Source organism: Promicromonospora kroppenstedtii, from assembly GCF_044389675.1.
Taxonomy (GTDB): domain Bacteria; phylum Actinomycetota; class Actinomycetes; order Actinomycetales; family Cellulomonadaceae; genus Promicromonospora; species Promicromonospora kroppenstedtii.
This window is the reverse complement of record NZ_JBIRYI010000008.1, coordinates 1-56,024: the sequence shown is the minus strand read 5'-3', so window position 1 is coordinate 56,024 and position 56,024 is coordinate 1. Positions and strand designations below refer to the sequence as shown.

Annotated in this window: 58 protein-coding genes and 1 tRNA gene (1 of these 59 running past the window's edge); 10 read left to right on the top strand and 49 right to left on the bottom strand. The window is 69.8% G+C overall.

Annotation, left to right across the window (positions count from 1 at the left end):
• From rpsM to ACH47X_RS13890, 46 genes are all read right to left on the bottom strand, one after another.
• A protein-coding gene (gene rpsM, locus ACH47X_RS14115; RefSeq protein WP_036964594.1) for a 30S ribosomal protein S13 crosses the window boundary here: on the bottom strand, positions 1-296 show its 5' portion. The gene continues 79 nt to the left of window position 1, outside the view; only the first 296 of its 375 coding nucleotides appear in the window; its start codon is at positions 294-296; its stop codon lies beyond the left edge, outside the window.
• A gap of 184 nt (positions 297-480) precedes the next feature.
• Positions 481-594 (bottom strand): 50S ribosomal protein L36, encoded by a 114-nt coding sequence (gene rpmJ / locus ACH47X_RS14110; RefSeq protein ID WP_003956441.1) that lies wholly within the window; start codon positions 592-594, stop codon positions 481-483.
• Between the two features lie 127 nt (positions 595-721).
• A complete protein-coding gene (gene infA, locus ACH47X_RS14105; protein WP_020016137.1) occupies positions 722-943 on the bottom strand; it encodes a translation initiation factor IF-1 in 222 nt (73 codons plus the stop codon).
• A 294-nt stretch (positions 944-1,237) separates the two neighbouring features.
• Positions 1,238-1,651 (bottom strand): hypothetical protein, encoded by a 414-nt coding sequence (locus ACH47X_RS14100; RefSeq protein WP_397405201.1) that lies wholly within the window; start codon positions 1,649-1,651, stop codon positions 1,238-1,240.
• 54 nt (positions 1,652-1,705) lie between these two features.
• Positions 1,706-2,593, bottom strand: coding sequence for a type I methionyl aminopeptidase (map, locus tag ACH47X_RS14095; RefSeq protein ID WP_397405199.1), 888 nt, complete (start codon positions 2,591-2,593; stop codon positions 1,706-1,708).
• Between the two features lie 3 nt (positions 2,594-2,596).
• Positions 2,597-3,154, bottom strand: coding sequence for an adenylate kinase (locus ACH47X_RS14090; protein ID WP_397405445.1), 558 nt, complete (start codon positions 3,152-3,154; stop codon positions 2,597-2,599).
• A gap of 80 nt (positions 3,155-3,234) precedes the next feature.
• Positions 3,235-4,530, bottom strand: coding sequence for a preprotein translocase subunit SecY (secY, locus tag ACH47X_RS14085; RefSeq protein ID WP_036964591.1), 1,296 nt, complete (start codon positions 4,528-4,530; stop codon positions 3,235-3,237).
• Between the two features lie 213 nt (positions 4,531-4,743).
• The gene (rplO, locus tag ACH47X_RS14080; RefSeq protein WP_142032750.1) at positions 4,744-5,196 is read right to left on the bottom strand and encodes a 50S ribosomal protein L15; all 453 of its coding nucleotides are present in this window, start codon (positions 5,194-5,196) and stop codon (positions 4,744-4,746) included.
• A 2-nt stretch (positions 5,197-5,198) separates the two neighbouring features.
• Entirely contained in the window at positions 5,199-5,381 is a 183-nt protein-coding gene (rpmD, locus tag ACH47X_RS14075; protein WP_020016131.1) for a 50S ribosomal protein L30, read from the bottom strand.
• Positions 5,381-6,034, bottom strand: coding sequence for a 30S ribosomal protein S5 (gene rpsE / locus ACH47X_RS14070; protein ID WP_036964590.1), 654 nt, complete (start codon positions 6,032-6,034; stop codon positions 5,381-5,383). Before rpsE ends, rpmD begins: the two co-directional genes overlap by 1 nt.
• Before the next feature lie 31 nt (positions 6,035-6,065).
• On the bottom strand, positions 6,066-6,437 hold the full coding sequence (gene rplR, locus ACH47X_RS14065) for a 50S ribosomal protein L18 (RefSeq protein ID WP_026365834.1): 372 nt from the start codon (positions 6,435-6,437) through the stop codon (positions 6,066-6,068).
• A gap of 2 nt (positions 6,438-6,439) precedes the next feature.
• A complete protein-coding gene (rplF, locus tag ACH47X_RS14060; protein ID WP_026365833.1) occupies positions 6,440-6,976 on the bottom strand; it encodes a 50S ribosomal protein L6 in 537 nt (178 codons plus the stop codon).
• A 21-nt stretch (positions 6,977-6,997) separates the two neighbouring features.
• The gene (gene rpsH / locus ACH47X_RS14055; RefSeq protein ID WP_026365832.1) at positions 6,998-7,396 is read right to left on the bottom strand and encodes a 30S ribosomal protein S8; all 399 of its coding nucleotides are present in this window, start codon (positions 7,394-7,396) and stop codon (positions 6,998-7,000) included.
• Between the two features lie 73 nt (positions 7,397-7,469).
• A complete protein-coding gene (locus tag ACH47X_RS14050; RefSeq protein ID WP_020016126.1) occupies positions 7,470-7,655 on the bottom strand; it encodes a type Z 30S ribosomal protein S14 in 186 nt (61 codons plus the stop codon).
• A 1-nt stretch (position 7,656) separates the two neighbouring features.
• Positions 7,657-8,229: a 50S ribosomal protein L5 gene (gene rplE, locus ACH47X_RS14045; RefSeq protein WP_020016125.1), complete on the bottom strand. Its 573-nt coding sequence runs from the start codon at positions 8,227-8,229 to the stop codon at positions 7,657-7,659.
• Positions 8,229-8,570, bottom strand: a complete 342-nt coding sequence (gene rplX, locus ACH47X_RS14040; RefSeq protein ID WP_020016124.1) for a 50S ribosomal protein L24 — start codon at positions 8,568-8,570, stop codon at positions 8,229-8,231. Before rplX ends, rplE begins: the two co-directional genes overlap by 1 nt.
• Positions 8,571-8,572: 2 nt before the next feature.
• Entirely contained in the window at positions 8,573-8,941 is a 369-nt protein-coding gene (gene rplN / locus ACH47X_RS14035; protein WP_020016123.1) for a 50S ribosomal protein L14, read from the bottom strand.
• Positions 8,942-9,074: 133 nt separating this feature from the next.
• Complete coding sequence (gene rpsQ / locus ACH47X_RS14030) at positions 9,075-9,365, bottom strand: 30S ribosomal protein S17 (RefSeq protein WP_020016122.1); 291 nt, start codon at positions 9,363-9,365, stop codon at positions 9,075-9,077.
• 4 nt (positions 9,366-9,369) lie between these two features.
• Positions 9,370-9,609: a 50S ribosomal protein L29 gene (gene rpmC, locus ACH47X_RS14025; protein ID WP_020016121.1), complete on the bottom strand. Its 240-nt coding sequence runs from the start codon at positions 9,607-9,609 to the stop codon at positions 9,370-9,372.
• Positions 9,609-10,025: a 50S ribosomal protein L16 gene (rplP, locus tag ACH47X_RS14020; protein WP_020016120.1), complete on the bottom strand. Its 417-nt coding sequence runs from the start codon at positions 10,023-10,025 to the stop codon at positions 9,609-9,611. Before rplP ends, rpmC begins: the two co-directional genes overlap by 1 nt.
• 2 nt (positions 10,026-10,027) lie before the next feature.
• Positions 10,028-10,864, bottom strand: coding sequence for a 30S ribosomal protein S3 (rpsC, locus tag ACH47X_RS14015; RefSeq protein WP_020016119.1), 837 nt, complete (start codon positions 10,862-10,864; stop codon positions 10,028-10,030).
• Positions 10,864-11,223 carry a 50S ribosomal protein L22 gene (gene rplV / locus ACH47X_RS14010; protein WP_020016118.1) on the bottom strand — a complete coding sequence of 120 codons (360 nt, stop codon included), beginning with the start codon at positions 11,221-11,223 and terminating at the stop codon, positions 10,864-10,866. The genes rpsC and rplV overlap by 1 nt, the downstream gene beginning before the upstream one ends.
• A 68-nt stretch (positions 11,224-11,291) precedes the next feature.
• On the bottom strand, positions 11,292-11,573 hold the full coding sequence (rpsS, locus tag ACH47X_RS14005; protein ID WP_020016117.1) for a 30S ribosomal protein S19: 282 nt from the start codon (positions 11,571-11,573) through the stop codon (positions 11,292-11,294).
• A gap of 14 nt (positions 11,574-11,587) precedes the next feature.
• On the bottom strand, positions 11,588-12,424 hold the full coding sequence (gene rplB / locus ACH47X_RS14000; RefSeq protein WP_020016116.1) for a 50S ribosomal protein L2: 837 nt from the start codon (positions 12,422-12,424) through the stop codon (positions 11,588-11,590).
• A gap of 31 nt (positions 12,425-12,455) precedes the next feature.
• Positions 12,456-12,758 carry a 50S ribosomal protein L23 gene (gene rplW / locus ACH47X_RS13995; protein ID WP_020016115.1) on the bottom strand — a complete coding sequence of 101 codons (303 nt, stop codon included), beginning with the start codon at positions 12,756-12,758 and terminating at the stop codon, positions 12,456-12,458.
• Positions 12,755-13,447, bottom strand: coding sequence for a 50S ribosomal protein L4 (gene rplD / locus ACH47X_RS13990; protein ID WP_142032748.1), 693 nt, complete (start codon positions 13,445-13,447; stop codon positions 12,755-12,757). Before rplD ends, rplW begins: the two co-directional genes overlap by 4 nt.
• A 5-nt stretch (positions 13,448-13,452) precedes the next feature.
• On the bottom strand, positions 13,453-14,106 hold the full coding sequence (gene rplC, locus ACH47X_RS13985; protein ID WP_020016113.1) for a 50S ribosomal protein L3: 654 nt from the start codon (positions 14,104-14,106) through the stop codon (positions 13,453-13,455).
• Positions 14,107-14,122: 16 nt separating this feature from the next.
• Entirely contained in the window at positions 14,123-14,431 is a 309-nt protein-coding gene (gene rpsJ, locus ACH47X_RS13980; protein ID WP_019146773.1) for a 30S ribosomal protein S10, read from the bottom strand.
• A 523-nt stretch (positions 14,432-14,954) separates the two neighbouring features.
• Positions 14,955-16,151 (bottom strand): elongation factor Tu, encoded by a 1,197-nt coding sequence (tuf, locus tag ACH47X_RS13975; protein ID WP_020016112.1) that lies wholly within the window; start codon positions 16,149-16,151, stop codon positions 14,955-14,957.
• 122 nt (positions 16,152-16,273) lie between these two features.
• Positions 16,274-18,376: an elongation factor G gene (fusA, locus tag ACH47X_RS13970; RefSeq protein ID WP_397405193.1), complete on the bottom strand. Its 2,103-nt coding sequence runs from the start codon at positions 18,374-18,376 to the stop codon at positions 16,274-16,276.
• 96 nt (positions 18,377-18,472) lie between these two features.
• On the bottom strand, positions 18,473-18,943 hold the full coding sequence (gene rpsG / locus ACH47X_RS13965; protein ID WP_020016110.1) for a 30S ribosomal protein S7: 471 nt from the start codon (positions 18,941-18,943) through the stop codon (positions 18,473-18,475).
• Positions 18,943-19,317, bottom strand: coding sequence for a 30S ribosomal protein S12 (gene rpsL, locus ACH47X_RS13960; protein ID WP_020016109.1), 375 nt, complete (start codon positions 19,315-19,317; stop codon positions 18,943-18,945). The genes rpsG and rpsL overlap by 1 nt, the downstream gene beginning before the upstream one ends.
• Before the next feature lie 431 nt (positions 19,318-19,748).
• Positions 19,749-23,633 (bottom strand): DNA-directed RNA polymerase subunit beta', encoded by a 3,885-nt coding sequence (locus tag ACH47X_RS13955; protein ID WP_036964587.1) that lies wholly within the window; start codon positions 23,631-23,633, stop codon positions 19,749-19,751.
• A 77-nt stretch (positions 23,634-23,710) separates the two neighbouring features.
• A complete protein-coding gene (gene rpoB, locus ACH47X_RS13950; protein WP_026365830.1) occupies positions 23,711-27,223 on the bottom strand; it encodes a DNA-directed RNA polymerase subunit beta in 3,513 nt (1,170 codons plus the stop codon).
• Positions 27,224-27,641: 418 nt separating this feature from the next.
• Positions 27,642-28,028, bottom strand: a complete 387-nt coding sequence (gene rplL, locus ACH47X_RS13945; RefSeq protein ID WP_397405190.1) for a 50S ribosomal protein L7/L12 — start codon at positions 28,026-28,028, stop codon at positions 27,642-27,644.
• A gap of 84 nt (positions 28,029-28,112) precedes the next feature.
• Positions 28,113-28,643 carry a 50S ribosomal protein L10 gene (rplJ, locus tag ACH47X_RS13940; protein WP_020016105.1) on the bottom strand — a complete coding sequence of 177 codons (531 nt, stop codon included), beginning with the start codon at positions 28,641-28,643 and terminating at the stop codon, positions 28,113-28,115.
• Positions 28,644-29,071: 428 nt separating this feature from the next.
• Positions 29,072-31,669 carry a CHAT domain-containing protein gene (locus tag ACH47X_RS13935; protein ID WP_397405188.1) on the bottom strand — a complete coding sequence of 866 codons (2,598 nt, stop codon included), beginning with the start codon at positions 31,667-31,669 and terminating at the stop codon, positions 29,072-29,074.
• Between the two features lie 141 nt (positions 31,670-31,810).
• Entirely contained in the window at positions 31,811-34,420 is a 2,610-nt protein-coding gene (locus ACH47X_RS13930) for a CHAT domain-containing protein (RefSeq protein ID WP_397405186.1), read from the bottom strand.
• A 16-nt stretch (positions 34,421-34,436) separates the two neighbouring features.
• On the bottom strand, positions 34,437-35,900 hold the full coding sequence (locus tag ACH47X_RS13925; protein ID WP_397405184.1) for a S8 family peptidase: 1,464 nt from the start codon (positions 35,898-35,900) through the stop codon (positions 34,437-34,439).
• A 94-nt stretch (positions 35,901-35,994) separates the two neighbouring features.
• The gene (locus ACH47X_RS13920; protein WP_397405182.1) at positions 35,995-36,555 is read right to left on the bottom strand and encodes a hypothetical protein; all 561 of its coding nucleotides are present in this window, start codon (positions 36,553-36,555) and stop codon (positions 35,995-35,997) included.
• Positions 36,546-37,178 (bottom strand): RNA polymerase sigma factor, encoded by a 633-nt coding sequence (locus ACH47X_RS13915; RefSeq protein ID WP_397405180.1) that lies wholly within the window; start codon positions 37,176-37,178, stop codon positions 36,546-36,548. The genes ACH47X_RS13920 and ACH47X_RS13915 overlap by 10 nt, the downstream gene beginning before the upstream one ends.
• A gap of 274 nt (positions 37,179-37,452) precedes the next feature.
• Positions 37,453-38,169, bottom strand: coding sequence for a 50S ribosomal protein L1 (gene rplA / locus ACH47X_RS13910; RefSeq protein WP_020016099.1), 717 nt, complete (start codon positions 38,167-38,169; stop codon positions 37,453-37,455).
• 118 nt (positions 38,170-38,287) lie between these two features.
• Positions 38,288-38,719, bottom strand: a complete 432-nt coding sequence (gene rplK, locus ACH47X_RS13905; RefSeq protein WP_020016098.1) for a 50S ribosomal protein L11 — start codon at positions 38,717-38,719, stop codon at positions 38,288-38,290.
• 75 nt (positions 38,720-38,794) lie between these two features.
• Complete coding sequence (gene nusG / locus ACH47X_RS13900; protein ID WP_397405178.1) at positions 38,795-39,613, bottom strand: transcription termination/antitermination protein NusG; 819 nt, start codon at positions 39,611-39,613, stop codon at positions 38,795-38,797.
• A gap of 248 nt (positions 39,614-39,861) precedes the next feature.
• A complete protein-coding gene (gene secE / locus ACH47X_RS13895; protein WP_020016096.1) occupies positions 39,862-40,107 on the bottom strand; it encodes a preprotein translocase subunit SecE in 246 nt (81 codons plus the stop codon).
• A 101-nt stretch (positions 40,108-40,208) separates the two neighbouring features.
• A tRNA-Trp gene (locus tag ACH47X_RS13890) sits at positions 40,209-40,284 on the bottom strand.
• 228 nt (positions 40,285-40,512) lie between these two features.
• Between ACH47X_RS13890 and ACH47X_RS13885 the strand changes: the two genes are divergently transcribed.
• The 5 genes from ACH47X_RS13885 (at position 40,513) to ACH47X_RS13865 (ending at position 44,590) form a co-directional block, all read left to right on the top strand.
• Positions 40,513-41,409 carry an ABC transporter ATP-binding protein gene (locus tag ACH47X_RS13885; RefSeq protein WP_397405175.1) on the top strand — a complete coding sequence of 299 codons (897 nt, stop codon included), beginning with the start codon at positions 40,513-40,515 and terminating at the stop codon, positions 41,407-41,409.
• Entirely contained in the window at positions 41,409-42,278 is an 870-nt protein-coding gene (locus ACH47X_RS13880) for an ABC transporter permease (RefSeq protein WP_397405173.1), read from the top strand. Before ACH47X_RS13885 ends, ACH47X_RS13880 begins: the two co-directional genes overlap by 1 nt.
• Positions 42,268-43,620 (top strand): sensor histidine kinase, encoded by a 1,353-nt coding sequence (locus ACH47X_RS13875; RefSeq protein WP_397405171.1) that lies wholly within the window; start codon positions 42,268-42,270, stop codon positions 43,618-43,620. The genes ACH47X_RS13880 and ACH47X_RS13875 overlap by 11 nt, the downstream gene beginning before the upstream one ends.
• A complete protein-coding gene (locus ACH47X_RS13870; RefSeq protein WP_397405169.1) occupies positions 43,617-44,228 on the top strand; it encodes a response regulator in 612 nt (203 codons plus the stop codon). The genes ACH47X_RS13875 and ACH47X_RS13870 overlap by 4 nt, the downstream gene beginning before the upstream one ends.
• A 65-nt stretch (positions 44,229-44,293) precedes the next feature.
• Positions 44,294-44,590: a hypothetical protein gene (locus ACH47X_RS13865; RefSeq protein WP_397405167.1), complete on the top strand. Its 297-nt coding sequence runs from the start codon at positions 44,294-44,296 to the stop codon at positions 44,588-44,590.
• A 63-nt stretch (positions 44,591-44,653) separates the two neighbouring features.
• Here the strand turns inward: ACH47X_RS13865 and ACH47X_RS13860 are convergent, their stop codons facing one another.
• Positions 44,654-46,558: a serine/threonine-protein kinase gene (locus ACH47X_RS13860; protein ID WP_397405165.1), complete on the bottom strand. Its 1,905-nt coding sequence runs from the start codon at positions 46,556-46,558 to the stop codon at positions 44,654-44,656.
• 185 nt (positions 46,559-46,743) lie between these two features.
• Here ACH47X_RS13860 and ACH47X_RS13855 point away from each other — a divergent pair, with 185 nt between their 5' ends.
• Together ACH47X_RS13855 and ACH47X_RS13850 are read left to right on the top strand one after the other, a co-directional pair.
• Positions 46,744-47,817: an adenosine deaminase gene (locus ACH47X_RS13855; RefSeq protein ID WP_397405163.1), complete on the top strand. Its 1,074-nt coding sequence runs from the start codon at positions 46,744-46,746 to the stop codon at positions 47,815-47,817.
• 132 nt (positions 47,818-47,949) lie between these two features.
• The gene (locus ACH47X_RS13850) at positions 47,950-48,966 is read left to right on the top strand and encodes a L,D-transpeptidase family protein (protein WP_397405161.1); all 1,017 of its coding nucleotides are present in this window, start codon (positions 47,950-47,952) and stop codon (positions 48,964-48,966) included.
• A 56-nt stretch (positions 48,967-49,022) separates the two neighbouring features.
• Here ACH47X_RS13850 and ACH47X_RS13845 read toward each other — a convergent pair whose 3' ends face one another.
• Positions 49,023-50,231: a UDP-N-acetylmuramate dehydrogenase gene (locus ACH47X_RS13845; RefSeq protein WP_397405159.1), complete on the bottom strand. Its 1,209-nt coding sequence runs from the start codon at positions 50,229-50,231 to the stop codon at positions 49,023-49,025.
• A 156-nt stretch (positions 50,232-50,387) separates the two neighbouring features.
• Positions 50,388-51,626 carry an MFS transporter gene (locus tag ACH47X_RS13840; RefSeq protein ID WP_397405157.1) on the bottom strand — a complete coding sequence of 413 codons (1,239 nt, stop codon included), beginning with the start codon at positions 51,624-51,626 and terminating at the stop codon, positions 50,388-50,390.
• Positions 51,627-51,737: 111 nt separating this feature from the next.
• On the opposite strand from ACH47X_RS13840, the gene ACH47X_RS13835 reads away from it, so the two are divergent.
• The 3 genes from ACH47X_RS13835 (at position 51,738) to ACH47X_RS13825 (ending at position 55,836) form a co-directional block, all read left to right on the top strand.
• Positions 51,738-52,862 (top strand): LacI family DNA-binding transcriptional regulator, encoded by a 1,125-nt coding sequence (locus ACH47X_RS13835; protein ID WP_020016085.1) that lies wholly within the window; start codon positions 51,738-51,740, stop codon positions 52,860-52,862.
• Between the two features lie 170 nt (positions 52,863-53,032).
• Positions 53,033-54,367 carry an MFS transporter gene (locus ACH47X_RS13830; protein ID WP_397405154.1) on the top strand — a complete coding sequence of 445 codons (1,335 nt, stop codon included), beginning with the start codon at positions 53,033-53,035 and terminating at the stop codon, positions 54,365-54,367.
• Positions 54,368-54,549: 182 nt separating this feature from the next.
• The gene (locus ACH47X_RS13825; protein ID WP_397405153.1) at positions 54,550-55,836 is read left to right on the top strand and encodes a C39 family peptidase; all 1,287 of its coding nucleotides are present in this window, start codon (positions 54,550-54,552) and stop codon (positions 55,834-55,836) included.
• The last annotated feature ends 188 nt before the right edge of the window (positions 55,837-56,024 follow it).

The following is a 56,024-nucleotide window of genomic DNA, read 5'->3' as shown; positions in this document are numbered from 1 at the left end:
CGCACCGGCAGGCCGCGACGGTGGCGCAGGCCCTGGTAGGTGCCGATCTCGACCTTGCGGCGGATGTCGGCCGCGACCTCACGGCGGAGGTCACCCTCGAGCTTGAAGTTGCCCTCGAGGTAGTCGCGGAGCGCAACGAGCTCGGCGTCGCCGAGGTCCTTCACGCGGACGTCCGGGCTGATGCCCGTGGCGGCCAGGGTCTCCTTCGCGCGGGTACGACCCACACCGAAGATGTAAGTGAGCGCAACCTCAAGCCGCTTGTCGCGGGGGAGGTCGACGCCGATAAGACGTGCCATGTGCCTTCCGGCTCCTGTACTGCTCGTCGGAGGTCTGCCGCACCGCCATCCCGCGATTCTTCGCGGGCCCCGGCCTCCGGACCGAGGGTTCCCCTGCCCTGCGCGGTTGCCCGCGGGGCGTGGTTCGAGGTGGTGCGCTGGTGGTGGCCTCAGCCACCGGCCCGGGCGTGTGCCCGGAGCGTGATCAGCCCTGGCGCTGCTTGTGGCGCAGGTTGTCGCAGATCACCATGACGCGACCGTGCCGGCGGATCACCTTGCACTTGTCGCAGATCTTCTTGACGCTCGGCTTGACCTTCATCGGGTTTTCCTCCGCCACGAACGTCCGGTCTCCCGGTGCGCGCGCAGCAGTGTCGTGGGTGGTCGATCGTACGGCGACGTCCTCCGCGGCCAGGCCGTGGGTGACGCAGCCCCGGATCGGGGACTGACTACTTGTAGCGGTAGACGATCCGGCCGCGGGACAGGTCGTACGGGCTGAGCTCCACCACCACGCGGTCCTCGGGGAGGATCCGGATGTAGTGCTGACGCATCTTTCCCGAGATGTGCGCGAGAACCTTGTGACCGTTCGACAGCTCGACGCGGAACATCGCGTTCGGCAGAGCCTCGATCACACTGCCCTCGATCTCGATGACACCGTCCTTCTTTGCCATATCCTCCGCTAACTCTCGTCGTGACTGCTTCCACGCCCACGGCACCGCAGGAGACCTGCGAGACCGTCAGTCGGGTGTGGATGTCGCGTGTGTCCGTGTACCGCCTACCTCGTGTGCCTCGGCCTGCGCCCCGCATGCGCGGGGACCGGCAGGCGCCGTCGGCACCCTTTCAAGATCTGGAGGCGTTGGACGGACTACACCCAGCGATCTATCTTACGTCAGTTCGTAAACCATTCAAAGCGAAGACCGCCGACGGCGCACGTCCGGCGCGTGAGCCTCGCCACGCGGGGCGCCTCAGAGGTCGTACTCGACCCCCGGCAGACCGATCATCGTGTGGGGCAGGCTGTCCACGAAGAAGTACAGCATCGGGAGCCAGCCGAGCACGATGCCCAGGCCGAGCGCCACGAGCACGGGCCGCCCGCGGGTGACCCAGACCCAGATCCCGAACAGCCACACCACGATGCCGAGCAGCAGGACCGACTCCCACACGAGGAGCGAGGTGCCGAAACCGAGCACGATCCCGACCCACAGGTAGGGACTCGGGGCGAGCCTGCGTCCCCAGACGGCGAGCCAGCGCCCGAGACGGCGCAGCCCTCGTCCGAGCGCCGCCGGGACCCGCGCGTACCACCGCCCGCGCGCCCGCCCCGGCACGGCGCGCGCCGGCGCCCGGGCACCGGTGTCGGGCAGGGTGTGCGCGTCGTCGGTCACGGGCCGATCCTAGCCAACTGACTGGGCCTTAAATAGCCCCCGGGGTGAAGTTTCTCAGCCGAGGTCGACGGGCCGCACGCCGAAGTCGGCGAGGCGCTCCGCTCCCCCGTCGACGGCCGTCAGGACGACGATGCCGTCCGCCATGATCGCCGTCGAGTGCTCCCAGTGGGCCGCGCGCGAGCCGTCGGTCGTGACCACGGTCCAGTCGTCCGCGAGCACCTTGGTCTCGCCGCCGCCTCGGCTGATCATCGGCTCGATGGCGAGGCACATGCCGGGCCGCAGGCGCGGGCCCGACCCGGAGGTCCGGTAGTTGTGCACGTCCGGGGGCTGGTGCATGGCGGTGCCGATGCCGTGCCCCACGTACTCCTCGACGATCCCGTACTCGGTGCCGGTGAACTCCCCGGCCAGCTCGACGGCGGTCTCGACGGCCTCGCCCACGGCGTTGAGCCGCTTGGCCGACGCCAGGGACGCGATGCCGGCCCACATGGCCGTCTCGGTCGCCCGGACGAGCGCGATGTCGGCGAGATCCGCTCCGGCGGCGACCAGGGCGTCGTCGGGCAGGCGGTGGTCCAGGGCGCCCTCGGGGCCCAGGACGAACGAGATCGCCGAGTCGCCGTGCCAGCCCTCGACGATCGCGCCGCAGTCGATCGAGACGAGGTCACCCGCGGCGAGCACCCGGCTGCCCGGGATGCCGTGGATGACCTCGTCGTTGACCGAGGCGCAGATGACCGCAGGGAAGCCGTGGTAGCCCAGGAACGACGGCTTGGCGCCGGCCGCCTCGATCGTGCGCGCGGCGACGGCGTCGAGGTCGGCGGTGGTCAGGCCGGGCCGGGCAGCCGCCCGGACCGCGGCGAGCGTGTCGGCGACCACCAGACCGGCGCGCCGCATGAGGCGCACCTGGTCCGGTGTCTTGTACTCGATCCGCTCCCGGCCGAAGACCACCGCTCAGCCCAGCTGGGTCGCGAGCGAGGCGACGATGCGGTCGGTGACTTCGGCGATCTCGCCGACGCCGTCCACCTTGGCCAGCAGCCCTCGCTCCGCGTAGGCCGCGGTGAGGGGTGCCGTCTCGCTGTAGTAGATGTCGAGGCGCCGGGCGATCCCCTCGGGGGTGTCGTCCTCGCGCCCCTCTTCGTCCGCACGCTTGGCGAGGCGCTCCATGAGCACGTCCCGCTCCGCGGTCAGCTCGATCACGCCGTCCAGCTCCCAGCCGAAGCCGGCCAGCGCGGCGTCCAGCTCGCTGACCTGGGCCGCGTTGCGCGGGTAGCCGTCGAGCAGGAAGCCGGCCTTGACGTCGTCCTGTCCCAGGCGGTCGCGAACCATGGCGTTGGTGACCTCGTCCGGAACGAGCTCGCCCTTGTCGATGTAGGCCTGCGCCGTGTTGCCGAGGTCCGTGCTGTCCTTGATGTTGGCCCGGAAGATGTCACCGGTGGAGATCGCCACGATCCCGAAGACCTCGGCAAGGCGCGCTGCCTGCGTGCCCTTGCCGACGCCCTGCGGGCCCATGATGACCAGGCGGGTGACCTGGCCCTCCCGGTCCGGACGAGCGTGCAGCTCGCGGCGAGTGGCGGTGGTGGGAGTCTGGCTCAACGGAGGAATCCTTCGTAGTGGCGCTGCTGCAGCTGGGAGTCGATCTGCTTGACCGTCTCCAGCCCGACGCCGACCACGATGAGGATCGAGCTACCGCCGAAGGGCAGGTTGGTGCTGACGCCAAGGAAGACGAGCACCAGCGTCGGGATCAGCGCGATCAGCGCGAGGTACAGGGAACCGGCGGAGGTGATCCGGGTGATCACGAAGTCGAGGTACTCCGCCGTGGGGCGGCCGGCCCGGATGCCGGGGATGAAGCCGCCGTACTTCTTCATGTTGTCCGCGACCTCGTCCGGGTTGAACGTGATCGAGGTGTAGAAGAAGCAGAAGAAGATGATCATCAGCGTGTAGATCGCGATGTACAGCGGCGACGACTGCTGGACCAGGTTGTTGGAGATCCAGATGACCCACTCGGAGCTCTGGTCCCCGAACTGGGCGAGAAGCCCCGGGATGGCGAGGATCGACGCCGCGAAGATCACGGGGATCACGCCGGACATGTTGATCTTGATCGGGATGTACGTGCTGGTGCCGCCGTACATGCGGCGGCCCACCATGCGCTTGGCGTACTGCACCGGGATGCGGCGCTGCGACTGCTCGACGAACACCACGAGGCCGATGACCAGGATGATCACGAGGACCATGATCGTGAAGTTCACGACGCCGTTGGCGCCACCGGCGATCGACCAGAGGGAGGTCGGGAAGCTGGCCGCGATCGACGTGAAGATCAGGAGCGACATGCCGTTGCCGACGCCGCGCTCGGTGATGAGCTCGCCGAGCCACATGACCAGGCCGGTACCAGCGGTCATGGTGATGACCATGAAGATGGAGGTCAGGATGCTGTCGTCCGCGATGACGTCCAGGCCACAGCCGCTGAAGAGCAGGCCCTGGCGCGCCGTCGTGATGACGGTCGTCGACTGGAGGATCGCGAGGGCGATCGTCAGGTAGCGCGTGTACTGGGTCAGCTTGGTCTGGCCCGACTGGCCCTCCTTGTGCAGGGCCTCGAAGCGCGGGATGACCACGCGAAGCAGCTGCACGATGATGCTGGCCGTGATGTACGGCATGATCCCGAGGGCGAAGATCGACAGCTGCAGCAGCGCGCCGCCGCTGAAGACGTTGATCAGGCCGAGCAGGCTGTCGTTGTCCGCCTGCGCGATACATTGCTGCACGTTCGCGTAGTCCACGCCCGGAGTCGGGATGAACGACCCGAGGCGGAAGATCGTCATGATGGCGATCGTGAACAGCAGCTTGCGCCGCAGGTCTGGCGTCCGGAAAGCCCGGCCGAAAGCGCTGAGCACCCTATCCTCCTGGCCCGCCGTTGCGGGATCTAGTGTCGCCGGCGGGACGCCGGCGAGGTGAGTCGAACGTGGGCCAGACCACAACGGTGCAGCCAGACCGTGTCGGATTCTACGTTGCTTACGAGGTCCGTTGGACCACGTTCGCTCCCGGAAATACTCAAGAGAGCACACAGGGCCGGCCGCGCTCACGCGCCGCCGGCCCTGTCAGCTGTCTCAGGCCTCCGAGACCGTACCGCCGGCCGCCAGGATCTTCTCCTTGGCGGACGCCGAGACGCGGTCGACCGCGATCTCGAGCTTGACGGTGATGTCGCCGTTGCCGAGCACCTTCACGGGCTGGCCCTTACGGACCGCGCCCTTCGCGACCAGGTCCTCGACGGTGACGGAGCCACCCTCGGGGAACAGCTCGGAAAGCTTGTCCAGGTTCACGACCTGGAACTCGACGCGGAACGGGTTCTTGAAGCCACGGAGCTTCGGAAGGCGCATGTGCAGAGGCATCTGCCCACCCTCGAAGCCCGCGGGGACCTGGTAACGAGCCTTCGTACCCTTGGTACCACGGCCTGCCGTCTTACCCTTCGAGCCCTCACCGCGACCCACACGGGTCTTCGCGGTCTTGGCGCCGGGGGCCGGACGGAGGTGGTGGACCTTCAGCGGCTTGTTCTCCGCCATGATCACTCGACCTCCTCGACGGCGACGAGGTGCGCCACCGTCTTGACCATGCCACGGATCTCCGCGCGGTCCTCCTTCACGGCGGTGTCGCCGATCCGCTTGAGGCCGAGCGTCCGCAGCGTGTCACGCTGGTTCTGCTTGCCGCCGATGGCGGACTTGGTCTGAGTCACCTTCAGTCGAGCCATCACGCACCCGCCTTTGCAGTCGACTCGGCACGACCGGCGGCCTGCGCGCGGAGCAGCGCGGCCGGGGCCACGTCCTCCAGCGGGAGCCCACGACGAGCGGCAACTGCGGCCGGCTCCTCGAGACCCCGCAGGGCCGCGACCGTGGCGTGCACGATGTTGATCGCGTTGGACGAACCGAGCGACTTGCTCAGCACGTCGTGGATGCCGGCGCACTCCAGCACGGCGCGGACCGGACCACCGGCGATAACACCGGTACCCGGGGACGCCGGACGCAGGAACACGACACCGGCAGCGGCCTCACCCTGGATGGGGTGCGGGATGGTGCCCTGGATGCGAGGGACGCGGAAGAAGTTCTTCTTCGCCTCCTCGACACCCTTGGCGATAGCCGCGGGCACCTCCTTGGCCTTGCCGTAGCCGACGCCGACGGTGCCGTCGCCATCGCCCACCACGACGAGCGCGGTGAAGCTGAAGCGACGGCCGCCCTTGACGACCTTGGCGACGCGGTTGATGGAGACGACCTTCTCGACGAAGGCGCTCTTCTCCTCGCGACCGCCGCGGCGGTCGTCGCGACGCCCGCCGCCACGGCGGTCGTTACGGTCCTTGTTCTCGGTGGCGGCACCCTGGGGGGCGCCGCTGCGCTGCCCTGCAGCCATCAGAGAGTCCTCTTCTTCCGTGCGTTTGTCATCACAGGGCCAGACCGCCCTCGCGGGCGCCGTCAGCCACAGCAGCGACGCGACCGTGGTACTTGTTGCCGCCGCGGTCGAACACGACGGTGTCGACGCCGACAGCCTTGGCACGCTCGGCGACGAGCTCGCCGACCTTGCGGGCCTTGGCCGTCTTGTCGCCGTCGAACGCACGCAGGTCGGCCTCGAGGGTCGACGCCGAGGCGACGGTCTTGCCCACGCTGTCGTCCACGATCTGCGCGACCATGTGGCGCGCGGAGCGGGTGACAACCAGACGGGGACGAACGGCGGTGCCGGTGATCTTCTTGCGCAGGCGCAGGTGACGACGCTGGCGAGCGACGGACTTGCCCTTGCCCAGGATCTTGATAGCCATCGTCACTTACCAGCCTTTCCGACCTTGCGGCGGACGTTCTCGCCGGCGTAGCGCACGCCCTTGCCCTTGTAGGGCTCGGGCTTGCGGATCTTGCGAATGTTCGCTGCGACCTCGCCGACCTGCTGCTTGTCGATGCCCGAGACCGAGAACTTGGTGGGGCTCTCGACAGCGAACGTGACACCCGCGGGGGGTTCGATGACAACGGGGTGGCTGAAGCCCAGTGCGAACTCGAGGTTCGAACCCTTCGCCACGACACGGTAACCAGTACCGACGATCTCGAGCTTCTTCTCGTAGCCCTCGGTCACGCCCGTGATCATGTTGGCGATCAGGGTGCGGGTGAGGCCGTGCAGCGCACGGGAGTTCCGCTCGTCGTCCGGGCGGGACACCACGAGCTGGGCGTCCTCCTGGGCGACATTGATGGGTGCGGGCACGGTGTGCTCGAGAGAACCCTTGGGGCCCTTCACGGTCACGAGCGCGCCGCTGACAGTGATGTCCACGCCGGCCGGGACCGGAACGGGAAGCTTGCCGATTCGAGACATTGGCGTTTTCTCCTTTCCGGATTACCAGACGTAGGCGAGGACTTCGCCGCCGACGCCCTTGGCCTGTGCCTGGCGGTCGGTCAGCAGGCCGGAGGACGTGGACAGGATCGCCACGCCCAGGCCGCCGAGGACCTTGGGCAGTTCGGTGGACTTGCGGTAGACGCGCAGGCCGGGCTTCGAGATGCGGCGCACGCCCGCCAGGGCGCGCTCCCGGTTCTGGCCGTACTTCAGCTCGAGCGTGAGGGACTTGCCCACCTGGGCGTCCTCCACGGACCAGCCGGCGATGTAGCCCTCGGCCTGCAGGATCTCAGCGATGTGCGTCTTCAGCTTCGACGACGGCATGGTGACCGTGTCGTGGTGCGCCGAGTTCGCGTTACGCAGACGGGTCAGCATGTCTGCGATCGGGTCGGTCATAGTCATCGGGCTCTTGCCCTTCCTCGCCGGGGTATCCGAACGGCCTCGTGTGGCCGGACAGACCTACGGCGTAGTTGTGTTACCAGCTGCTCTTGGTGACGCCGGGAAGCTCGCCACGGTGGGCCATCTCCCGCACGCAGATACGGCACAGGCCGAACTTGCGGTAGACGGAGTGCGGGCGACCGCACTTCTGGCACCGGGTGTAGGCGCGAACCGCGAACTTCGGCTTGCCGGCCGCCTTGTTGATCAGGGCCTTCTTCGCCATGTCAGTTCTCCTTGAAGGGGAAGCCGAGACGGCGCAGCAGGGAGCGGCCCTCGTCGTCGGTCGTCGCCGTCGTCACGACCGTGATGTCCATCCCGCGGACCCGGTCGATCTTGTCCTGGTCGATCTCGTGGAACATCGACTGCTCCGTGAGACCGAAGGTGTAGTTGCCGTGCCCGTCGAACTGCTTGGGCGACAGACCGCGGAAGTCGCGGATACGCGGCAGAGCGGTGGACAGCAGGCGGTCGAGGAACTCCCACATGCGGTCGCCGCGGAGCGTGACGTGCGCACCGATCGGCATGCCCTCGCGCAGCTTGAACTGAGCGATGGACTTACGGGCCTTGGTGACCTGCGGCTTCTGACCGGTGATCGCCGAGAGGTCGCGGATCGCGCCCTCGATGAGCTTCGAGTCCTTGGCCGCGTCGCCCACACCCATGTTCACGACGATCTTCGTGAGACCGCCGGCCTGGTGCAGGTTCTTGTGGCCGAACTCCTCGATCAGCGCCGAGAGGATCTCCTCGCGGTACTTCTGCTTGAGGCGCGGCTGGGCCGGGGCCTCGATGGTCGTCTCGGTCATCAGATGTCCTTCCCGGAGCGCTTCGCGACGCGGATCCGGACGGTCTTGGTACGACCGTCCCGCTCCACCTGCTCGAGGCGGTACCCGACACGGGTGCCCTTCTTGGTCTCCGGGTCGACGATCATCACGTTGCTCACGTGGATCGGCGCCTCGACCGTCTCGATGCCACCGGTGCGGGTGCCGCGCTGCGACTGGCCCACCTTGGTGTGCTTCGTGACGCGCTGCACGCCCTCGACCACGAGACGGTCGGAGTCCTTCAGGACCTCGAGCACGCGGCCGGTCTTGCCCTTGTCGCGACCCGAGATCACGATGACCTGGTCGCCCTTCTTGATCTTCGCCATGGTCAGAGCACCTCCGGAGCCAGCGAGATGATCTTCATGAACCGCTTGTCACGCAGCTCACGACCCACCGGGCCGAAGATGCGGGTGCCGCGAGGCTCGCCGTCGTTCTTCAGGATGACGGCGGCGTTCTCGTCGAACTTGATGTAGGAACCGTCCGGACGACGGCGCTCCTTGGCGGTCCGGACGACGACGGCCTTGATGACGTCGCCCTTCTTCACGTTGCCGCCCGGGATCGCGTCCTTGACGGTGGCGACGATGGTGTCGCCGATTCCGGCGTAGCGACGGCCGGAGCCACCGAGAACGCGGATGCAGAGAATCTCCTTGGCACCCGTGTTGTCGGCGACCCGAAGTCGCGACTCCTGCTGGATCATTTGAGTGAACTCCTGTCGTCGAACTGGTTCTCGCGCGGACTGCTTCCGGCGAGCCTGGCCGAACGGATAGTTGCTGTGCTGGGGGCGCCACGCGTACGTGTGTCACGCACCGCCCCCAGCGGGAAGAGAAGTCTTACTTGGCCTTCTCGAGGATCTCCACGAGCCGGAACCGCTTGGTGGCGGACAGCGGGCGGGTCTCCATGATCAGAACCAGGTCGCCGATGCCGGCGCTGTTCTGCTCGTCGTGCGCCTTGACCTTCGTGGTGCGACGGATGACCTTGGCGTAGAGGGGGTGCTTCACCCGGTCCTCGACCTCGATCACGATGGTCTTGTCCATCTTGTCGCTCACCACGTAGCCACGGCGCACCTTACGCGTCGCGCGCTGGGCCTCGGGGGCCTCAGCAGCAGTCGTGTTGTCGCTCATTGCCTCACTCACTCACGCTCGGAGCCGTACGGATGCCGAGCTCGCGCTCGCGCAGGATCGTGTAGATCCGGGCGATGTCGCGACGCACGGCCTTGAGACGACCGTGGCTCTCGAGCTGGCCGGTCGCCGACTGGAAGCGGAGGTTGAACAGCTCCTCCTTGGCTTCCTTCAGCTTGCCGACGAGAGTCTCGTCGTCCATGCCGTCCAGATCGATCGGGGCGAGCCCCTGGGTACCGATAGCCATCAGACACCACCCTCGCGCACCACGAAACGGCACTTCATCGGGAGCTTGTGCATCGCGCGGCGCATGGCCTCGCGAGCAAGGGACTCGTCCACGCCGGCCAGCTCGAAAACGATGCGGCCCGGCTTGACGTTGGCGACCCACCACTCCGGCGAACCCTTACCGGAACCCATGCGGGTCTCGGCAGGCTTCTTCGTCAGCGGACGGTCGGGGTAGATGTTGATCCACACCTTGCCGCCACGCTTGATGTGGCGGGTCATTGCGATACGCGCCGCCTCGATCTGGCGGTTGGTGACGTACGCCGGCTCCAGTGCCTGGATGCCGAAGTCGCCGAACGCGATCTGGGTGCCACCCTTCGCCGCGCCGGAGCGCGACGGGTGGTGCTGCTTGCGGTGCTTGACCCTGCGCGGGATCAGCATGGTCAGGCCTCCGTTCCGGTCTCTGCGGCCGGAGCGGCAGCAGCCTGGTCCGCGGGGGCGGACTCGGCGCTACGCTCGGCCGGACGCTCGTTGCGACGACCGCCACGACGGTCTCCGCCGCGCTCGCCACGCTCAGGGCGGTCGCCCCGGCCACGGCCCTGACGGGGCGCGGCTGCAGCCTGCTGAGCGGCGAACTCCTTCTCGGTGGTCTCGCCCTTGTAGATCCACACCTTCACGCCGATGCGGCCGAAGGTGGTGCGGGCCTCGTAGAAGCCGTAGTCGATGTACGCGCGGAGCGTGTGCAGGGGCACGCGGCCCTCGCGGTAGAACTCCGAACGGCTCATCTCGGCGCCACCGAGGCGGCCGGAGACCTGCACGCGGATACCCTTCGCGCCGGCGCGCTGGGCGGACTGCATGCCCTTGCGCATCGCACGACGGAAGGAGACACGGCTGGCGAGCTGCTCGGCGATGCCCTGAGCAACCAGCTGCGCGTCGATCTCCGCGTTCTTGACCTCGAGGATGTTGAGCTGAACCTGCTTGCCCGTGAGCTTCTCGAGCTCACCGCGGATGCGGTCGGCCTCAGCACCACGACGGCCGATGACGATGCCCGGACGCGCCGTGTGGATGTCCACGCGGACGCGGTCGCGGGTGCGCTCGATCTCGACCTTGGAGATGCCGGCACGCTCGAGGCCGGTGCCCATGAGCTTGCGGATCTGGACGTCCTCACGGACGTAGTCGCGGTACCGCTGACCAGGCTTGGTGCTGTCGGCGAACCAACGCGACCGGTGGTCGGTGGTGATACCGAGGCGGTACCCGTGCGGGTGAACCTTCTGTCCCACTATCGGGCCCCTTCCTTGTCGGCGAGCACCACGGTGATGTGGCTGGTGCGCTTGAGAATGCGCGTTGCACGTCCCTGAGCCCGCGGGCGGAACCGCTTGAGCGTCGGCCCCTCGTCGACGAACGCGACGGAGACGACCAGGTCGTTCTCGTCGAAGCGCTCGCTGGCGCGGTCGGCCTTCACCCGAGCGTTGGCGATCGCGCTCTCCACAACCTTGCGGATCGGCTCGCTGGCGGCCTGCGGTGCGAACTTCAGCACCGCGACGGCCTCAGAGGCCTGCTTGCCACGGATGAGGTCCACGACGCGCCGGGCCTTCTGGGGCGTGACACGGACGAACCGCGCCTGCGCCTTGGCTTCCATTGCTGTCCTGCTTCCTTTTCTCAGACAGTCCAGGTCATCACTGCTGTTGGGTGGGGTGACCCCACGCCTCAGCGGCGACGACCCTTCCTGTCGTCCTTCACGTGGCCGCGGAAGGTCCGCGTGGGAGCGAACTCGCCGAGCTTGTGGCCGACCATCGCCTCGGTCACGAAGACCGGGACGTGCTTGCGACCGTCGTGCACGGCAAAGGTGTGACCGAGAAAGTCGGGCGTGACGACCGACCGACGGGACCAGGTCTTGATGACATTCTTGGTCCCCTTCTCGTTCTGGACGTCCACCTTCTTCTGGAGGTGGCCGTCGACGAAGGGGCCCTTCTTCAGGCTACGAGGCATGTTTCAGGCTCCTATCAGCGCTTCTTGCCGGTACGACGGCGACGGACGATCATCCGGTCGCTCGACTTGTTCGGGCGGCGGGTACGACCCTCCGCCTGGCCCCAGGGGCTGACCGGGTGACGACCACCGGACGTCTTACCCTCACCACCACCGTGGGGGTGGTCGACCGGGTTCATGGCGACACCACGGACGGTCGGGCGCTTGCCCTTCCAGCGCATGCGGCCGGCCTTGCCCCAGTTGATGTTCGACTGCTCGGCGTTGCCGACCTCGCCGACCGTCGCGCGGCAGCGCAGGTCGACGTTGCGGATCTCGCCGGACGGCATGCGCAGCTGCGCGTACGGGCCGTCCTTGGCAACGAGCTGCACCGACGCACCGGCCGAGCGGGCGATCTTCGCGCCGCCACCGGGCCGGAGCTCGATGGCGTGGATGACCGTACCGGTCGGGATGTTGCGCAGCGGCAGGTTGTTGCCGGGCTTGATGTCGGCGCCTGCACCGGCCTCGATGCGGTCGCCCTGCGACAGCTTGTTCGGCGCGATGATGTAGCGCTTCTCGCCGTCCGCGTAGTGCAGGAGCGCGATGCGAGCCGTGCGGTTGGGGTCGTACTCGATGTGAGCGACCTTCGCGGGCACGCCGTCCTTGTCGTGGCGACGGAAGTCGATGACGCGGTAGGCGCGCTTGTGGCCACCGCCCTTGTGCCGCGTCGTGATACGACCGGTGTTGTTACGGCCACCGGTCTTGCTCAGCGGCCGGATCAGAGACTTCTCCGGCTGCGAGCGCGTGACCTCGACGAAGTCGGCGACGCTGGAGCCGCGGCGGCCGGGCGTCGTCGGCTTGTACTTACGGATTCCCATGGAAACCTGTCCTCAATCGTCTCTCGTCAGCTCAGCCGACCGGACCGCCGAAGATGTCGATCGTTCCCTCGCGGAGGGTGACGATCGCACGCTTCGTGTCCTTGCGCTTGCCGAGGCCGAAACGCGTGCGACGCGTCTTGCCCTTGCGGTTGATCGTGTTCACCGAAGCGACCTTGACGCTGAAGACCTTCTCGATCGCGATCTTGATCTCGGTCTTGTTGGCGCTCGGGTCCACGATGAAGGTGTACTTGCCCTCGTCGAGAAGGTTGTAGCTCTTCTCGGAGACGACCGGCGCGAGCAGGATGTCGCGCGGGTCCTTCACGGTGACGCTCACTTGGCGGTCTCCTCAGCGGTCTCGGCCTCGGTCTCCGTGGCGACAGCCTTCGCGCCCTTGGCGGGGCCCTCGAGGAACGCGGCGAGCGCGCCCTCGGTGAAGATCACGTCGTCGGAGACGAGCACGTCGTAGGTGTTCAGCTGGTCAGCGACCAGGAGGTGCACCTCGGGAACGTTGCGGAGCGACTTGATCGTCGTCTCGTCGTCACGCTGCGTCACGACGAGCACGTTCTCGCGCTCCGTGAACTTCTTGATCGTGGCGAGTGCCGTCTTGGTCGACGGAACGCCCTCGATGCCGAAGCCGGCGACGACGTGCACGCGACCGGCGCGGGCGCGGTCGGAGAGCGCACCGCGGAGCGCGGCGGCCTTCATCTTCTTCGGGGTGCGCTGGTCGTACTTGCGCGGCTGCGGGCCGTGGACGGTGCCACCACCGGCGAACTGCGGGGCGCGCGTCGAACCCTGGCGGGCGCGACCGGTGCCCTTCTGCTTGTACGGCTTGCGGCCACCACCACGGACCTCGCCACGAGTCTTCGTGGAGGCCGTGCCCTGGCGGGCGGCTGCGCGCTGCGCAACGACCACCTGGTGGATCAGCGGGACGTTCACGGCGACGTCGAACACCTCAGAGGGGAGCTCGGCGGTGCCGGACTTCTTGCCCTGGGCGTCCAGGACGTCGACAGTCAGAGCGGTCATCGGTTTCACGCTCCCTTCGCGGCGTTACGCACGAGGACGACGCCACCCTTGGGGCCGGGAACCGCGCCCTTGACGAGCAGCAGACCCTTCTCGGCGTCGACCGCGTGAACGGTCAGGTTCTGGGTGGTCTGACGGGCGTTACCCATCCGACCGGCCATCCGCAGGCCCTTGAAGACTCGCGACGGCGTCGAGGCGCCACCGATCGAGCCGGGCTTGCGGTGGTTGCGGTGTGCACCGTGCGAGGCGCCCACGCCGGAGAAGCCGTGACGCTTCATGACACCGGCGGTGCCCTTGCCCTTGGTGGTACCGACCACGTCGACCAGGGCGCCGGCCTCGAAGGCCTCGGCGGTGATCTCCTGGCCGAGCGTGAACTCGGACGCGTTCTCGGTGCGGACCTCGGCCACGTGACGGCGCGGCGTCACGCCGGCCTTCTCGAAGTGGCCCTTGAGGGGCTTGGTGACCTTGCGGGGGTCGACCTGGCCGGCCGCGAGCTGAACAGCCGCGTAGCCGTCGGCGTCCACCGTACGGATCTGGGTCACCACGTTGGTGCCCACGGAGACCACGGTCACCGGCACGAGGCGACCGGCCTCGTCCCAGAGCTGGGTCATACCGAGCTTCGTGCCGAGCAACGCGGTCACGTTCTTCTGCTGGTTGGTCATGATGTCCCCTCCAGCCTCAGAGCTTGATCTCGATGTTCACGTCCGCCGGCAGGTCGAGTCGCATGAGCGAGTCGACGGCCTTGGGCGTGGGATCGATGATGTCGATGAGCCGCTTGTGCGTACGCATCTCGAAGTGCTCGCGGCTGTCCTTGTACTTGTGAGGCGACCGGATCACAACGAAGACGTTCTTCTCCGTCGGCAGCGGCACCGGACCCACGACCGTCGCACCAGCGCGAGTGACCGTGTCGACGATCTTGCGCGCCGAACTGTCGATCACCTCGTGGTCGTAGGACTTGAGCCGGATGCGGATCTTCTGTCCCGCCATGGCGTCGTCTGACTCTCTCTCTCGAACCGCTACTGTCCGACCCACGCACTCGGGCGTGTCGCTTAGAGCGGCACAGCCGGGCGCAGAACACCATTGCTGGCGTAAGGGCCGTTGGGAAGTGATCTGACCCAGCTCTACAGCTGGACCGACCACGACGTTTGCCGAGCCTGCTCGGAACAGTGCCTCCGGAAGACCGGAGAACGTGTGCTCCGCGGGGCGCCCATACGCATCCAACAGCAGGCGATAAACCCCGCGACCCCTCGTCCGGATTACCCCGGGAGGGTGACCGCTCCAGCCTCTGGCGGCCCCCAACGATCCGGGGCCTGGGCTGCGGTTCTGCACACTGTTCGACACTTGAAAGAGCGCGCCTGTGACAGGCAACTATGCAATCTTGCCATACGTCCTGGCATGCGCCAAACGCAAGGCGGTGTGATGCCCACTACTACACAGCGGGGCCCGGACGCCGAAGCGCCCGGGCCCCACCGCATCGCTGACTTCCGTCAGCTGAGCTCGTGCTCCAAGATCACTTGAGGATCTTGGTCACACGGCCGGAGCCGACCGTGCGGCCACCCTCGCGGATGGCGAAGCCCAGGCCCTCCTCCATGGCGATCGGCTGGATCAGCTCGACCGTCATCTCGGTGTTGTCGCCGGGCATGACCATCTCGGTGCCCTCGGGCAGCGTGATGACGCCGGTGACGTCCGTGGTGCGGAAGTAGAACTGCGGGCGGTAGTTCGAGTAGAACGGGTTGTGACGGCCACCCTCGTCCTTGCCCAGGATGTAGACCTGAGCCTCGAAGTTCGTGTGCGGGGTGATGGAACCCGGCTTCACGACGACCTGGCCACGCTCGACGTCCTCGCGCTTGATGCCACGCAGGAGGAGACCGGTGTTGTCGCCGGCCTGCGCCTGGTCCATCTGCTTGTGGAACGTCTCGATACCCGTGACGGTGGTCTTCTGCGGGACGCGGATACCCACGATCTCGACATCGGAGTTGATGTCCAGGGTTCCACGCTCGACCTTGCCGGTGACGACGGTGCCACGACCGGTGATCGTGAAGACGTCCTCGATCGGCATGAGGAACGGCTTGTCGAGGTCGCGCTCCGGCTCCGGAACGTTCTCGTCGACGGCGTCCATCAGCTCGACGATCTTCTCGACCCACTCCGGGTCGCCCTCGAGAGCCTTGAGGCCCGAGACGCGAACGACCGGCGCGTTGTCGCCGTCGAACTCCTGCGACGACAGCAGCTCACGGACCTCCATCTCGACGAGCTCGAGGATCTCCTCGTCGTCGACCATGTCGGACTTGTTGAGCGCGACGAGCAGGTAGGGCACGCCGACCTGACGGGCGAGCAGCACGTGCTCACGCGTCTGGGCCATCGGACCGTCGGTCGCGGCGACCACCAGGATCGCGCCGTCCATCTGGGCGGCACCGGTGATCATGTTCTTGATGTAGTCGGCGTGACCCGGAGCGTCGACGTGCGCGTAGTGGCGCTTCGGCGTCTCGTACTCGATGTGCGCGATGTTGATCGTGATACCGCGCTGCTTCTCCTCCGGCGCGGCGTCGATCTCGTCGAAGTTGCGCTGCGTGTTCGCCGGGAGCTCCGGGTACTTGTCCGCAAGCGTCTTCGAGATCGCGGCGGTCAGCGTCGTCTTACCGTGGTCGACGTGACCGATCGTGCCGATGTTGACGTGCGGCTTGGTCCGCTCGAACTTGGCCTTAGCCACTGGGGTCCTCCTGGGACTTGGGTAGATGTTCCGAACGTTGCAGATGTCCGGCCAAGAAGCCTACAACTGCGGGGCGTGCGGTTTTTCCTACAGGTTGGTTGTGCGGGTCGACCTGTGGGGACTCACTCGCCCCGGGTCTTCTTGATGATCTCTTCGGCAACTGCCTTGGGAACCTCGGCGTAGCTGTCGAACTGCATCGAGTACACCGCGCGACCCTGGGTCTTCGACCGGAGGTCACCGATGTAACCGAACATCTCGCTCAGCGGCACCTGGGCGCGAACGACCTTCACACCGGTCGCGTCCTCCATGGACTGGATCATGCCACGTCGAGAGTTGATGTCGCCGATCACGTCGCCCATGTACTCCTCAGGCGTACGCACCTCGACGGCCATGACCGGCTCGAGCAGGACAGGGTCGGCGCGCTTGACGCCTTCCTTGAAGACCATCGAACCGGCAATCTTGAACGCCATCTCCGAGGAGTCGACGTCGTGGTACGCACCGTCGATCAGCGTCGCCTTCACGCCGACGACCGGGAAGCCCGCCAGCACACCCTGCTGCATGGCCGACTGGATACCGGCGTCGACCGACGGGATGTACTCGCGCGGGATGCGGCCACCGGTGACGGCGTTCTCGAACTCGTAGAGCTCGCCCTCCGACGTCTCCAGCGGCGCGAAGGTCACCTGGACCTTGGCGAACTGGCCGGAACCACCGGTCTGCTTCTTGTGCGTGTAGTCGATCTTCTCCGCCGTGCGGCGGATCGTCTCGCGGTACGCGACCTGCGGCTTGCCGACGTTCGCCTCGACCTTGAACTCGCGACGCATGCGGTCGACGAGGATGTCGAGGTGGAGCTCACCCATACCGCCGATGACGGTCTGGCCGGTCTCGTCGTCCAGCTTGACGCGGAAGGTCGGGTCCTCCTGCGCGAGCTTCTGGATGGCGGTCGACAGCTTCTCCTGGTCGGCCTTCGTCTTCGGCTCGATGGCCACGTCGATGACAGGCTCCGGGAAGCTCATCGACTCGAGGATGACCTGGTTCGCCGGGTCCGACAGGGTGTCACCGGTGGTGACGTCCTTGAGCCCGATGAACGCGTAGATGTGGCCGGCGTGCGCCTCTTCGACCGGGTTCTCCTTGTTGGAGTGCATCTGGAAGAGCTTTCCGATGCGCTCCTTCTTGCCCTTGGTCGAGTTCTGCACCTGGGCGCCCTGCGCGACCTTGCCCGAGTACACGCGGACGTAGGTCAGCTTGCCGAAGAACGGGTGCGTGGCGACCTTGAAGGCGAGAGCCGAGAACGGCTCCGACTCCTCGGGGCGGCGCTCGATGACCTTCTCGGCGTCCTTGACGTCGTGGCCCTGGACGGCCGGGACGTCGAGCGGCGACGGGAGGTAGTCGATGACGGCGTCGAGCATGGGCTGCACGCCCTTGTTCTTGAACGCCGAGCCACACAGGACCGGGAAGGCCGAGGACGAGATGACGAGCTTGCGGATGCCGCTCTTGATCTCGGCGACCGACAGCTCCTCGCCACCGAGGAACTTCTCGAGCAGCTCGTCGTCAGCCTCGGCGACGGCCTCGATGAGCTCGGCGCGGTACTGCTGCGCCTTCTCGACGAGGTCGGCCGGGATCTCCTCGACCTCGTACTCCTCGCCCATCTTGGTGTCGCCGCGCCACGTGAGCGCCTTCATCTCGATGAGGTCGACGACGCCCTCGAAGTCGTTCTCCGCACCGATCGGGAGCTGGATGACCAGCGGCTTCGCCTTGAGGCGCTCCACGATGGTCTTCACGGTGAAGTAGAAGTCCGCACCGAGCTTGTCCATCTTGTTGACGAAGCAGATGCGCGGGACGTCGTACTTGTCCGCCTGCCGCCACACCGTCTCGGACTGGGGCTCGACACCCTCCTTGCCGTCGAACACGGCAACCGCGCCGTCGAGCACGCGGAGCGACCGCTCCACCTCGACCGTGAAGTCGACGTGGCCCGGCGTGTCGATGATGTTGATCTGGTTGTTCTTCCAGTAGCAGGTCGTCGCGGCGGACGTGATCGTGATGCCGCGCTCCTGCTCCTGCTCCATCCAGTCCATCGTCGACGCACCGTCGTGCGTCTCACCGATCTTGTAGTTCACACCCGTGTAGAACAGGATGCGCTCGGTCGTCGTGGTCTTTCCGGCATCGATGTGGGCCATGATGCCGATGTTGCGGACCTTGTTCAGGTCGGTCAGCACGTCGAGTGCCACGGTGTCTTACCCCTTGGTCTAAAGGTGGGCTTGGGTGGCCGGCGGTACTGCATCCACCGACGGCCCCGGGGGTGACCCGGGGCCGCTCGGAAGCTACTACCAGCGGTAGTGCGCGAAGGCCTTGTTGGAGTCGGCCATCTTGTGCATGTCCTCGCGGCGCTTGACCGCGGCACCGAGACCGTTCGACGCGTCGAGGATCTCGTTCATGAGACGCTCGGTCATCGTCTTCTCGCGGCGAGCGCGGGAGAAGTCGGTGAGCCAGCGGAGCGCGAGCGTGGTGGCACGCGTCGGGCGCACGTCGACCGGCACCTGGTAGGTGGCGCCACCGACACGGCGGGAACGCACCTCGAGGGCGGGACGGACGTTGTCGAGCGCGCGCTTCAGGACCACGACAGGGTCGCCGTCGGTCTTGGCGCGGACACCCTCGAGGGCACCGTAGACGATCGCCTCGGCGGTCGACTTCTTGCCGTCGAGCAGCACCTTGTTGATCAGCTGCGTGACGACCGGGGACCCGTAGACCGGGTCGACGATGAGCGGCCGCTTCGGGGCCGGACCCTTGCGGGGCATCAGCTCTTCTCCTTCTTGGCGCCGTAACGGGACCGAGCCTGCTTGCGACCCTTCACGCCCTGCGTGTCGAGCGCGCCACGGACGATCTTGTAGCGGACACCGGGAAGGTCCTTCACACGACCGCCGCGCACGAGCACGATGGAGTGCTCCTGGAGGTTGTGGCCGACACCGGGGATGTACGCGGTGACCTCGACCTGCGAGGAAAGCTTCACGCGGGCGACCTTGCGGAGGGCCGAGTTCGGCTTCTTGGGGGTGGTGGTGTACACACGGGTGCACACGCCGCGCCGCTGGGGGGAGCCCTTGAGGGCCGGGGTCTTCGACTTCCCGGCCTTCGAGGTCCGCCCCTTGCGGACGAGCTGCTGGATCGTAGGCACTACGTCTCCGTCGTCTTCTTGAGCTTCGGCGACGCCCTGCCGGCGTCCCCGTCAATGGTTCTGGCTTGTGCGTGCCGATCGCATGCGGCACCCACAGGCCCCAGACAGGGACTGCTACGCCACGTACCACCGGCTCGATGGCCCGGCTCCACCATCGGGGCACGACGTGCCCCGGAGGATCTCGCCGGGATGCCCACGCACTCACATCGGCCGCTTTCCGAAGCTGCCTTGCGGCGGCCTTCAGGAGGTGCGGCCCGACGGCGCGGGCACGAATTCTAAGAATACCTGCGTGTCTACGGGGGGTCAAAACGAATCGGGTGTGAGGTGCACCCCGTAGAACCGCGAAGTAGAGCGCCTGCCCGGCTCTCGTACGGGACGAACCCGTGCGGAGCAGGACAGGCGCTCTCTACCTCGCGGTCAGCGGACCAGGATCAGCGGAAGTCGCCGAGGTCCAGGTCCTCCAGCGGGATCGCCTCGCCCGAACCCATACCCAGGGTCGGGAAGTCGATCTCGTCGTAGCCGAAGCTCGGGTAGAGCTCGGCCTTGGCCTGCTCGGTGGGCTCGACCTCGACGTTGCGGTAGCGGGGCAGACCCGTACCGGCCGGGATGAGCTTACCGATGATGACGTTCTCCTTGAGGCCGAGCAGCGGGTCACGACGACCGCTCATCGACGCCTCGGTGAGCACCCGGGTGGTCTCCTGGAAGGAGGCCGCCGAGAGCCACGAGTCGGTCGCGAGCGACGCCTTCGTGATGCCCATCAGCTCCGGACGGCCGGCGGCCGGCTGGCCACCCTCCGACACGGCCTTGCGGTTCGCGTCCTCGAAGCGCATGCGCTCCGCGAGCTCACCCGGCAGCAGCTGCGAGTCACCCGAGTCGAGCACGGTCACGCGACGCAGCATCTGCCGCACGATGACCTCGATGTGCTTGTCGTGGATGTCCACGCCCTGGCTGCGGTAGGTCTCCTGGACCTGGTCCACCAGGTGCGTCTGCGTAGCACGGGGGCCGAGGATGCGCAGCACCTTCTTCGGGTCGACGGCACCCTGGACGAGCTGGGTACCGACCGTCACGTGGTCGCCGTCCGCGATCTTGAGGCGCGCACGCTTCGTGACCGGGTACTTGATCTCCTCGCCACCGTCGTCCGGCGTCAGCACGAGGTGACGCGTCCGCTCGGTGTCCTCGATGGTCACGCGACCCGTGTACTCCGCGATCGGCGCCTCACCCTTGGGGGTGCGGGCCTCGAAGAGCTCGGTGACACGCGGCAGACCCTGCGTGATGTCCTCGGCCGCGGCCACACCACCGGTGTGGAAGGTACGCATCGTCAGCTGCGTGCCCGGCTCACCGATCGACTGCGCCGCGATGATGCCGACGGCCTCGCCGATGTCCACGAGCAGACCCGTGGCCAGCGACCGGCCGTAGCACTTGGCGCAGGTACCGACGCGGGACTCGCACGTCAGGACCGAACGGACCTTGACGTTCTCGATGCCCGCGGCGATGACCTTGTCGATGATGACGTCGCCGGCGTCCGACCCGGCGGTCGCGATGACGTTGCCGTCGGCGTCCACCACGTCGGTCGCGAAGGTGCGCGAGTAGATGCTGGTCTCGACGCGGTCGTCCGGGACGAGCGAGCCGTCCGCGAGCTTCTCCGCCACCGGCAGCGTGAGGCCACGCTCGGTGCCGCAGTCCTCCTCGCGGATGATGACGTCCTGCGAGACGTCCACCAGACGACGGGTCAGGTAACCCGAGTCCGCCGTACGGAGAGCCGTGTCGGCCAGACCCTTACGGGCACCGTGCGTCGCGATGAAGTACTCGAGGACGGACAGGCCCTCGCGGTAGTTGGACTTGATCGGACGAGGGATGATCTCGCCCTTCGGGTTCGCCACGAGGCCGCGCATACCGGCGATCTGACGGACCTGCATCCAGTTACCACGGGCGCCCGAACCCACCATGCGCATCACGGTGTTCCGCGCGTTGCTCTCGAGGTTCACCCGCATGGCCGACGCGACCTTGTCGGTCGCCTGGGTCCAGATCTCGATGAGCTCCTGACGGCGCTCGTCGTCCGTGATCAGACCCTTGTCGAACTGCTGCTGGACCTTGAGGGCACGGGCCTCGTGCTCGTCGAGGATCTCGCCCTTGACGGTCGGGGCCGCGACGTCCGAGATGGCGATCGTGACGCCGGAACGCGTGGCCCACCGGTAGCCGGCGTCCTTCAGCGCGTCCAGCGCCGCGGCCACCTCCACCTTCGGGTAGCGCTCGGCGAGGTCGTTGACGATCGTCGAGAGGCGCTTCTTGTCGGCGACCCCGTTCTCGTACGGGTAGTCGACGGGCAGCGTCTCGTTGAACAGGTAACGGCCGAGCGTGGTGTCGAACAGCAGCTGCTGACCCGGCTCCCAGCCCTCGGGCGCCTCGAAGTCCTTCAGCGGCGGCACCAGGTCGGACATCCGCAGCTTGATCTGCGCGTTGATGTCCAGCTCGCCCCGGTCGAAGGCCATGATGGCCTCGGCCACGGAGCCGAACGCACGGCCCTCGCCCACGGCGCCCGGACGGTCGCTCGTGAGGTGGTGCAGACCGATGATCATGTCCTGCGAGGGCATGGTCACCGGACGGCCGTCCGACGGCTTGAGGATGTTGTTGCTCGAGAGCATGAGGATGCGGGCCTCGGCCTGCGCCTCGGCGCTCAGGGGCAGGTGCACAGCCATCTGGTCACCGTCGAAGTCGGCGTTGAACGCGCCGCAGACGAGCGGGTGCAGGTGGATGGCCTTGCCCTCGACGAGCTGCGGCTCGAACGCCTGGATGCCCAGACGGTGCAGCGTCGGCGCACGGTTCAGGAGCACGGGGTGCTCCGTGATGACCTCTTCGAGCACGTCCCAGACGACAGGACGCGTGCGCTCGACCATGCGCTTGGCGCTCTTGATGTTCTGCGCGTGGTTCAGCTCCACGAGCCGCTTCATGACGAACGGCTTGAACAGCTCGAGCGCCATCTGCTTGGGCAGACCGCACTGGTGCAGCTTGAGCTGCGGGCCGACCACGATGACCGAACGGCCCGAGTAGTCGACGCGCTTGCCGAGCAGGTTCTGGCGGAACCGACCCTGCTTGCCCTTGAGCATGTCGGAGATCGACTTCAGCGGACGGTTGCCGGGACCCGTGACCGGGCGGCCGCGGCGGCCGTTGTCGAACAGCGAGTCCACGGCCTCCTGGAGCATCCGCTTCTCGTTGTTGACGATGATCTCCGGCGCGCCCAGGTCCAGGAGCCGCTTGAGGCGGTTGTTCCGGTTGATGACGCGGCGGTACAGGTCGTTCAGGTCCGACGTCGCGAACCGGCCACCGTCGAGCTGCACCATCGGGCGCAGGTCCGGCGGGATGACCGGGACGGCGTCCAGCACCATCGCCGTGGGCGAGTTGGTGGTGGTCAGGAACGCGTTGACGACCTTGAGGCGCTTCAGCGCACGGGTCTTGCGCTGGCCCTTGCCCGAGCGGATGGTCTCGCGCAGCGACTCAGCCTCGGCGTCCAGGTCGAAGTTCTGCAGGCGCTGCTGGATCGCGTTCGCGCCCATCGCACCCTCGAAGTAGGTGCCGTAGCGGTCCTGGAGCTGGCGGTACAGCATCTCGTCACCCTCGAGGTCAGCGACCTTGAGGTTCTTGAAGCGGTCCCAGACCTGCTCGAGGCGGTCCAGCTCCTGGTCCGCGCGCTTGCGCAGCTGAGCCATCTCGCGCTCGGCCGAGTCGCGCACCTTGCGGCGCGCGTCAGCCTTGGCACCCTCGGCCTCGAGCTCGGCCAGGTCGGCCTCGAGCTTCTGGGCGCGGGTGTTGATGTCGTTGTCCCGGCGGTCGGAGATCTCCTTCTTCTCGAGATCGATCTCGTTCTGCAGGTTGGGCAGGTCCTCCTGGCGCGCCTCGTCGTCGACCGACGTGATCATGTAGGCCGCGAAGTAGATGACCTTCTCCAGGTCCTTCGGCGCCAGGTCGAGCAGGTAGCCCAGGCGGGACGGCACACCCTTGAAGAACCAGATGTGCGTGACGGGGGCGGCGAGCTCGATGTGGCCCATGCGCTCACGGCGCACCTTGGAGCGCGTGACCTCGACACCACAGCGCTCGCAGATGATGCCCTTGAAGCGCACGCGCTTGTACTTGCCGCAGTAGCACTCCCAGTCGCGGGTCGGACCGAAGATCTTCTCGCAGAAGAGCCCGTCCTTCTCCGGCTTGAGGGTGCGGTAGTTGATGGTCTCTGGCTTCTTGACCTCACCGTGCGACCAGGCACGGATGTCCTCGGCCGTGGCCAGGCCGATACGCAGCTCGTCGAAGACGTTGACGTCGAGCAAGATGTCCTACTTCCTGAAGTTCTCGAAAATCCTCGGGTGTCCAGGCCCGCGCCCGCTCGCACGGGCGCGGCCTGGTATCAGATCTCGTCGACGCTGGAGGCGGCGTTCGGCCGCCGGGAGAGGTCGATGCCGAGCTCCTCAGCGGCGCGGTACACCTCGTCGTCGGACTCCTTCATCTCGATGGAGACACCGTCGCTCGAGAGCACCTCGACGTTCAGGCACAGCGACTGCATCTCCTTGAGAAGCACCTTGAAGGACTCCGGGATACCCGAGTCGGGGATGTTCTCGCCCTTGACGATCGCCTCGTAGACCTTCACGCGGCCCGGGACGTCGTCGGACTTGATGGTGAGCAGCTCCTGGAGCGTGTACGCGGCGCCGTACGCCTCGAGCGCCCACACCTCCATCTCACCGAAGCGCTGACCACCGAACTGCGCCTTACCACCCAGCGGCTGCTGCGTGATCATCGAGTACGGTCCGGTCGAACGCGCGTGGATCTTGTCGTCGACCAGGTGGTGCAGCTTCAGGATGTACATGTAGCCGGTGGAGACGGGCTCCGGGAACGGCTCGCCGGAGCGGCCGTCGAAGAGCTGCGCCTTGCCGTCCTGGTTGACCATCCGCTGACCGTCACGGTTGGGCAGGGTGGCACCGAAGAGACCGCGGAGCGCGACCTCCTCCAGACCGTCGAACACCGGGGTGGCGACGGGCCGGCTCGGCTCGCTCTTGTGCGCGACCTCGGGCAGGCTCTCCAGCCATTCGCCGCCCTTGTCCTCGGCCAGCGAGACGTCCCAGCCCTGCTTGGCGATCCACCCGAGGTGGGTCTCCAGCACCTGGCCCACGTTCATGCGGCCCGGCACACCCAGCGGGTTCAGGATGACGTCGACCGGCGTGCCGTCCTCGAGGAACGGCATGTCCTCCTGCGGGAGGATCTTCGAGATGACACCCTTGTTGCCGTGGCGGCCGGCCAGCTTGTCGCCGACGGTGATCTTGCGGCGCTGCGCGATGTACACGCGCACCAGCTGGTTCACGCCGGCGGGCAGCTCGTCGCCGTCCTCCCGGTTGAACTCGCGCACCGCGATGACCGTGCCCTGCTCGCCGTGGGGCACCTTGAGCGAGGTGTCGCGCACCTCGCGCGCCTTCTCGCCGAAGATGGCCCGCAGCAGACGCTCCTCCGGGGTCAGCTCGGTCTCACCCTTGGGGGTGACCTTGCCGACCAGGATGTCGCCGGCGCCGACCTCGGCACCGATGCGGATCACGCCGCGCTCGTCGAGGTCCGCGAGGACCTCCTCCGAGACGTTGGGGATGTCCCGCGTGATCTCCTCCGGGCCGAGCTTGGTGTCACGGGCGTCGACCTCGTGCTCCTCGATGTGGATCGAGGAGAGGACGTCGTCCTCCACGAGGCGCTGCGACAGGATGATCGCGTCCTCGTAGTTGTGACCCTCCCACGACATGAACGCGACCAGCAGGTTGCGGCCGAGCGCGAGCTCGCCCTCGTCCGTCGCCGGGCCGTCCGCGAGCACGGAGCCGACCTCGACCCGCGCACCCTCGTCGACCAGCACGCGCTGGTTGTAGCTCGTGCCCTGGTTGGAGCGCACGAACTTGTGCACGCGGTACGAGCCCGTCGTGCCGTCGTCGTTCGCCACGAGCACCAGGTCGGCCGAGACCTCGGTGACCACACCGGGCTTGGTCGCCACGATGACGTCGCCGGCGTCGACCGCCGCACGGCGCTCCATGCCGGTACCGACCACGGGGGCCTCGGACCGCACCAGCGGCACGGCCTGGCGCTGCATGTTGGCACCCATGAGGGCGCGGTTGGCGTCGTCGTGCTCGAGGAACGGGATCAGGGCCGTCGCGACCGACACCATCTGGCGCGGCGAGATGTCCATGTAGTCGACCTCGGCGCCCGGGATGTCGTTGGTCTCGCCACCCTTCGTGCGGACCAGGACGCGGTCGAGGACGAACGTGCCGTCCTCGAGCAGCGGCGTGTTGGCCTGCGCGATGATGTAGCGGTCCTCGTCATCGGCCGTGAGGTACTCGATGTTGTCGGTGACCTTGCCGTTCTCGACCTTGCGGTACGGCGTCTCGATGAAGCCGAACGGGTTGATGCGACCGAACGACGCCAGCGAGCCGATCAGACCGATGTTCGGACCCTCAGGGGTCTCGATCGGGCACATGCGGCCGTAGTGCGACGGGTGGACGTCACGGACCTCCATGCCGGCGCGGTCGCGGGACAGACCACCCGGGCCCAGCGCGTTCAGACGACGCTTGTGCGTCAGACCGGCCAGCGGGTTGTTCTGGTCCATGAACTGCGACAGCTGCGAGGTGCCGAAGAACTCACGGATCGACGCGACGACCGGACGGATGTTGATCAGCGTCTGCGGCGTGATGGCCTCGACGTCCTGCGTGGTCATGCGCTCGCGAACGACACGCTCCATGCGGGACAGACCCGTGCGCACCTGGTTCTGGATGAGCTCACCCACGGCACGGATACGGCGGTTGCCGAAGTGGTCGATGTCGTCGGTCTCGACGCGCACCTCGACGGGCTGGCCGTTGCGGACGCCGTCCATGGTGGTCTTGTCCGCGTGCAGCGACGCCAGGTACTTGATCGTGTGGACCACATCGGTCAGCGACAGCGTGGAGTCGGCGAGCTCCGCGTCGACACCGAGCTTCTTGTTCGCCTTGTAGCGGCCGACCTTCGCCAGGTCGTAGCGCTTCGGGTTGAAGTAGAAGTTCTCGAGCAGCGCGCGACCGGCCTCGACCGTCGGCGGCTCACCCGGGCGGATCTTGCGGTACAGGTCGACCAGGGCCTCGTCCTCGGTGTGGACGTGGTCCTTCTCGAGGGTGTCGAGCACCGACGGGAACTCGGCGAACTGCTCGCGGATCTCGGCCTCGCTCATACCGAGGGCCTTGAGCAGGACGGTGACGGACTGCTTGCGCTTGCGGTCGACGCGCACGCCGACGGCGTCGCGCTTGTCGATCTCGAACTCGAGCCACGCACCACGCGAGGGGATGATCTTCGCGGAGAAGACGTCCTTGTCGCTGGTCTTGTCCGGGGTGCGCTCGAAGTACACGCCCGGGGAACGCACCAGCTGCGAGACGACGACGCGCTCGGTGCCGTTGATGATGAAGGTGCCGCGCGCGGTCATGAGCGGGAAGTCGCCCATGAACACGGTCTGGCTCTTGATCTCACCGGTGGTGTAGTTGACGAACTCCGCGGTGACGAACAGCGGGGCCGCGTACGTGAAGTCCTTCTCCTTGCACTCGTCCGCCGTGTACTTCGGCGGCTCGAAGCGGTGGTTCGAGAAGGAGAGGGACATCGAGGAGCCGAAGTCCTCGATCGGGGAGATCTCCTCGAAGATCTCTTCCAGTCCGGAGGTTTCCGGGACATCATTACGACCAGCCGCCTTGGCAGTTTCTACCCGGCCCTGCCAGGCTGGGTTACCAAGGAGCCAGTCGAAGCTCTCGGTCTGCAGGCCAAGCAGGTCGGGGACCTCGAGTGGCTCATAGATCTTTGCGAAAGAAACGCGACGGGAAGCGGTACGGTTCGCAATGGCTTCGGCGGACGGAGCTGAAGGGGTGCGCGAGGCAGCCAAGAGGGGTCCTTCCCTGCAGTTCGGGTGAACGCTGTACGCTCTGCGGTGCTGCAGGAAGCTCTGCCGGACTTCACCGGTCACCGGAGGGCATCCCACCGGTGAGGGGGATGCGACCAGGACTTTCGGGAAGCAGGGGGAGGCGTCGAGGGCACACGCGGGCGCAAAGCGCTAGCATACCTATCTGGTTCTAGTATGTCCAGTCCCCCTAGGGCCCGCACCTCGAGACTGTGGTAAACCTCGAAACGTTGCGTATCCGCACTGGTGAGGCGAGTGCCGCGGAACCAGGCGCCCCGACGGACGATCCAGAGCACGCGAGAGGCCCGCACCCCGAGGGGTGCGGGCCTCTGCGTTCGGCGGACGGCGCCCGGGACGAGCCCGGGCCGCCGTCACACCAGCCCGAAGGCGGTGGTGCCTGAGGTCACTTGAGGGTGACGGTGGCGCCGGCGCCCTCCAGGGCGGCCTTCGCCTTCTCGGCGGCGTCCTTGTCGGCGCCCTCGAGAACCGGCTTCGGCGCGCCGTCGACCAGGTCCTTGGCCTCCTTCAGGCCGAGGGACGTGAGCGCGCGCACCTCCTTGATGACCTGGATCTTCTTGTCACCGGCGGCCTCGAGGATGACGTCGAACTCCGACTTCTCCTCGGCGGCCTCGGCCGGCGCGCCACCCGCGGGGCCGGCAGCGACAGCGGCGACCGGAGCGGCGGCGGTGACGTCGAACTTCTCCTCGAAGGCCTTCACGAAGTCGGAGAGCTCGATGAGCGTGAGCTCCTCGAAGGCGGACAGGAGCTCGTCGGTGGAGAGCTTCGCCATGATGGCGTTCCTTTCAGTTGGCGCTTCGCGGACCGGTTCCGGTCCGCGAGAAGCAGGGGGGTGTGAACTGGCACTGCCACCTGGTCAGGCGGCAGCACCCTCCGATTCCTGCTTCTGACGCAGGGCATCGATGGCACGGGCGACCTGGGCGGGCTTGGCGGTGAAGGCGTAAGCAGCACGCGTCAGCGTGGCCTTCAGACCGCCGGCCACCTTGGCCAGCAGAACCTCGCGGGACTCGAGGTCCGCGAGCTTCGTGATCTCTGCAGCGGACATCGCGGCGCCGTCGAGCACGCCGCCCTTGATGACCAGAGCAGGGTTCGCCTTGGCGAAGTCACGCAGACCCTTCGCAGCCTCGACCGGGTCCCCGGTCACGAATGCGATGGCGGACGGGCCCTTCAGGTCGGCGTCGAGACCCTCGACACCGGCCTCCTTGGCCGCGATCCCCGTCAGCGTGTTCTTCACCACGGCGTAGGTTGCGTTGCCGCTGAGCGACCGACGCAGCTCCTTGAGCTGCGCGACGGTGAGCCCGCGGTACTCGGTCAGCACGGCCGCGTTGGAGTCGCGGAACTTGTCCGCGAGCTCTGCGACAGCGGCTGCCTTGTCCGGCCTCGCCATGGCAATCCTTCCGGTGGTGGTACCACCGTCCCCTGGGGCGCTGGGCCCCGGGCGTCGCCCCGGAACGAGAAAAAGAGCCCCGGCGCAGGTGCACGGGGCTCGGTTCGCGCGGCAGGGCCGCACTCGAGTTCGTCACCTGCGCAGGCCCCCGCTCTCAGCGGGACTTCGGTCTTCTTCCGTCCTGTGCTCGTGACGAGCGGGCGGCGTCGGACGACCGGCGGTCTTGGGTTACCCGAGAACTATACATGGCAACCACCGGCCGCTGTGCAGGCAGCGTGTGTCACGTGCCACACGCCGCCCGCGAACGAGGCTCCTCGGCCAGCGCCGAACGTAGGCGCCGTCGCCCTACAACCCGCCGAACGTAGGGATGATCGCCCTTCCAGGGGCTCATGCAGCGAACAATCCTACGTTCGGCGCGGCCTCGTATCTCAACGCTCCAGGCCCTCCAGGGACGCGAAGCACACCAGCGGTACGGGCTCGGGCTCGTCCGCGAGCGCCGCAGCGAGCGCGGCCTCGGGGTCGTCGGTGGCGCGCAGGTGGGCGTGGAACCTGGGCATGACGCGCGCGGCGACGGCGTCGGAGAGCGGGGCGACGGCGGCGATGACGGCGCGGGCGCCGAGGCGCAGCAGCACGGACGACAGGCCGAGCACCTCGCCGCCGACCACCTGGGACGAGCCGCCGACCTCGCAGGCCGACAGGACGAGCACCGACCCGGGCAGCCGCGTGCCGTCGAGCTCGTGGGCGAACAGCGGGCCGTCGGCGAGGTCGACGAAGGCGAAGAGCGGGTTGTCTGCGTCGTGCCTGCCGTGGGTGGCCAGGTGCACGATGTCGTGGGTGGCGAGCACGGATCGTACGGCGGCTGTGGTCGCCGCGCTCCCGGTGAGGACCGTGGCGCCCGGCCACACCTCCCCGACTGCCTGGACCTCGCGCGCGCCGAGCGTGACGCCGGGGCCGTACGCGGCCAGCAGCCGGTGGCTGCCTTCGGGGCGAGGGTGCGCGCGGCCACGCGCCATGAAGGACCGGACGGTCGTGCGCCGCCCGCGCCGGGACGGGAGCGCCGTCCACGGGACGCCGAGCAGGGGCTCCCGGCCCACGACGTACAGCGGGCCGTCGGCGCCCATGGGCACGGCAAGGAGGCGGTCGAGCGTGTCGAGGTTGCGTGTCAGGGAGCGGCGGGCGGCGTCGCGCAGGGCCGGGGGCACATGCTCGTTGGCGCACGCGCCGAAGTCGGCGCGGACGCGCAGCACGCGCTCCGTGACCTCGGCCAGCGGTCCGAGGGCCAGGGTGCGCGCGCCGTCCGCGTCGACGCGGACACAACGCAGGACGCCGTCGATCACCAGGTAGTTGGCGACGACGGCACCGTCGTCGCGGGCGGCGAGCAGGTCGCGGACCTCCGCCGTGGTGGCCGGCCGGTCGTCGGCGGGGCCTGGGTCGGCACCGGTGCGGTGCCAGGCGCGTTCGCGCGCCGTGGCCAGGAGCCGGCGGGACCGCTCGAAGAGCTGGGCGCGCTCGGTCGCGCTGTCCCGGTCGGTGAGGGTGCGCGCCCGGACGACGAGTCCGCGGGCCTCGGTGACGAGGGCACCGATCGCGGGCTCGTCCGGCGCGGTGGTGCCGCCCATGCCGGCGAACGTGGCCCGGCCGCGTTCGAGCGCCTCGAACAGCCAGTCCGGCCGGCCGGTGCGCAGCGCGGCCTCGACGTCGGTCCGTTGCAGGTCGACGCCGTGCGCCGCGGCGGCGGTCACCGACTCGACCGAGCCAAGGCCCATGCGCTGGTCGGCGAGCAGCCCGAGGCCCGTGCGCACGGCGTCGATGCCGGCGGACCTGTCGCCCGACGCGAACGCGAGCTGCGCGAGGACGGTCTGCCGCTGGATGCGGGTGGACAACGGGGCGTCGGCCAGCCCGTCGGGCAGGCTGTCGAGGACGGCGCGGGCCGCACCGACGTCGCCGGCGAGCAGGTACCAGTGCGCGGCGACGAACCGGGCGGTCAGACCAGGGCGCTGCCCGAGCAGCGGGTCCACCTCGTCGCCCGCCTCGGCTGCCTGGATGGCCTGCTCGGCACGTCGGCGTGCGTCGTCGGGCACGGGAGACTCGCCGCGGCGGATCGGCAGGAGGATGGCTTCCAGCTCGGCGACGCGCGCGACGGCAGCGCGCTGCGGGTGGCCGACGCCGACGTAGTACCGCCGGGCGAACGCGGCCGCCGTGCGCGCCTCGTCCCAGCGGTGCAGAGCCATCAGGCAGCGGGCGCGGAAGTACTCGGCCTCGGCGCGGTGCTGAGCGCGGCCGGGGACGACCATGCGGGAGATCGCCTGGGTGAGGACCTGCTCGGCGTCCTCGAGCAGGCCGGCCTCGTAGAGGACGGCGCCGCGGCCGATGTCGAGCACGCCGTCGGCGCGCTCCGGGTCGACGGCGCGGGCCGCGGCCATGGCCTGCAGCGCCCCGGGCAGGTCGCCGAGCGCATACCGGACGAAGCCCGTGTTGTGCAGGGCGAGCGAGGCGATGCCAGGCAGGTCGGCGCGGCCTGCGGCGTCGTGGCAGGCGTCGAAGTCCGCGAGCGCAGCGTCGAGCCGGCCGAGCTCGATGGCGGTCGCGCCGCGGTTCAGCAGCGCGGTCGCGTGGTCGCGCACGGGGAGCTGGTCCGCGTCGGCGAGCACCCGGTCGAAGGCCGCGAGGGCGTCGGTGAGCCGGCCGGAGCGCTGCAGCAGCAGGCCCCGGGTGCCGTCGACGACGGCGGAGAGCCGCCGGCGGATCCGGCGCGGTGCGGCATCGGCGCGGCCGTCGGCGTCGTCGAGCAGGGCGAGGGGCTTGTCCAGCGCGTCCTCGACGGAGTGGACGGCGACCGCCTGGCCCGCCAGCGACCGCACCATGCCCTCGGCCCAGCGTTCACGGTCGGTGGTGCCGAGCTCGGCGTGGTCCATGACCCGGAGCCGGTCGAGCACGTCCCGGAACCGTGGCAGTGCGTCGCCGGGCCGCGACCGGGCGTTCAGATCCCGGGCGGCCAGGAGCTCCGCCTCAAGTTCCGGCCACATGCTTGGTCCCCTTGCCTCGCGGTGGCCCGAGGGACACCGGGCGGGAAACGATAGCGGGACGTGGGCAGCCTGTCATCGTGCGCCGCGACGGTGCAGGTCAGGGCGTTGGCCCGGGTGAAGGACTGCTCCTCGCCCGCTGATTCACCCGGCGGCGAGGCCCTCGACCGAGCTGAAGCAGACCAGGGGCACGGGTTCTGCGACGTCGCGGAGCGCGGCCGCGAGCGCCGCCTCCGGGTCGTCGGTCTCGCGCAGGTGGGCGTGCAGGCGGGGCATGACGCGGGCGGCGAGCTCGTCGGAGAGCTTGGCGACCGAGGCGATGACGGCGCGGGCACCCAGGCGCAGCAGCACCGAGGTCAGGCCGAGGAGCTCGCCGCCGAGCACCTGGGTGGAACCGCCGACCTCGCAGGAAGACAGGATCACGACCGAGCCGGGCAGCGGCGTGCCGTCGAGCTCGTGGGCGAACAGCGGGCCGTCGGCGAGCTCGATGCTCGCGAAGAGCGGGTTGTCGGCGTCGTGCCGGCCGTGGGTGGCCAGGTGGACGACGTCATGGGTGGCCAGTGCGGTGCGGACCTGTTCGGTAACGGCGTCCTTGCCGGTCAGCACGGTCGCGCCGGGCCACTGCTCCCCCACCCCGCGCGCCTCGGCGGCGCCGTGGGCGACGCCGGGGCCGGAGGCGGCGAGCAGCCGGTGGTCGCCCGTGGGCCGGGCGTGCGCGCGGCCGCGCGCGACGTACGAGTTGACGGAGGTGCGCAGGCCGCCGCGGGACGGAAGGGCGGCCCACGGCACGCTGAGCAGGGGCTCACGGCCCACGACGTAGAGGTCGCCGTCGGCGCGCAGCGGGGCGAGCAGGACCGCGTCGAGCGCCTTGAGGTTGCGGGCCAGCGAGGACGACGCCGCGGCGCGCAAGGGGGCAGGGATCAGGTCGTTGGCGGCCATCGCGAAGTCGGCGTTCAGGCGGCGGACGTGCTCGACGACGTCGTCGGCGGAGCCGATGTCGACGGTGGTGACGCCGTCGACGTCGACGCGGACGCAGCGGAGCACGCCGTCCATCGCGACGAAGTTGGCGACGACGGTGACCTTACCGGTTTCGGCGAGGACACCACGCAGTTCGCGGGCAGTGACCGGGCGCTGCACCGCGCCGGCGTTGCCGGCGTGCCGCCAGGAGCGTTCGCGGACCTCGTCCTGGATACGGCTCGCGCGGCGGGTGAGGCGCTCGCGCTCCCTGGGGTCGCCGGGCCCGAGCTCACGCGCCCGCACGAGCAGGCCGCGCGCCTCGGTCAGGAGGGCCGCTGCCTCAGGGTCGTCGGGCGGGGTGACACGACCAGTGCCCGCGAACGTGGTGCGGCCACGCTCCAGGGCGTCGAACAGGGCGGCCGGCCTGCCGGTGCGGACCGCTGCCTCGACGTCGACACGGGTCAGGTCGACGCCGTGCGCCGCGGCGGCCGTGACGGACTCGACGGACCCGAGCCGGCTGCGGTGGTCGGCGAGCAGGCCCAGGCCCGAGCGGACGGCGCGAAGGCCCCGGGCGCGGTCGTCTGTGGCGAACGCGAGCTCGGCCTGAACCGTGTAGTGCTGGACGCGCATGGTCAGCGGGGCGCTCGCCATGCCGCGGGGCAGGCCCGCGAGCGCGTCCCGCGCCGCGTCGAGGTCGCCCGCGAGGACAGACCACCTTGCGGTGACAAGGCGCGCGGCGTGCCCGGGGTGGTAGCCGAGAGTGGGGCCGGCGGCGTCGCCGGCGTGGGCCACCGACATCGCCTCACGCGCCTGACGCCGGGCGACGGCGCGCGACGGGCTCTTGCCGGTGAGGAGGGACTCCGAAAGCACGGAGTCGAGCTCGAGCACCCGCGCCAGTGCTGCCATGGACCGTTGTCCGCCGCGCTCGAACCGTCGCCGGGCCTGGGCAGCCTGGGCACGGGCCTCGTCGAAGCGCAGGAGGCCCATCAGGGCCCGGGCACGGAACCACTCGGCCTCCGCGTGCTCCAGGCGGAGGGCTGCCTGGGACAGACGGACAGTCGCGGTGGCGAGTAGCTGCTCGGCCTCGGCGAGCAGGCCGCTCTCGAAGAGCACCTCGGCCCGGCCGAGCTCCGGGATGCCGTCGTCCTGGTCCGGGGCGGCATCCACAGCACGCTCCATCGACTCCAGGGCAGCCGGCAGGTTCCCGAGGGTGTACCTGGCATACCCGATGTTGTGCAGCGCGAACGCGATGTACTGGGCATGTCCCAGCGCCGCCGCGTGCTCGTGCGCCGCCTCGTAGTCACTCAGCGCCCCGGTGAAGTCGCCGAGCTCGCTGAAGACGGCGCCTCGGTTCAGGAACGTCGTGGCGAGGTCACGGTGGCCGGAGAGACCTGGACCGCGTAGCGCCTGCGTGAAGTTCCACAGGGCCTTCTTCGGCTGCCCGGACCGCGAGTGGAGGACACCTCGCTGGACGAACACCAGACTCGCCATCGAGGGGTCTGGAACGGCTCGTTCGATCGCCGCAGCCCGGTCGCAGAGCGCGAGTGCCTCACCCAGCGATCCGGCCAGGGCATGGACCGGGTTGGACAGTCCTAGAAGGCTCCGCACCATGAGCTCTGCCCACTCGGCTCGGTCCGCCGGGTCGAGCTCATCGAGGTCGAAGCCCTCCAGGTCCGCCAGGAGCACACGGAAGTCCGCCTCAGCCACCGACCACTTCGCACGCGCGTGCAGGTCGCGGGCGACCTCAAGTCGCTCGAACAAACGCGCCCACGGTTCGCGGCGAGTGGTCGCCTCCATGGTCACCCCGTCATCGTCAGTGCGGGATCGGCAGTCCCGTCGCCTGGTGTGCAGCCTCCCATGCCGCGGCAACCCGGTCCGCCTGGCTCTCCGCGACACGCCCGTCCAGCAGGTGCTGGGCCAGCTCCCCCGCCAGCACCGGCGACGAGAACGAGGTCCCGCTCCAGGTCGCGAACCCGCCGGTGAAGTCGTCCGGATCGACCGACTCGCGGCCACCGGCAGACACCTCCTGCGGCTCCAGGGCACCGTCGGCGGTTACGGGCATGGTGCTGTGCACGTTGGTGCCGGGACGCACGCTGGTCACCCACGGGCCGTCGTTGGCGAAGTCGGCGAGCGTGCCGTTCGGGTTGGCGGCGGTCACGACCAGGAGCGGCGTGTAGTCCGCGCGCAGGTCGCCGGCGTCCAAGGGCTCGGCACGCCCGTCGACCCGGCGCACGTGCGGCGCCCAGGCCGCGGGGAACACCGGCTGCTCGCCGCCGTCGTTGCCCGCGGACGCAACGACAAGGATCCCGGCCCGCCGCAGGTCACGCAGGGAACCGCGCAGCACACCCTCGTAGTCGTCCTCGAGCAGCTCCGGCTGGAAGCCGAGCGCCAGCACGACGACGTCGACCGGTGCGTGGCCCGGGACGCCCGCGACCCCGCGCAGGTGGTACTCCAGGAGCCGCTCCAGGGAGCGGACCAGGTCCCACTCCCGGACCTCGCCGTCGGTGTACATGACACGGACCGGCAGGATGGCGGCGTCAGGACAGACCTGGTGCACCAGGCCCGCGATAAAGGTGCCGTGGCCCACGTAGGGCGCCAGCTCGGTGGCCGGCTCGTGCCCCGTCACCGGTTCTACCTCGGTGAAGGTGCCGATCGGGCTGCCGTCGATCTGCGCGTCCCGGATCACGACGTGCGAGCCGTCGAACCAGGGGTGGGCGCCGATCCCGGTGTCCACCAGGGCGACGACCGGCCGCTGCACACCATCAGCGGTCAGCCACGGCACCGCTCCCGCCCCGAACGCGCGCCGCGGCACGGGACCGACGTGCAGGGACGGCTCCCGGTCGCCCGGGATGCCCACGCCTGGCTTGTTGCGGTGCCCCTGCAGCACATGGTCCAGCCCGACGCGCTTGCGGTCGTCCGCGCCGGCCGACGACGCGACGTCGTCCAGCAGGTCCCACACGTCCGCGTCCTCCGTGCCGCCGGTCGCCACATGCACCGCCACGCCCGTGCGCGGCACCTCCGACCGCATCGGGGCCGGCGTGAGCTCCTCCGTCTCCAGCGACAGACCGCGGTCGGCCGCGCGCTCTCGGAGCAGGTCCAGCAGGCCGTCGTCCTCCCCCGGCGTACTCCGCACGATCAGCCGGTCTGCTACGTATCGGGTCGGCGCCAGCCGCACGTCGCGCCGGCAGCGCGCCTCGGCCGGATCCAGCTCCCGGACGGGTCGCCAGCCTCCGGCGTGGTCGCGGACGCGCAGTTCCTCGGGCATGGGCTCAGTCACAGCGATACCTCTCCATCGACAACGATTGCTCGACAGACCCCGCCGCGCCCCTCGGCCGGATCACACACAGTGGGTAGTTCGGTGGTTCAGCGGTTCACAGCTCGATGATCGGAGTGCTCACGGCACCGCCGCCGCCGTCGGTGCGGCGGACGACCAGGCTCGCGCGCCCGCGCTCCACCGAGTCGAAGGAGAACCGGCCGTCCTCGTCGGAGGCGGTCGTGACGACGTCGACCCCGGGGCGGTGCAGCTCCACGTCCAGGCCGGCCGCGGGGGCGGCCCAGCCGTCGATCCGGACCCTGCCGCCCGCGGAGGGCGACAGCGTGATCATCACGGTCAGCGAGTCGTGCGTGAAGGTGATGGTCTTCGCCTCGGCGGGCGCGGCGTCGTCTGCCCGGGCCGCAGCGGCGGCCCCCCGGACGCCCGCGAGCGGCGCGTCGAGGTAGACGGCCTCCATCAGCTCGGCCTCGAGACCCGCCAGCGTGATCGCGAACAGCGACCGCTCGACGAGCCCCTCCGGCACCGGGTCCACGGCCCCGACCGCGCGGGCGAGCCGGGTCAGCACGGCGCCGTCCCCGGCGTCCAGCACGCCCTTCGGGTCGAACGAGAGGTGCCCCACGGCCTCGTCGTCCTGGTTGGGTTCCGGCGTCAGGTCCACGAGAAGTCCCCTTGCTCATCGAGGATGGTGCGCAGCTTCGCCAAGCAGCGGCCGCGAGTCGAACCGATGGAACCCATCGGCATTCCGATCGCCGCCGAGATGTACCGGTAGTCCGGCCGGTCGGCGAGCGAGACCAGACGCAGCAGCTCCTGGCAGCGTCCGGGCAGTTTCTGCAGCGACGTCCAGAGGATGCGGTCGCGCTCGTCGCGCAGCACCTCGGCGTCGGGTGGTGGATCGTTGGCGGGGAGAGCCATCGGATGCTCGGGACTGTCGTCCGGCAGCTCGGTGCGGCGCCTCTCGTCGTCACGGTGCTTGCGCACCGCCTCCCAGGCAGCGCGCTTCGCGGTCACCAGCAACCACTTCAGCACGGCCTTCGGCTCGGCGATCGACTCGGCATGACGCACCAGCGCGACCCAGGTGCTCTGCACGACGTCGTCCGCGGCATCGCGGTCGACCCCTTGCGCACGGACCGTGTGCCACAGCAGCGGCGTCGCCTCGCGCACCAGGTCGCCGAGCGCCTGGTGGTTCCCGGCGCGGTACTCGGTCAGGGCGATCGCCGCGCGATCACCGAGCGTGAGACCGGACCCGTCGACGTCGGGCAGGGCCTCCCTTGATCCTGTCATTGCACCACGGGATTCTCTGCTGGCGGATGTTTCCACGTCGCGTGCCGGACGTGGAGCGCTTGGACCAACCGAGTCTACGGCCGAGCACACGGATCCGGGGAGGGAGAAAACAGTGCCCATCAGGCACTCCCCTCTCCTCGGCTCACGTCGGCTTCCTGCCGCCCATCAGACAAGAGGCGGGACCGCCCGGTTCGATACATGATCCTGATGAAGATTCAAAAAGGCCCGCATCCCTTGCGGGATGCGGGCCTCTCTGTGCTTTCGGGGGCTCGGATCAGGCCGAGAGCTCCTCGAGAAGCTTGGTGGTCTTGCTCTGGTCCAGCGGGATGCCGGGGCCCATCGTGGTGGTCATGGTCGCCTTGCTGATGTAGCGACCCTTCGACGACGACGGCTTGAGGCGCAGGACCTCGTCGAGCGCGGCGACGTAGTTCTCCAGCAGCTGGGCCTCGGAGAACGAGGCCTTGCCGATGATGAAGTGCAGGTTCGCGTGCTTGTCGACGCGGAACTCGATCTTGCCGCCCTTGATGTCGGTGACAGCCTTGGTCACGTCCATCGTCACGGTGCCGGTCTTCGGGTTCGGCATGAGGCCGCGGGGGCCGAGCACCTTACCGAGGCGACCGACCTTGCCCATGAGGTCCGGCGTGGCGACAGCCGCGTCGAAGTCGGTGTAGCCGGCGGCCACCTTCTCGATCAGCTCGTCGCCACCGACCTCGTCGGCACCGGCCGCACGGGCCTCCTCCGCCTTGGCGGCGTTGGCGAACACGATGACCTTGGCGGTCTTACCCGTGCCGTTGGGCAGGTTGACCGTGCCACGGACCATCTGGTCCGCCTTGCGCGGGTCCACGCTCAGCCGGAACGCGACCTCGACGGTGGCGTCGTACTTGACCGTGGCGGTGTCCTTGGCCAGGCGGATGGCCTCGAGCGGCGAGTACAGGTTCTCGCTGTCGATCTTCTCCGCGGCGGCGAGGTACGCCTTGCTGCGCTTTGCCATGTTTCTCTCCTTGTGGTCGTAGCGGGCCGACCGGCCCTGCCACTGTGGTGCTTCGGTCCCGGAACTGGTGCCCCGGGGAGGGATCACTCGACTGTGCGAGCTGCCCCGAGCGACTTCGTCACTCGGAGACGGTGATGCCCATGGAGCGGGCGGTGCCCGCGATGATCAGCGACGCGGCGTCGAGGTCGTTCGCGTTCAGGTCAGGAAGCTTGGTCGTCGCGATCTCGCGGACCTGGTCCTTGGTGATCGAGGCGACCTTGACCGTGTGCGGCGTCGCGGAGCCCTTGGCCACACCCGCGGCCTTCTTGATCAGCTCGGCGGCCGGCGGGGTCTTGGTGATGAAGGTGAACGAGCGGTCCTCGTACACGGTGATCTCGACCGGGATGACGTTGCCACGCTGCGACTCGGTCGCCGCGTTGTACGCCTTGCAGAACTCCATGATGTTCACGCCGTGCTGACCCAGCGCGGGGCCGATCGGCGGGGCCGGCGTCGCGGCGCCGGCCTGGATCTGCAGCTTGATGAGGCCGGAGACCTTCTTCTTCGGGGGCATGCGTTCACTACCTTCTGTTGGATGGGCCTACGCCGTGGGCGATGACCCGGTTGCAAGTGCCGGGGTACGGACGAATCAGATCTTGGCGACCTGGTTGAACCCCAGCTCGACCGGGGTCTCCCGGCCGAAGATGGAGACGAGGACCTTGAGCTTCTGGGCCTCGACGTTGATCTCGGAGATCGAGGCGGGCAGCGTGTCGAACGGACCGTCCGTGACGGTCACCGACTCGCCGACCTCGAAGTCCACGTGGACCGGAGCCTTGCCGGAGCTGGTCACCGTGCCGCCACCAGGTGCCTGCTGGCCGACCTGCTGACCGGCCTGGGGCAGCATCGACGGCGCGAGCATCGAGTAGATCTCGTCGAAGCTCAGCGGCACCGGCTGGTGGGTGTGCCCGACGAAGCCCGTGACGCCCGGCGTGTGCCGCACGGCGCCCCACGACTCGTCGGTCAGGTCCATGCGCACGAGGACGTAACCCGGGATGCGCACCCGGCTCACGATCTTCTTCTGCGCGTTCTTGATCTCGGCGACCTCTTCCATCGGAACCTCGACCTGGAAGATGTAGTCCTCCATGTTCAGGCTCTGGATGCGGTTCTCGAGGTTGGTCTTCACGCGCTTCTCGTAGCCCGCGTACGAGTGGATGACGTACCAGTCGCCGAGCTGGCCGCGGAGGGTTCGCTTGAACTCCTCGACCTCGTCCACGATGACGTCGCCGTCGGCGTCAGCGGGGCGCTCGTCGGTGGCGTCGTCCTCGACCTCGTCCTCGACGGTCTCGGCCGGGGTCTCGGCGTCCGCAGGCACGTCAGCGTTCTCGGCGTCCAGGGGCGCGTCGACGGCCGTCTCGTCGCCGTCGACCGGCGAGACGTTCTCCGTCTGGTCCAGAGAGTCCTGGGACACGAACGAACCTGCTTTCTCTTCGTGCGCCGGGGCTACGCCCGGCACGGGTGTGCGTACTTCTACGAGCTGTGTCCGGCCATTGTCGCGCGAAAGTACCGCGAAGGGACAATCAGCGACGGGCGAGAACGATCACAGCGAAGTACTGCGCAGCGTGCCGCATGAGTTGGTCCGGCGCACCCGGACCGGCGTGATGCCCGTCCGACGGGCCCGCCGACGACCGCCTCAGCCGTCGTCTCCGAGAGGGACGATCAGCCGAAGACCCAGCCGGCCAGCATGCCGAAGGCGTAGTCCAGGGCCACCACGAAGATCATGACGACGACCAGGAAGACGAGCACGACGGTCGTGTACGTGATGAGCTCGGAGCGCGTCGGCGAGACGACCTTCTTGAGCTCGGCCACCACCTGGCGCACGAAGAGCGCGATCCGGGCGAAGATGTTGCCGCCGCCCTTGCTCGGACGCTCCGCGGCGCTCTGGATCACCTCGGTGTCGCTCACTGCTACCCCACTCCTGTGGCCCGGCGCGCCGGGCGGCGCGGACTGCCGTTCCAGGTCCACTCACGTGGGCCCGCTGCGCGCGGCCCCGCTGGGGTTCACGCTGGCAGGGTAGACAGGACTCGAACCTGCAACCTGCGGTTTTGGAGACCGCTGCGCTACCAATTGCGCCACTACCCTATGTGTTCGTTACCCGGTCCTGACCACCGCGAGCCCTGGAGGGGCACGCCGCATCAGGTGAGCTTCGATCACCGAGGCACAACTGTACGGTACCCGGCGCCGTAGGTCGAACTCGTTCCCCAGGGCCCCTCGCAGGTCACCGGGTGACGGCTGTCCACCGGACGACGGACACGAGATGCAGCCGAACGGGCGTCCCACGGAAGGGGCCCCGCGGAGCATGCTCGAGACATGGAGACCACTGGATCGTCGGCCGTGCGGGTACGCGGCCTCCGCAAGCGGTACGGCAGCGCCCGTACCGGGTTCAAGGACGCCGTCGCCGGCCTGGACCTCGACGTCGCCCACGGTGAGATCGTGGCGGTGCTGGGCCCGAACGGGGCCGGCAAGACCACAACCGTCGAGATCCTCGAGGGGTTCCGCGACCGGGACGACGGCGACGTCGCCGTGCTCGGCGAGGACCCCCGGCACGCGGGCCGTGCCTGGCGCGCCCGGATCGGCGTGGTCATGCAGGACTCCCGGGACCTGAGCGAGCTGACGGTCCTGGAGAAGGTGCGCTCCACCGCAGCCGCGTACCCCGGCTCGCGCGACCCCGGCGAGGTCATCGCCGCCGTCGGGCTCGCGGAGAAGGCCAGGGCGCGCACGCGCGGGCTGTCCGGCGGGCAGCGGCGCAGGCTCGACGTGGCCCTCGGGATCGTGGGCCGGCCCGAGCTGCTCTTCCTGGACGAGCCCACGACCGGGTTCGACCCGGAGGCCCGGCGCTCCTTCTGGGACCTTGTGACCGGTCTGCGCGACGACGGGACCACGATCCTGCTGACGACCCACTACCTCGACGAGGCCGCGCAGCTCGCGGACCGCGTGGTCGTCGTGCGCGACGGTGTGGTGGTGGCCGAGGGCACGCCCGAGACGCTCGGCGGGCCCGGGGCACGCACCCCGGTCGTGGCGTGGGACGACGAGGGCGTGCGCCGCACCGAGCGGACCGACCGCCCCACGGCGGCCGTCGCGCGCCTGATCGCGGCGGCCGGACCGGACGGCGAGGTGCCCGGTCTGTCCGTGACCCGTCCGACGCTCGAGGACGTGTATCTGTCATTGATCGGCGAGAGCACCATCGACACCGAGGAGGCGGCGTGATGAGCACCGCTGCTGCGACGAGCACGACGGCCCGGACCGCTGCGAGCACCGCCCGGCGGCTGCCCGGCACTATCCGGCTGGGACTGGTACGGGGCGGCGTGGAGCTGGTGCAGTTCCTCCGCGAGCGTGACTCGATGGTCTTCGGGTTCGCCTACCCGATCATCATGCTCGCGATCTTCTCCACGGTCTTCGGCGACGACGACCCGATCGTCTCCGAGGGAGTCACCGTGGGCTTCGCGCAGTACTTCCTGCCCGGCATGGTGGCGACAGGCGTCATGCTCTCGACCTACCAGACGCTCGCGATGTCGATCGCCGTCGAGCGCGACGACGGCACGCTCAAGCGGCTGCGTGCCACGCCGCTGCCCGCGACGTCGTACTTCCTGGGCAAGGTGTTCCTGTCGCTGGTGACGGTGCTCGCACAGACCGCACTGCTGCTCGCGGTCGCGGCACTCGCCTTCGACGTGCCCCTGCCCGAGGACGCGGCGCACTGGATCACCTTTGCGTGGGTGTTCGTGCTGGGGACGGCGGCGGGCGCCGTGTGCGGCGTCGCGTACTCGTCGGTGCCGCGCTCCGGCCGGTCCGCGAGCGCCGTGGTGGTCACGCCGCTCCTGGTGCTGCAGTTCACGTCGGGCGTGTTCTTCCCGGTGACGCAGCTGCCGGGCTGGATGCTCGACCTGTCGTCGATCTTCCCGCTGAAGTGGATCGCGCAGGGCATGCGGTCGGTGTTCCTGCCGGAGGCGTTCGCGGCGGCGGAGCCGGCCGGTTCCTGGCAGCACGGTGCGACTGCTGCTGTACTGGCGGCATGGCTGGTGGTGGCGCTCGTGGTCGGCACCCGGACGTTCCGGTGGCGACGACACGATGACGGCTGACGAGGGGCGCGGCGAAGCGCGCGCCGACGACGCGGCGGGCGTCGGGCACTCCGCGGATCTCCTGTACGCCGGGTGGGAGCAGCAGGTGCGGTGGTGGGACGCGGCGTTCGGCGTGATCGTCGCGCTCACCGCGGCCGCCCTGGTGCTGGAGGGCACGCGCGGCACGCACCTCGTGGTGGCCTGTGCGGCGTTGGCGGCGCTCGTGGGCGCGTACCTGCTGTGGGGTGCCCGGGCGGCGCGGACCCGCCAGCGGGGTCCGGCCCTGGCCTACCTGGTGGTGCTGGTGCTGGCCACCGGGGTCGCCGTCTCGCAGGCCGGTGTGGCGACGTTCCTGATGTTCATCGCGTTCGCGCAGGTGTGGATGCTGCTGGAGTCGATCAAGCAGGGGGTGGTGGGCTGTGCGGCGCTCACCGTGTCGGTGACGATCGGTATCGTCGCGGCCTACGACTTCGCGCCGGACGTGGTGCTCGACGTGGTGCCGCAGATGTTGGTGACGCTCCTGTTCGCGATCGGGCTGGGGCTCTGGTTCCACCTCGCGATGCGGCGTGCCGAGGAGCATGCGCGCCTTCTCGACGAGCTGCGTGCCGCTCAGGCGGAGCTGGCCCGGACCAACCACGAGGCGGGTGTCGTGGCCGAGCGCGAGCGCCTCGCTCGCGAGATCCACGACACGCTGGCCCAGGGCTTCACGAGCGTCGTCATGCAGGCTCAGGCAGCGACGGCGGCCCTGGACCACGGGGACGACGGCGGCGTGCGGGAACGGCTGCACGTGGTCGAGGAGACGGCGCGCGAGAACCTGGCCGAGGCCCGGGCACTCGTCGCGGCCTTCGCGCCCGTGGCGTTGCAGGACGCGTCGCTCCCGCAGGCGCTGGGGCGGCTCACGGAGCGGTACGCCCTGGAGACGAACGAGGTGGTGAGCTTCGAGGCCAGCGGAGTCGGGCCGTTGCCGCCCGCGACCGAGGTGGTGCTGCTGCGGGCGGCCCAGGAGGCCCTGTCGAACGTCCGCCGGCACGCGCAGGCGATGATCGTCGGTGTGCGGCTTGCCCAGGCCGAGGGCGCCGTGACGCTCACCGTGGCCGACGACGGGCGGGGCTTCGGCCCCGACGTCGCGGATGGGTTCGGGCTGGCCGGGATGCGCGACCGGGTGCGGTCGGTGGGTGGCACGCTGTCGGTCGAGTCCACGCCCGGCAGCGGGACGACGCTGCGGGCACGGGTCCCGGTCGACGCGACCGTGCTCGGCTCGGACACGGGCGCCGGCGCAGGCGTGGTCCCGGGTGCGGGAACGGCACCGGTCGGCGGAGACGCCGTCCGGGCGCAGGACGGGACACAGGGGGTGGCGCGATGATCCGGGTACTGGTGGTGGACGACCATCCGGTGGTGCGGTCGGGACTGGCGGGCATGCTCGCGGTCGAGGATGATCTCGAGGTCGTGGGCGAGGCTGCCGACGGGCGGCAGGCCGTGGCCCTGGCCGGGGAGCTCGCGCCCGACGTGGTGCTCATGGACCTGCGGATGCCCGTGCTCGACGGCGTCGCGGCGACCGCGGGGATCGTGGGCACCGGAGCTCGGGTCGTGGTGCTGACCACGTACGACACCGACGCCGACATCCTGCGCGCCGTCGAGGCCGGGGCGACCGGGTACCTGCTCAAGGACACGCCGCGCGCCGTGCTCGTCGCCGGCATCCGCGCGGCTGCCCGCGGTGAGACGGTGCTGGCGCCGAGCGTGGCGACGCGCCTGGTCAGCTCGGTCCGCACCGCAGCGGAGCGGCCCTCCGCACGGGAGACCGAGGTCCTGGCTCTCGTGGCGCGCGGCAGGTCGAACGCCGAGGTCGGGCGGGAGCTGTCGATCACCGAGGCCACGGTCAAGACGCACCTCATCCGGGCGTTCGCCAAGCTGGGCGTCGCCGACCGTACCGCCGCCGTCACGGTGGCCCGGGAGCGTGGCTGGATCGCCTGACCCGTCGGGACGGACGACGGCGTCTTTCCAGGACGACGCGCAAGGGTGGCCGATAGGTTGCCCGCATGAACAACTCGGGCGAAATCGACATCACAGCACGCGTCGAGGCGGCGGTCGCATCGGCGATCTACGACATGGTGCTGCCGATCGACACCATGGGCGTGACCTTCCACGACGGCGCGCTGGACGACGTCAGCGAGGCCTACCGCGCGGACCCGGACGCGACCCTCGCCGCCGCGGACGCGCGGTTCGCGGCGCACATTGCGACGGTCGCGGAGGCGGCGTCCGACAAGGAGGCCGAGGGCCCCATGCTCCGGGCGCGCGCCGCCATGGCCCTGAAGGAGCGCCTCAGGGAGCTGTGACGCACAAACGGCGCCCCGGCCGCAAGACCGGGGCGCCGTCCGTGCCGCCAGGCAGCTCCTGCCCTAGCGGCTGCCCGCAGGCTGCGTGGTACCGCCGTCCGCCTGGCCGCCCGTCGGGTTGCCCGACGGCTCGGCCGGCCCCGTGGGCTCGTCCGTCGGCTCGTTGGTCGGCTCGTCGGTGGGCTCGTCCGTCGGCTCGTCCGTCGGCTCGTCGGTGGGCTCGTCCGTCGGCTCGTCCGTCGGCGTGGGCGTCGGCGTCGGGGTAGGAGTCGGCGTCGGCGTGGGAGTCGGCGTCGGCGACGGAGTCGGCTTCGCGGAAGGAGTGAACTCCGGCGGCGGGGCTACCTCTTCCGTCTCGCTCGGGGTCGGCGACGGCTCGGGCGACCGCGACGGCTCCTGGCTCGACTGGCTGGGGGTCGGGTTCACCTCCGGCGGCGCCTGGTTGTCGAGCATGTTCGCGATCACCAGGCCGGCCCCGCCGAACACGAGCAGCGCGAACACGATGATCGTGATCACGCGGCCGCGGCCGGTGGTCATCTTCTGCCAGAAGGACCGCTCCTCCTCCGGCGGCGCGACCGGCGGCGGCACGGACGCGGCGGCCGGGTCGGCGGCAAGCGCAGCACCGGCGCCGGCGGCCCCCACCGCGGCGACCATGGTCGTGCGGTCCTCCGGGTCGGTCGCCTGGCCCAGCACCATCGTGCCGGACCCGGGTGCTCCGGTCACCGGGTCGATCACCTCGGTGCCGCCCGCGCCCACGCCGAGCTGCATGGTCTCGCCGCTCGTGCCCATCCGGCCCGCGGGGCCGCCGAGCAGGATCGTGACCGTCTCGCGCATCGAGTCGGCGGTCGGGAACCGGCGGTTCGGGTCCTTGGCCATGGCCCGGGACACGAGGCGGTCCACCGACGCCGGGACGGCCGCGCGCCGCGCGGACGCCGCGGGCACGGGGGCGTTGACGTGCGCCCGCAGGACGTCCTCGGCCTGCGCCCGCTCGAACGGGGCGTGCCCGGTCAGCGTGTAGTACGCGAGCGCGCCGACGGCGTAGATGTCGCTCCGGGCGTCGAGCGGCTTGCCGCGTGCCTGCTCGGGCGACATGCCGATGACCGATCCGGCCACCGTGTCGCCCTCGCCGTCACCACCGGCGGGCCGGGTGAGCCCGAGGTCCAGCAGGCCGACGGCGAACGTGCCGTCAGGCAGCTTGTCGACCATCACGTTGCGCGGGGCGATGTCGCGGTGCACCAGGCCCGCCGCGTGCACCGCGGCGAGGCCCTCCAGCAGGCCGTCGATGATCATCAGCGCGTCCCGCCAGGGCAGGCCGCTGTCCCCGGCGTAGTCGGAGAGGGAGACGCCCGGCATGCGATTCATGACCGTCCACGGCACGCTCGCGCCCGCGACGTCCTCCTCGCCGGAGTCCAGGACCTTCACGACGCCCGGGTGCGTCACGAGCGCCGACGCCTCGACCTCACGCTGCAGGGAGGCCCGCGCGTTCTGGTCGTCCACCAGGTGCGGGTGCAGCACCTTGACCACGAGCGGCTGGTCGAGATCGGCCTCGGGTTCCGCGGGCTCGGTGATCTCCGCGGTCGCGTCGGGATCGACCTCGGTCTCGGACCCGGACTCGGGGGCCGACTCGCCGTCGACGGCGGACGCGGCGTCCGAGCCGGACTCGCCGTCCTTGCTGTCAGAACCGTCGCCTGAGCCGGCCTCGTCCGCCGTGGCCTCGCCGGTCTTCGGCTCGTCGCCGCCGGCATCCGTGCCGGCGGCCTCGCCGTCGTCCGCCTGGGACGCGTCGTCCGCCTCGGACGCCGCGTCCTCGTCGGCAGGCTCGGGTTCCGGGACCGCAACGCGCTGCGCGTCGTAGACGGTGAACGTCGCGCCCGTGCCGAGGACGTCGACCAGCTCGTACCTGCCCCCGAGGACGACGTGCACCGGGAGGTCAGCTGCGTCGGCCTCGCCCGTGTTGTTCTCAGTCACTGGTTCACCGGGGTCCATCGTTGCGGAGCAAGCAAATCAGTCATTTCGGCTATCTGCGGCATGTTCTTCTCAGGATACGTAGCGGAGAGCGCGCACACCAAAGATGGTCGGCGCGATGTGTGTGAGTAGTGCGGAGTATCACGATCGCGGCTGCCAGCAGCACGCTGCTTTGCCAGACTACGCAGATGCGCGACCTCGCACTTCTTCCCAAGGCGCACCTCCACCTGCACTTCACCGGATCCATGCGGGTGCCGACCCTCGTCGACATGGCTGCCGCGTACAACGTCCGGTTGCCCGATGCGCTCATCGACAACGACCCCTTGCGTCTGCCCGCCACGGAGCGCGGCTGGTTCCGTTTCCAGCGCCTCTACGACGCCGCACGCGCCTGCGTGCGGTCGGAGGGCGACATGCGCCGCCTCGTCCACGAGGCAGCGGCCGACGACGCCGCGGAGGGCTCGGGCCGCCTGGAGATCCAGGTCGACCCCACCTCCTACGCACCGTTCGTCGGCGGCATCACGCCCGCCGTCGAGATCGTGATCGACGCCGCGCGGACCGCGAGCGCAGCGCACGGGATCGAGGTGGGCGTGATCATCGCGGCATCGCGCATGAAGCATCCGCTCGACGCGCGCACGCTGGCGCGGCTCGCCGCCCGGTACGCGGGCGACGGCGTCGGCGAGGTCGTGGGCTTCGGGCTGTCGAACGACGAGCGTCGCGGGGAGACGTCGCAGTTCGGCCCCGCGTTCGACATCGCCCGCCGGGCCGGCCTGGCAGCCGTGCCGCACGGCGGGGAGCTGCTCGGGCCGGACCACATCAGCGAGGTCATGCGCGAGCTGGTGCCGGACAGGATCGGGCACGGTGTGCGGTCCGCCGAGGACCCGCGGGTGCTCGCGGAGATCGTGGACCGCGGCGTCGCGCTGGAGGTGAACCCGGGCTCGAACATCGGGCTGGGGGTGTACGGGGAGGCGAGCGAGGTGCCGCTGCGTACCCTGGTGGACGCGGGCGCCGTCGTGGCGCTCGGCGCGGACGACCCGCTCCTGTTCGGGTCGCGGCTCGTGGACCAGTACCAGATCGCGCGCGACGCGCACGGGTTCACGGACGCGGAGCTCGCGGGGTTGGCGGCGTCGTCGATCCGGGCCAGCCGGGCGTCGTCGTCGACCAAGGCGCGACTGCTGGCCGAGGTGGACGCCTGGTTGCTGGCCCCGGACCCTGCCGCCGCGCCGGTTCGGCTCCCCGCAGGCGGAACGGTCACGATTGGGTGACGATCGACTGTCCCAACGATCCTGATCCGCCGCGCGTCGGTTAGAGATACAGGACACTCGCGAGGGGACGACGTCGTCTCGCGGGTGTTGTGCCGCGCCACCCCCAGCAGGCGCGGTCGAGGAGGAGTCACGATGCGGGTTGTGCACAACAGGTCCAGCCACGGGGTGGTCAGCCGCGCCGTGGGCAAGAGGGTCGTGGGCACGTTGGGCGCGGTGGCGCTTGCGGCGACCCTGCTGTCCGGCTGCGGCGACGACCAGGAGCCCCCGGCGGAGGCCGACCGGACGACGAGCTCGCCGAGCGAGTCCGCGCCCCAGGAGAGCTCGCCGAGCCCGGAGCCGACGGCGAGTGAGCCGTCCGAGGAGACCGAGCCGAGCGCCACACCGTCGGAGAGCGAGGGCGCGGACGAGGGGTCCGGCCAGGGCGACGAGGACGCCGACGGGTCGGGTGACGACGCGAACGACGACGCCGGCTCCGACGAGGGCAAGGACGACGGGAAGCCGGACGACAAGGGCAACGGCAAGGGCGGCAAGGACGAGCCGGAGAAGCCCGACTACATCGAGTACGGCGAGAGCAGCGCCCGCGTGGGCAAGCTCCAGCAGCGGCTGCAGGACCTCGGGTACTTCGTGACCTCCGTGGACAAGGCGTACGGCGGCGAGACGCAGCAGGCGGTGTTCGCGCTGCAGAAGGCCGGCGGCCTGTACCGCGACGGGGTGGTCGGTGACGCCACGCAGGCCGCGGCCGACAAGGGCGTGGTGCCGAAGGCGCAGACGTCGTCGGGCAAGGTGCTGGAGATCGACATCGACCGGCAGCTCGTGCTCGCCGTCGAGAACGGCAAGGTCGTCAAGGTCATCAACGCGTCGTCCGGCAACGGGGAGACCTACCAGGCCAAGGGCAACACCTACACGGCGTACACGCCGCGCGGGTCGTTCGCGGTGTACCGCGAGGTGAACCGGATGTACGCGTCGGGCCTGGAGCTCGGCGACATGTGGCGGCCCAAGTTCTTCACGGGTGGCATCGCGGTCCACGGGTCGGCGTCCGTGCCGGCGTTCCCGGCGTCGCACGGCTGCGTGCGGGTGTCGAACAGCGCGATGGACTGGATCTGGGACACCTGGGGCGCCCCGTCGGGCACGCCCGTCGTCGTCTACTGACCATGTCAGACGCTCAGGTCACCCGGGTGGCCTGAGCGTCTGACACGTCGTGCGGGCTAGAGGGAGACGCCGATCAGCACGGTCTCCGGCACGAGGGTCACGCCGAACCGGTCGCGGACGCCGTCGCGCACCGCACGGGCCAGCGCGATGACGTCCTCGGTGCGCGCACCCCCGCGGTTGGTCATCGCGAGCGTGTGCTTGGTCGAGAGCCGCGCGGGGCTGTGCTCCCCCGCCAGGCCGAAGCCCTTGGCGAAGCCCGCGTGCTCGATGAGCCAGGCGGCGCTGGTCTTGACGAGCGTCGGGTCGATGGCGCCGAGGCTCGGGCCCGTGGTCGTCTCCGGCGTCGCGGAGCGGACCGGGTAGCGCGGGGCGTCCTCGGGCAGGTGCTCCAGGTGCTCCACGGGGATCACGGGGTTGGTGAAGAACGACCCCGAGTTCCAGCGGTCGTGGTCCGGCTCCCCGTCGAAGCCCGGGCTGTCGAGCAGCATGCCCTTGCCGCCGCGCAGGCCCAGCACGGTCTCGCGGACGTCCTTCATCGGGGCGCGCTGCCCCACCTCGACGCCGAGGCGGCGAGCCAGCTCGCCATAGCCCACCGGCGCGGACAGCGTGCCGAGCCGGAACTGGAACTGGACACTCAGCACCACGTAGCGCGGCGACGGGTACCAGGGGGCACGCGGGTCACCCTCGCCCTTGATGCCCTCGCGGCCCTCGCCGTGCATGGAGCGCTTGAGCAGCGACGTGCGGTACCCGAAGCCCAGCTCGCCGACGGAGAAGGTGCGTACCCGGCGCTCCCCGCGGTCCCAGGTGCGGACCAGGGAGACCACGCCCGACAGCTCCTGGCCGTACGCGCCGATGTTCTGCACGGGGGCGGCACCGACCGTCCCCGGGATGCCCGACAGCGACTCGATACCGACCCAGCCCTCGTCGACGGCGCGCGCGACCAGCTCGTCCCAGTTCTGGCCGGCGGGTGCGGTCACCACGGCACCGCCGCAGGAGTCGTCCGACTCGACGGTGATCCCGGTGCGGACGTCACGGACGACCACCCCACCGAAGCCCTCGTCGGCCACCAGCAGGTTGGAGCCGCCGCCCACGACCAGCAGCGGCACGCCGGCGTCGTCGGCGGCGGTCACCGCCTCGATCATCGCGGCCTCTTCCTCCGCCTCGACGTACGAGGCTGCCGGCCCACCAACGCGCAGGGTGGTGAGGTCGGCGAGGCTGGGAACCACCGCTTGTGCCTGGACGGTGTCTGCCGGGTATGGGCTCACCGTGCAAGCCTATCTACCCGACGCGTTGGATTTGTGCACATCTTCGACATGGCGTGGGTGATGTCTGCCAATTCTGGAACCTTTTGGTGTCCGCAGACGTGTTCACTGCTCGGTTTCCGCGGCCTGGCCGGGGCAGACCCGCTGCCGCGATCCCCGCTACCTCTTCACACCTGCCGCCGTCGGCAGGGGCCGGACGGAGCGGGCCACCACGAGCCCGAGCGCCATCGGGACGAGCAGCACGAGCACCGCGAGGCGGTAGCCCGTGGAGTGCGCCACGAAGCCGATCAGCGGCGGGCCCACGAAGAACGCGGTGTACGCGATGGTCGAGACCGCGGCCACCCGCATCGCGGCGCGGCGCGGCTCGTCGGACGCCGCGCTCATGCCCATCGGGAAGCCCATCGCGGCGCCCAGGCCCCACAGGCCGACCCCGACCAGCGCGAGCCACAGGACGGGGACCAGGGCGAACGTCAGCACGCCCACGAACGCGAGCGCCGCCGAGATCACCAGCACCGGCACCCGGCCGTACCGGTCGATGGCGCGGGTCCCCGCGAGACGAGCAGTGGTCATCGCGGTGAGGAAGACGGCGAGGCCCACGGCGCCCATGCCGTCGGAGGTGCCGAACCCGTCCACGACGGCGAGGCTCACCCAGTCGTTGGCGACGCCCTCCGTCAGGGCGGCGCTCAGCACCACGAGGCCGATCGCGAGGGTACGCGGCTCGCGCCAGGCGGCGAGCAGGCCGGCCACGCCCGACGGCGGCGGGGTCACCTCGGCCGGGTCGGCGCCTGCCGCGCCGGCCGCGCCCACGGCGTCGTCCGGCACGGCGGCCGCAAGTGCGCGTGGCGTGAAGAACCGGGTGGCGACCACGACGGACAGGAAGGCGACCACGCCCGCCGCGACGATGTGCCAGAGGACCGGAACACCGGCAGTGGCCACCAGGGCGCCGATGCCGGCGCCGAGCACGGTGCCGAACGAGAACCCGGCGTGGAAGATCGGCATGACCGCACGGCCGAGGCGCTGCTCCACGGCGGCGCCCTCGAGGTTCATCGCTGCGTCCCAGACGCCCGCGCCCACCCCGAAGAGGATCAGGCCGCCGCGGACGGCGAGGTGCTCGTCCGCCGCGACGCCGTACCCGGCCACGGCGAGCCCGGCCACGAGCAGTCCGGAGAACGACAGCACGGTGCGCGCGGTGCCGATCCGCTCCGCCACCAGGCCCGAGAGCGGGATCGCGGCGACGGATCCGATGGAGCCCGTCAGGAGCAGGATGCCCATCTCCTGCTCGGAGAACCCGAGGCCGTCCCGGACGGCGGGGAGCCGCGATGCCCAGCTCGCGAAGGCGAACCCGCTGGCGGCGAAGACGACGAAGACCGCGCGGGCGGCGGCGTGTGCAGTAGGCACGGAACTCCTTGGTGCGATTGAATCTCCCGACCGTAAGCCACAATCTGGGATCAGCCCAGCAGATACCCGGGTCCTGCACCACCGGTGCCCGATGCGAGAGAAGGAACCGCGATGAACCGCCAGACCGTTGGCCGACCGACCCTCGCGAAGGTCGCCGAGCTGGCAGGTGTCTCCGTGTCCACCGCCTCGCTCGCGTTCTCCGGTGCGGGACCCATCACGCCCGAGACCCGGGAGAAGGTGCTGGCCGCCGCCCGTGAGCTCGAGTACTCGGGGCCCAACCCCCTGGGCCGCCAGCTCCGGTCGGGCCGCTCCGGGATCGTGGGCGTGGTGATCGGCGACCAGCTGGGCCGCTCGTTCCGGGACCCGGTGTCCACACAGGTGCTGCACGGCCTGGTCTCCGCGATCGGTGAGCAGGGCCTGGGCGTGCTGCTCGTGCCCGGCATGCCGCAGGGCGCCACCGCGCAGTCGGTCGGGCTCGCGGCCGAGGCGGGGCTGCCCGCCGCCGTCGACCCGCTGGTCGAGGCCGCCGCGATGGACGTGGCCGTGCTCGTGTGGGGCATCCTGGAGGGCGACCCGAACCTGGCGGCGCTGCAGCGCCGGGGCGTACCGGTCGTGATCGGCGAGGGGCACGAGGTGCCCGGGGTGCCCGTGGTCGGCGTCGACGACCGCCGTGGCGCGGCAGAGGCCGTACGGCACCTCGTCGAGCTGGGCCACACCCGGATCGCCGAGATCGCGCTTCCGTTCGGACGCGACGAGCGGTCCGGCCTGGTCGACGCCGAGCGGCTCGCCGCAGCCGAGCGCACCCCCACCCGCAACCGCCTGGCCGGTGTGCGGGACGTGATCGAGCCCGTCATGTCGTGGGAGACGCCCGCCTCGCTCGTGGAGCACGGGCGCGACGCCGCCACCGAGATCCTGTCCGAGTGGGCGCCCGCGCGGGACCGCCCGACGGCGATCATCGCGCACTCCGACCTGCTTGCCGCCGGCGCCGTGATCGCGGCGCGGGAGCTCGGGCTGCGGGTGCCCGAGGACGTGTCGGTGGCCGGGTTCGACGGTCTCGACCTGCCCTGGCTCTCCCCCGACGTGCTCACCAGCGTGCACCAGCCGCTGGTCGAGAAGGGCCGGGCGCTCGGGCTCGCGGTCATCGCGCTGCTGGCCGGCGAGCAGCCGGAGTCGGTGATGCTGCCGGTCAGCCTGGTCGAGGGCACGACGACCGGCCCCGTGCCCGACCTGGGCTGACCACGTGTCGGTCCCACGGGTCACCCGAGGGACCTGTGCGTCTGACACGTGAGAGGCGCTAGGGTGGCGCCGACCACACGGGAGCCCGGAGGCACGGGCTGAGAGGACGCTGACGCCGCGTCGACCGTCGAACCTGCTCCGGGTCATGCCGGCGAAGGAAGTGAGCCTCGGTGACCGCTGCCCAGCAACCCACCCACGCGCCCGTACCGTCCAGCCCCGCCGGAGCGCCCGGGACCGGCGGACCGGCGCACCCCGCCGCCGCCCGCCGCGCCGTCCGCGGTGGCATCGGCGGCAACTACGTGGACCAGTTCGACATCTTCCTGCCGGTCGTCGCGCTCGCCCCGGCCTCGGCGGACCTGTTCGGGTCCGACGCCCTGGCGGCCAACGCCGGCCTCGTCTTCGTCGCCACCCTGCTCGGCCGCCCGCTCGGGGCCGCGCTCTTCGGCCCGCTCGCGGACCGCATCGGCCGTACCTCCACCACCCGCGTGGCCCTGGCCGGCGTCGCGCTGACCACGCTCCTCATCGCGCTGGTGCCCGGTCACGAGGTGCTCGGCGCGGGGACCCTGGGGATCATCGTCGCGCTGCGCTTTCTCGGCGGCATCTTCATCGGCGGCGAGTACACGTCGGCGATCCCGCTGGCCATGGAGTGGTCGGCGCCCCACCGCAGAGGCCTGCTCAGCGGGACGGCGATGAGCATGTCGCCGCTGGCCAACGCCACCATCTCGGCGCTCGTGCTGCTCATGCTGAGCGTGCTCGACCCGGCGTCGTACAGCGCGTGGGGCTGGCGCCTGCCGTTCGTGACGGGTGCCGCGCTGGCCGGGGCGATGCTCTGGTACTACCGCCGTGGCGGGGTGGCCGACTCCGCCGTGTGGACCGGTGCGGCCAAGCGTCCGCGACCGCTGCAGGATGTGCTGTTCGGCGCCCACCGTCGGGCCCTCGGCCAGGTGCTGCTCATGATGACCGGGCTGTGGCTGCTGACCAACATGTCCGTACCGACGCTCGCCACAGCGCTGCAGGGCGCCGGGGAGCTCGACGCACGGGCCGTCTCGTTCACGATGATGTGCGGCACCGCTGCTTCGGCCGGGACCATGCTGGCGCTCGGCCACGTGTCGACGTCGGCGGGCCGGCGCGCGACGCTCGTCGGGGCAGGCGTGCTGGCCGCGACCGCCGCGCCTCTGGCCTTCCTCGGGGTGTTCACGACCACGGCCGTGCCCGGCACGGTGCTGCTCGTGGTCGCGCTCCAGGTGCTGGCCGTGAGCGGGTACGGCCCGGTCGGCGCCTACCTCGCCGAGCGGTTCCCGACGGCGGTACGGTCCAGCGGCTACGGCGTCGGCTACAGCCTGTCGATCGTGCTCCCCGCGCTCTACCCCTACTACCTGCCCCCGCTGCAGGCCGTGCTCGGCGAGGAGACGGCGGTCGCCGCGCTGCTCTGCCTGGGCGGCGCGCTGCTCGCGACGGGCGCGGCCCTCGGCCCGCGCACGGACGCACACGCCCCGCTTCCCTGAGCACCCGTTCCGCGCGGCGCTCTTTCGGGTGACGCCTAATGTGCTGCTGGCCCGACCCCGCCTCTGGTAGAGAAGGTGCACGGCCCGCTCACCGAGAGGGGCCCGGAGACAGGGAGACAGGCGTGTCGACACGGGGAAGACTGCGCAAGACGGCATTGGCACTGGTGACGACAGGAGCGCTCGTGACGCAGGCAGGGATCGCGGCGGGCGCCGTCCCGGCGACGGACGCGGCCGAACAGGGCACGGCGGCGTCGGACAACCAGATCACGCTGACCACGTGGGACGGTGTGCGGGACTTCCGCGCGGGCGAGAGCTCCAACCTGCGGCCGGGTGCGCACGGCGGCCTGGTGCTGCGCGGCGGCGGGGAGATCGTCGAGTACACCGACCCGTTCGGTGACGGCACGCCCGTCAGCTACGAGACCGGCCGGTGGACCTCGCCGGTGGTCGAGACCGGGTACGCCATCGACGAGTCCGTGAGCTCGTGGAACGCGAGGACGCCCACGGGGACCTGGGTCGAGATCGAGTTCCGCGGCCGCAAGGCCGACGGGACCTGGACCAAGTGGTTCGTCATGGGCCGCTGGGCCTCGGACGACGAGTTCGCTCCCGCCGACGGCGGCGTCGGCGACATCCACCGCACCTCCGTGAACGGCCAGACCGACGACGACGCGTACCTGTTCACGGACACGTTCGTCGCGAAGTCCGGCAACGAGCCGGAGGCGTTCCAGACCCGGGCCACGCTGTACCGGCCCGAGGGCACGCGGGTCTCCCCGCGGCTCGACTCCGTGAGCACGATGACCAACGAGTACCTCCCCGACTCGCACTACACGGGCACGAGCGACTTCACGCTCGGGCGCGAGGTGTCGCTCGACGTGCCGCAGTACAGCCAGAACATCCACCGCGGCGAGTACCCCGAGTTCGGCGGCGGCGGCCAGGTGTGGTGCTCGCCGACGTCGTCGACGATGGTGATCTACTCCTACGGGCGCGAGGTGCCGGCCGAGGAGCTGGAGGGCATCGAGGCCCCGAACGGCGACCCGCAGGTCGACTACGCCGCGATGAACACCTGGGACTACACGTACGAGGGCGCCGGCAACTGGCCGTTCAACGCCGCCTACGCCAGCACGTTCGGCCTGGAGTCGTTCGTGACCCGGCTGCGTTCCCTCGCGGAGGCAGAGAAGTTCGTCGCGGCCGGCATCCCGCTGGTCTTCTCGATCAACTTCGAGGCCGAGGAGATGCCGGAGGCCGGGTACGAGACGGACGGGCACCTCGTGGTGCTGCGCGGGTTCACCGCCGAGGGCGACCCGATCCTGAACGATCCGCACGGCGCCACCAACGACGCCGTCCGCGTCGTGTACACCCGGGAGAACTTCGAGCGGGTCTGGCAGACCTCGACCGACGGCCTCACGTACGTCTACCACCCGAAGGACGTGAAGCTGCCGCGCAACCTGCCGGGGGTCACCCCGAACTGGTGAGCCCGGTCGCCCTGGCCGTCCGGCCGGGGCGCAGGCAGAACGTACGCACGCGGGGTGTGTTGGGGGGGGGGGGGGGGGGGGGCGGGGGGCCCCCCCCCCCCCCCCCCCGGCGGGCCCCCCCCCCCCCCGCGGTTCCCCGCCCCCCCCCCGGGCGCGGGGGGGGGGGGGCACGCGCCCCTCGACCGGGT

What these genes read in the sequence shown, in the direction of transcription:
- rpmJ (WP_003956441.1), bottom strand. Translation starts at nt 594, where the DNA reads ATGAAGGTCAAGCCGAGCGTCAAGAAGATCTGCGACAAGTGCAAGGTG.
- infA (WP_020016137.1), bottom strand. Translation starts at nt 943, where the DNA reads ATGGCAAAGAAGGACGGTGTCATCGAGATCGAGGGCAGTGTGATCGAG.
- ACH47X_RS14090 (WP_397405445.1), bottom strand. Translation starts at nt 3,154, where the DNA reads ATGGGCCCGCAGGGCGTCGGCAAGGGCACGCAGGCAGCGCGCCTTGCC.
- rplO (WP_142032750.1), bottom strand. Translation starts at nt 5,196, where the DNA reads ATGGCGGAGAACAAGCCGCTGAAGGTCCACCACCTCCGTCCGGCCCCC.
- rpmD (WP_020016131.1), bottom strand. Translation starts at nt 5,381, where the DNA reads ATGGCTCGACTGAAGGTGACTCAGACCAAGTCCGCCATCGGCGGCAAG.
- rpsE (WP_036964590.1), bottom strand. Translation starts at nt 6,034, where the DNA reads ATGGCTGCAGGGCAGCGCAGCGGCGCCCCCCAGGGTGCCGCCACCGAG.
- rplR (WP_026365834.1), bottom strand. Translation starts at nt 6,437, where the DNA reads ATGGCTATCAAGATCCTGGGCAAGGGCAAGTCCGTCGCTCGCCAGCGT.
- rplF (WP_026365833.1), bottom strand. Translation starts at nt 6,976, where the DNA reads ATGTCTCGAATCGGCAAGCTTCCCGTTCCGGTCCCGGCCGGCGTGGAC.
- rpsH (WP_026365832.1), bottom strand. Translation starts at nt 7,396, where the DNA reads ATGACTATGACCGACCCGATCGCAGACATGCTGACCCGTCTGCGTAAC.
- ACH47X_RS14050 (WP_020016126.1), bottom strand. Translation starts at nt 7,655, where the DNA reads ATGGCGAAGAAGGCCCTGATCAACAAGGCGGCCGGCAAGCCGAAGTTC.
- rplE (WP_020016125.1), bottom strand. Translation starts at nt 8,229, where the DNA reads ATGACCGAGACGACCATCGAGGCCCCGGCCCAGCCGCGCCTCAAGCAG.
- rplX (WP_020016124.1), bottom strand. Translation starts at nt 8,570, where the DNA reads ATGGCGAAGATCAAGAAGGGCGACCAGGTCATCGTGATCTCGGGTCGC.
- rplN (WP_020016123.1), bottom strand. Translation starts at nt 8,941, where the DNA reads ATGATCCAGCAGGAGTCGCGACTTCGGGTCGCCGACAACACGGGTGCC.
- rpsQ (WP_020016122.1), bottom strand. Translation starts at nt 9,365, where the DNA reads ATGAGCGACAACACGACTGCTGCTGAGGCCCCCGAGGCCCAGCGCGCG.
- rpmC (WP_020016121.1), bottom strand. Translation starts at nt 9,609, where the DNA reads ATGGCTATCGGTACCCAGGGGCTCGCCCCGATCGATCTGGACGGCATG.
- rplP (WP_020016120.1), bottom strand. Translation starts at nt 10,025, where the DNA reads ATGCTGATCCCGCGCAGGGTCAAGCACCGCAAGCAGCACCACCCGTCG.
- rplV (WP_020016118.1), bottom strand. Translation starts at nt 11,223, where the DNA reads ATGGAAGCCAAGGCGCAGGCGCGGTTCGTCCGTGTCACGCCCCAGAAG.
- rpsS (WP_020016117.1), bottom strand. Translation starts at nt 11,573, where the DNA reads ATGCCTCGTAGCCTGAAGAAGGGCCCCTTCGTCGACGGCCACCTCCAG.
- rplB (WP_020016116.1), bottom strand. Translation starts at nt 12,424, where the DNA reads ATGGGAATCCGTAAGTACAAGCCGACGACGCCCGGCCGCCGCGGCTCC.
- rplD (WP_142032748.1), bottom strand. Translation starts at nt 13,447, where the DNA reads ATGACCGCTCTGACTGTCGACGTCCTGGACGCCCAGGGCAAGAAGTCC.
- rplC (WP_020016113.1), bottom strand. Translation starts at nt 14,106, where the DNA reads ATGACCAACCAGCAGAAGAACGTGACCGCGTTGCTCGGCACGAAGCTC.
- rpsJ (WP_019146773.1), bottom strand. Translation starts at nt 14,431, where the DNA reads ATGGCGGGACAGAAGATCCGCATCCGGCTCAAGTCCTACGACCACGAG.
- rpsG (WP_020016110.1), bottom strand. Translation starts at nt 18,943, where the DNA reads ATGCCCCGCAAGGGTCCGGCCCCGAAGCGGCCGCTCATCGTCGACCCG.
- rplL (WP_397405190.1), bottom strand. Translation starts at nt 28,028, where the DNA reads ATGGCGAAGCTCTCCACCGACGAGCTCCTGTCCGCCTTCGAGGAGCTC.
- rplJ (WP_020016105.1), bottom strand. Translation starts at nt 28,643, where the DNA reads ATGGCGAGGCCGGACAAGGCAGCCGCTGTCGCAGAGCTCGCGGACAAG.
- ACH47X_RS13935 (WP_397405188.1), bottom strand. Translation starts at nt 31,669, where the DNA reads ATGTGGCCGGAACTTGAGGCGGAGCTCCTGGCCGCCCGGGATCTGAAC.
- ACH47X_RS13930 (WP_397405186.1), bottom strand. Translation starts at nt 34,420, where the DNA reads ATGGAGGCGACCACTCGCCGCGAACCGTGGGCGCGTTTGTTCGAGCGA.
- ACH47X_RS13915 (WP_397405180.1), bottom strand. Translation starts at nt 37,178, where the DNA reads ATGACAGGATCAAGGGAGGCCCTGCCCGACGTCGACGGGTCCGGTCTC.
- rplA (WP_020016099.1), bottom strand. Translation starts at nt 38,169, where the DNA reads ATGGCAAAGCGCAGCAAGGCGTACCTCGCCGCCGCGGAGAAGATCGAC.
- rplK (WP_020016098.1), bottom strand. Translation starts at nt 38,719, where the DNA reads ATGCCCCCGAAGAAGAAGGTCTCCGGCCTCATCAAGCTGCAGATCCAG.
- ACH47X_RS13885 (WP_397405175.1), top strand. Translation starts at nt 40,513, where the DNA reads ATGGAGACCACTGGATCGTCGGCCGTGCGGGTACGCGGCCTCCGCAAG.
- ACH47X_RS13880 (WP_397405173.1), top strand. Translation starts at nt 41,409, where the DNA reads ATGAGCACCGCTGCTGCGACGAGCACGACGGCCCGGACCGCTGCGAGC.
- ACH47X_RS13875 (WP_397405171.1), top strand. Translation starts at nt 42,268, where the DNA reads ATGACGGCTGACGAGGGGCGCGGCGAAGCGCGCGCCGACGACGCGGCG.
- ACH47X_RS13870 (WP_397405169.1), top strand. Translation starts at nt 43,617, where the DNA reads ATGATCCGGGTACTGGTGGTGGACGACCATCCGGTGGTGCGGTCGGGA.
- ACH47X_RS13865 (WP_397405167.1), top strand. Translation starts at nt 44,294, where the DNA reads ATGAACAACTCGGGCGAAATCGACATCACAGCACGCGTCGAGGCGGCG.
- ACH47X_RS13855 (WP_397405163.1), top strand. Translation starts at nt 46,744, where the DNA reads ATGCGCGACCTCGCACTTCTTCCCAAGGCGCACCTCCACCTGCACTTC.
- ACH47X_RS13850 (WP_397405161.1), top strand. Translation starts at nt 47,950, where the DNA reads ATGCGGGTTGTGCACAACAGGTCCAGCCACGGGGTGGTCAGCCGCGCC.
- ACH47X_RS13835 (WP_020016085.1), top strand. Translation starts at nt 51,738, where the DNA reads ATGAACCGCCAGACCGTTGGCCGACCGACCCTCGCGAAGGTCGCCGAG.